Origin of the sequence: Shewanella decolorationis (genome assembly GCF_004354305.1) — a bacterium.
GTDB classification, from domain to species: Bacteria; Pseudomonadota; Gammaproteobacteria; order Enterobacterales; family Shewanellaceae; genus Shewanella; species Shewanella decolorationis.
In genome coordinates, this window is sequence record NZ_CP037898.1 from 2,902,038 (window position 1) to 2,959,708 (window position 57,671).

Here is a 57,671-nt window from a genome sequence, read left to right on the forward strand (position 1 = left end):
CTACCCAAAACTGGCTCGATAGCTGCTCCGACGGCTTCTTAAATTGCAGCTCCCAAAAAGCCGCAGGCACAGTCTGGTTTACCGATAAACAAAAGACCCGGGGCAAAGAACCCTTAAGCCATCAGCAGAGTCGCCGTGCCTGTTTTAACTTAGACACGCTGATCCGCAACCATATTTAAGGAGCCAACTATGCCACCTTTTACACTTCGCACCTTAAGCAAAGCGGTCAGCTTGGTCATCTTAGCTGGCCTGCTTGGTGCCTGTCAGGATGAATCGACTACGCCTGAGCCACAAAAAGAAGCCAGCCCAATGTATGCCAAGGGCTTAACCTTATCAGCGCCAACGGATAGCGATCTTGTCGATACCCATATCGCCGCACCAACCCTCGCGCCGATTAATACCAGTACCGATTATGTCAGCTTTATCACCCCGCTCTATGGCGAATACCAAGCCAGTCAACCCGTGCTTGAGCAGGCAAGCCAGAGTGATGAGTATTGGCTTAATGTCACTGGCGCCGAGCTAAATGCTGGCGTACAGCTCAACTTGAGCCAAGCGGGCAGCTTAGTGCGAATTGCGCCCCGCGGCGATGTCAGCACAGGCGCCTTGATGCATGCCGAGGCGGTCGCCCCCGAGCAGGTGCAAATTCAGCGGATAGGTCAAACGCCGCAGGGCAAAAACGCCAACAGCCCACAAGCGACGGAATCTTTAGTTAAATCGCTGGTAAGCGCTGACGCCTTAGCCAGCGCAGGGCTAGCCGATGATTCCAGCGCACTGCAAATGTCTGAAAAAGCCACGGCCGGAGAATATCGCCTACAAGTCAGCCAGCCCTTGGTCGCTAAGGCCAACTATCTGGTCAACGTGAAGGAAAAAGGCTCGCCCTATCAACTGAGCATCAAGGCGCCCAGCGCAATTGCAGCCGATGCCCAAACGGTTGGGGTAAAACTCAATTTAAGTCAAAGCGATAATCAATTTTCGCCTCAGGCCAAACTCAAACAAGCCGATGGCACAGAGCAAGCGCTGACCATGGTGAAACAGGGGGATGAATGGCAGGCTTTAGTGCCCGCGGACTTGCCCCTTGCCAACAGCAATGCGGGGCTGAGTGAAATCGAAGTCACAGTCCAGACTCAGGTCGATGGCCGCCCTGTGCAGCGCACGGTGAAAACCGCCTTTAAGTCCTATGTGAACTCGGCCAGCATCAAGCCCGAAGTATTGACCGTTTGGGACAAAGGCGTGCCGAATCAAGTCAACTTTGAGCTAACTGTCGCCGAGGCGGGACGCTTTGGTTTAAGTGGCGTGCTCACGGGCACCAATGCCGAGGGCCAAAAAGTGGCGATCATGCGTACCCAAGCGGCAACTTGGTTAACGCCCGAATCCCCCAAACTCAAGCTGATGTTTGACCCCAAACTTATCCAAGCCTCCGGTCTACAACCGCCCTTTGAACTCAACGAGCTAGAGCTGCAAGACCAAGGGCAAATGGCGCGGTTAAGTTTTCAGGCTAACGCACTGGTGCTTACGCGCTAACTCAATTTAACCCATTTCTCCCTTCCCAACCGCTTTGAGTGCCCACCTTGGGCACTCTTTTTTTTACCCGTCATCCGAGTTAATGCAGCCAAGCCAAGCGTTTACCCAAGTAAAAGTGCAATTATCGCGCAATCCCCCAACCCTGTGACAACACATGGGTATCAGTACAAAATGCTGTCACAATTTCAAGATAAAATTTACATTGATTATAAAAGCTTACTGCTTTTAAATAACAAGGAGTCTAGGCATAATGCCAATGTTTTGACGCAAAAACCCATAGCAAAATATGCAAATGGAATATAAAAATAACAATGGCTAATGGCACCGCGATTCCCCCGCCTTAGTCGATGCTCAAGCAATGGAAATCCTATGAGTGACAGCACATTTTTTTTTGGTGAATGGCAAGTCAATCCCAGCGCCAACAGCCTACTCCTTGGTAAACAAGTTAAACAACTTGAACCTAAGGCAATGGATGTATTGTTGTTTCTCTGCCAAAACGCCGGTGAAGTAGTCAGCAGCGACGAAATTGTTAGCCATTGCTGGCCGGGGGTCGACACGGGCGACAATCCACTGCACAAGATTATCAACCAGTTACGTCGCGCCTTAGGCGATAGCGCCACCGAATCCCGTTACATTGAGACCATTCGCAAACGTGGCTATCGCACCTTAGCCGAGGTTCGCTTTCCCGTTGGCCACGAGGCCAGCGCCACGCCACAAACCTGGCAAGGCGGCTCGCCGTTTCCGGGCCTGCAAGCCTACAGCGCCAACTATGCCGACGTATTCTTCGGCCGCAGCGAGCAAATTAGCACGCTGCTAAATCGTATTAGCCAACAAATCCAGTTTGGCCGCGCCTTCTGCTTAATTTTGGGCCCCAGTGGTAGCGGTAAATCCTCCTTAATCAATGCCGGTGTATTGCCTAACCTTATGGCCGCCAATGGCTTTAATGGCGTTGGGGTTGTGGCCTACAGCAGCCTCGATTTTGCCGATGTCAGCAAGGGACAACTGCTCACCGATCTGGCCAGTGCCATGCTCGACTGGGAGCTAAACGACAGCCCAGTCTTTGAGGGAATGAGCGCAGACTCGCTTGCCGCCAAGCTTGAGCAAGATCCACAAAGCATTGTCGATATATGTAAACAAAGCCTTAAAAATCAGGCTTATGCTACACCACGCTTTGCCTTATTTATCGACCGATTAGAGGTCTTATTATCCTCGCCTCTGTTTAGCGATGCCGAACGCAGCGCCTTTATCGAGCTATTAGAGCGTCTTGCCACTTCCCATGCGGTGTTGATTCTAAGTGCCTGTCGTAACGACTTTTATCCGCAGCTAGTCAATTATCCCAGCCTGATGGCGGGCAAAGCCCGCGGCGCCCATTTCGACTTAGCGCCGCCCACTCGCACCGAGCTGTTGCAGATGATCCGCCTGCCAGCCGTTGCCGCCAATTTAACCTGGGAAATCGATAGCGACACCGCCATGCCGCTTGATGAAATGCTCTGTAGCGATGCCGCCAGCAACCCAGATGCGCTGCCTATGTTGCAATACACCTTGCAGGCGCTGTATTTACAACGCAGCGACGACGACAAACTATTGGTCTCTGTATATCGCACCTTGGGCGGTATCGAAGGCGCTATCGGTAAAAATGCCGAGCAGGCCATCTCCCATTTAACCGAGGCCGAAAAAGCCAGTCTGCCACGGATTTTATCCCTGCTAGTCACCCTGCGTGAGGATGAAAAATCCATCACCAGCCGCACCGCCCGCTGGTCGCAGTTGCAAAGCGCGGCCGAAACCGCCCTAGTGCAAGCCATGGTCGATAGCCGCTTATTTGTGTCCCATCTTCAAAACGGTGAACCCTGTTTTAGCATCGCCCACGAAGCCCTGCTGCGCCGCTGGCCAAGGGCGACGGCGTGGATCAGCGAACATAATGACAGCCTTAGCATTAAGAGCCGACTACAGCATTTATCCCAGCGCTGGCTCAGCGAAGCCAAACACAGCGCCTATTTGCTGGCCGAGGGTAAACCCTTAAAAGAGGCCCAAAGCCTTAGGCAAAATCCCTTATTTGACTTAGACGAGCGGGAAACCGACTTTATTGCCGCCTCCAGCAAACGCGCCACTATGCTGCGCTGGACGAGGCGCGTTACTGTTGCCCTGCTGTGCGTACTCACCTTAACCTCAGTCATTATGAGTGTTCGCAGTATCGAAGCCGAAAAGCTGGCCCAGCAAAAACGCCTCGCCGCCGAAGATCTGCTCGGGTTTATGGTGGGTGACTTCGCCGATAAGATGCGCGGCATCGGCCGGATGGACTTACTCGACGGGATCAGCAATAAGGCATTGGAATATTTCACGGATTTCTCCAGCCAAGACGATGAGAAGTACTTAAGCTTCGACGCCCGCTTCCAGCATGGACAAACCTTAGAGGCCATGGGCGAAGTCGCCTATTCACGCAATAAAATCGATGAAGCCCGCAGCGCCCTACTCGCCGCACAGGAAAAAATGCTGCCGCTGCTCGAATTGCAGCCCGAAAACTTAGCCCTGCTAAAAACCTTAGGCGCCAATGCCTTTTGGTTGGGTCAGCTTAAATATGATGTAAGTGATTGGGCGGCATCGCGCCCGTTCTTCGAGCAGTACTTAGCCTATAGCCAAACCATGTATGCCCTAGCACCAGAGGATAAAGATGCGCTGATGGAGCTGTCCTATGCCCATAACACCTTGGGCTCAGTGTCGATGAAGCAACAGGACTTTGCTAAAGCACAGCAAGATTTTGAGGAGTCGCTAAGACTTAAATTGCTCGCCTTAGCAAAAGCGCCAGAGGATAGTCAGTTAATTGCAGATGTGGCCGATACAAGATCTTGGTTAGCGAGTGCTGCGGTTTCACAAGGTGATGTCGCATTAGCAATAGAGGTTCATGCGGAGTTACAAAAGGAATTAGAAAAAAATGCCTATAGTAATAGCCCATATCTTTTAGAAAAGTTAGGCGGTAGTTACCAAACCTTAGCTGAACTTTTGAATTATCAAAATTTAATCGATTTAGCACTAGAAAAATCACTTCAAAATTTATCAACAGTTGAAAAAAATCTAAAACAAGACCCTGAAAATGAAGTCTGGAAAGTCCTAAAATACTACAGTTATTTCCAGGTAATTAAGCTAAGCCATAAAACCATCGAAGTGGGCTCTGAGTACAGTCTTTCTAACGTAGAAAAGCTATTGAAATCAGATAGTGGTTTAACTAAAAATCCGAAGAAAAAAGATATCTTAGCTAACTATTATCTTTCTGCCGCAACATACTTAAAAAACACTGGCTCTAATGTTGAAAGCCTAAAATATGCAATTAACTCAAAAAATACGTTCAATGAACTACTTAATGAGTTCAATCAAAATACAACTTACATTGCAAACTTATCTGAAAGTGAGTTACTTATAGCAAATCAATTAACCTCTCTAGACTCCATGAGTGAGAAAGAGAAAATTTGTTTAAGTGTAAAAAATCGCTTAGAGAGCTTAATCTCGATAACAAGAGATCCAAAATATATTATTCCCTATAAAAAATCGCTTGATTGCTTAGAAAATTCACATTTTAATATCTAGCGTAAATATCATGGAAATTAATTTCAAAATATCTTTAACTAGTGCGAGGAACAAATAAATGAACACACAACAGGGCTATGCTCAATTTATTAAAGTGAATGTCACCTTAGAAAATGGTGAACCTGTATTTATCTATACCGATGCCAGTGGCGAGCAGTGCCCAGGTGATGTCACCATCACTCAAGCAGGCACTGTAACTTACCTACTTAATGACCAAACTGGTAAAGGGCTAAAATTTGTCGGTGTGGGTTTTGTGACTCCATTCGATGAAGTTGTCGATGCGGTGACCATTAGCAGCGATGGTATGTTAGTGCAACTTGTCGACCTCGATAGAACGCCAGGCACTACTAAGTTCCAATTTGTACTGAGCAATACCACCAATACTCTGTTGGTATTAAGCCCTGATCCACAAATTACTAACCGCCCACAAAACTAATCTTTGTTGAAAGGGACTGCTAAGCAGTCCCTTTTTTCCCTTCCAAGCATAAGTGGGGACATATATGGTCACCTTGGGGTTAGCAAGGTCAACAAGAGTAAGTGGGGACAGCCATGTCTTTTTGTGCTTTGTCCCCTCTTCTCCTAGTCTTTAGATTATCTTCACCTTGTCTGTTTGGAGCGAGTGATGACCTCGGCCAGAAGAATGCTTATCGACAAATATAAGTGGGGACAGCCATGTCTTTTGTGCTTTGTCCCCTCTTCTACTAGTCTTTAGATTATCTTCACCTTGTCTGTTTGGAGCGAGTCATGACCTCGGCCAGAAGAATACTTATCGATGCCAATACAACCCCCTTCTATCATGTGATTAATCGCTGTGTCAGAAGGGCTTTTTTGTGTGGTGAGGATAAACTCTCAGGGCGCAGTTATGAGCATCGACGTGGCTGGATTGTCGATAAAATCAAAGCCTTGTCTGCAATATTTTGTATTGATATTTGCGCTTATGCGGTGATGAGCAATCACTATCATTTAGTGCTTAAAATTGACATCGAGAAGGCTAAATCGTTAACGCAAAAAGATATTATCAGTCGCTGGTGCCAAATCACTAAAGGCCATGCCATTGCCACTAAGTATATGAATGGTGATGCATTAATCGACGGAGAACGCATGTTACTCGATGCCTTAATTGTTGAATGGCATGAACGCTTATCCAGCATATCTTGGTTTATGCGATGCCTAAATGAAGAGATTGCCCGTAAAGCCAATCGAGAAGATGAGTGCAAAGGCGCCTTCTGGGAAGGTCGTTTTAAATCCCAAGCTTTGCTAGATGAACAAGCCTTACTAGCCTGCATGATGTACGTGGATTTAAATCCTATTCGAGCTGGCATTGCCGACTCTTTGCAATCCTCTGATTTTACATCGATTCAAGAGCGCCTGAATGCGCTTTCATCTAACAGCGTCACACCACTGTCAACCCAACCCCCTGTAGATAACACTCAGCCATTACCACATAAACCCCTCGTAAAATTTGATGGTGCAACGCATCTCCATCAGCAAACGGGCATCCCCTTTCATTTTGCCGATTATCTTGAGCTTATCGATTGGACCGGCCGCGCTATCCGCCATGATAAAAAGGGCTTTATTGATAATCAGCGACCTAAGTTACTTAATGAATTAGGCATAGCATCCGATGCCTGGTTACTTTCAGCCAAGGAGTTTCGCCGGCAGTACAGCGGCATAAGCGGTCGATGGGATGCAATGTGTGCATTTAAACACAAGCAAGGTGGCAAATGGTGTCGAGGAAAATCCCATAGCCAAGCACTACATCCCGAGCAAACTAATGGACTTACATTGCATTAAATTGACCCAATAACAAGTATACGACTCAATCTTGAGGCCTCAGATTAGGGGCTATTTAACCCCAATTTTGTGAGATGTAAGAAAGCCCCCAGCTAACCACGCTCCTAATCGCAGACAAAACGACTCAGAAGATAAAACTTAAAACATTTAAAATCAATCAATTAAACCAGAAGGTAAGCAGAAGGTATCTTTTCTTCCGCCAGAATAAAGTCATCCTCAGAAAAGCGCCTAGCGCAGATGATTAAAGTTCACGGAGAAAGATAACAATGACAAACTCACCGAAACTGGCACGCCAACAACCCGCCTTATCCATTGTCGATGAGGCTGTATTGCCCGCAACTCAGCATGCAAAGGCTGCCGAGCTACCGCTGAACTTTTTCGAGCATTCTTCCCTCGAGACCATTGAGCTCTTTATCCAACATTTAACCGAGCCAGTGATCCTAGTGAATGCCAATGGCTTTATCCGTTCATGCAATCAACGTAGTGCCGAGCTGCTCGATTGCCCGCTGGCGAGTTTAAAGGGCCAAGATTGGCGCAATTTTTTGACCGAACATCATCAAGCGCGCTATGACAATCTCCTGAGTCACGATGTGCAATTAGGCACCAATTGTGGTCACCCCGTGCAGCACCCAGCGCAGGAAACCACGCTGATCTGCGCCTCTGGTAAGGCCAAAGATGTTGAATTGTCTATCTCTTATATTCCCAGCCATGAACCTGTGTTTGTGATGGTGATGCACGATTTAACTCACCATAAAGCAGAAAACCAAAAACTGCGTAAGTTGGCCGCCACCGACTCCCTCACCCAACTGGCGAACCGTCGTTATTTTGATGAAATGCTGCAACAGCATTGGGATGAATGCACCGCTAAACTGCGTCCCATCAGCGTAGTGATTATCGATGTGGATTATTTTAAGGTGTTTAATGATCAGTTTGGTCATATCCAAGGTGATGAATGCCTTAGAAAAATTGCCAAAGTGATCGCCACCATTGTGCCTATCGAAATCGGCCTTGCAGCCCGTTATGGCGGCGAAGAATTTGCGCTGATCCTGCCTAATCACAATGCCAAAATGGCGCTGACCATAGCGCAAAAAATCCAGCAAGGGATTAATAATATTCGCTTTACCGACCAAGGGCTTAGGGATTATGTCTCGATAAGTGCTAGCCAAGGGATTGCCAGTGAAGTCAATGGCCAGTTCCGAACTTCACTCGCCATGGTATGCGCCGCCGATACCGCGCTTTACCGCGCCAAGGCGGATGGTCGTGACCGGATAAATACTTCGCTATAAGTCTGTTAAGTCGCCCAACCAAAGCCTCTAAAACAGCAAATGCAATTACAGCATTATAGATAGAACAAGGATGTCACTATGAAAACATCAAAAAGCATCAATCCCCATTCGGATAAGCAGGTCAACGCCTTAACTGACACACAGGCTCAAACCTCTCAAACAAGAGTGGCTGACGCCTTTGCCCTAAATACGGCAACGCTTGATGTTTTCACCTTTCAAGCTTGGATCAAAACCCAAGAGGGAGGTGTAGTTTTTCAATATTGTTGCGAGAATAATAATACTGGCTTTAGAGTGACGATTAATTCCCTTGGGCATATTGAAACCCGAGTGAACAGTCAGCTATTGCATATTGATACCATTTCGACCTTAGGCGGTATTAATGATGATTATTGGCATCTACTCTCCATCACTTACCAATATCATGAGATAAAATGCTTTATCGATGGTAATGAAATCCATCTACAGCAGCAACCGGCACCATTAACTGAGTGGACTAAACTTAAACCTATTGCTGATAATGTAACTGCATTCAATGGTGAATTACTCAATATTAGCCTGATTGAACAATGCCTCAATGAGAGTGAAATTTTAGACTGTTATCTTCACCCTCATAATCAACCCAAACTGATAGATTACAATCTTTATATTTATCCAAAAAAGCAATATAAAGCTAATACAAACTTATATTCACACCATTCAACAAGACAGGAAGTCATGTTGATTATCTTTAATGATACCGAGTATGAATTTAGCAAACAAAGTTTAAATACTAATAACTTTTACAAACAACTGCCCAATATTATTCCCGCCCATGAACGTTGCGCTTATATCATTGAATCAGGCGATGACAGTTGGCCTCATTTTGTTTATCAAACGCACTATCAAGCCGAAGGCAGAGCAGATATTGAGTTAAGTTTTGATATTGTAAAATCACTCACACCCAATCGCTCATATATCAATTTACAGCTGAGTAATGAACTAGAATTTGACTGTTTTATCAGCCAATCAACCTCAAGTCGATTAACCGCCGAGATCCGCATCAGCGAAAATGTAGTGACCAGTCAGGCTAAACATTTTATGCGCTTTATTAACGAAGTGCGCAGCCATATTGCCAGCGAAAATATTATTACCGATGGCCAGTATTACGCCGAGCAGGATTTTTGGGTCAGCACAGGGCAACAGATGTTGGCATACGAAAAAGCTTGCCAGCTGTTTAATCGCCGTTTGCATAAAAAACCCCTCGCTATTATCAAATGCCGCAGCAGCCAAGAGGTAAAACTGGTTTACAAGACAGCGGTTGATTATCACCTCGCGATTAGTGTCCGTTCCAGCGGCCATGATCACGAAGGGGAAAGTGGCGAAACCAATACTATCGTCATCGATTTGGAGTTGATGAACGGCATCGAACTCGACCCCATCAGTGGCATAGTCGCTGTCGAGCCGGGTTGCACAATGCAAACCTTAACCAGTTATCTTGCGCAAAAAGGCTTAATGTTACCCCACAGCACCAGCGCCTCCCATGCCATAGCAGGCTTTATTATGGGTGGCGGTTGGGGACCTTGGTGTCGCAAATACGGCATGTGCTGCGAAAGCTTAGTGCAGGCAGAAATCGTGTTAGGTATAGGTGAAACCCAAGTGGTGTCAGCGGCCAATAAGCCCGAACTCCTCTGGGCATTAAAGGGCGGTGGTGGCCTAAGCTACGGAATTGTGACTCGTTTTTTTATTCAAACCTTTGCCCTGCCCCCGAGCCTGCTAAAATTTGAGCTAGAGTGGAATCCGTATCTCAAAGGCAACCAAGAGTTGCAGGCAAACACCACAACATTATGTTTATTGGAACGTTGGGAGCAGATTATTCTGGCGGATAATTTGCCTTGCTTACTGGGCACTAACCTTAAAATTCATGCAAAACCCACTGAACCACCAGTGCCCCACAACCACTCAATGCGGGATGAGCAGGTTGAAGACCCCAGCGTCGCCAAACATAACTGCATTATGTACGGCTATTGGGAGGGCAATCCCGCAAGCCTTGCACACTTTATCAACGCCCAATTTACAGAGACGGGGTTAAAACCCAATAGAGTGCAAATTTCCCCCATGGGAGGCTTAACCCAATCCTATGGTGATGAATTGATGGAAAGCTGGAATCGCGAAGCCATTCAAGATTTACAACCTGTCTTGAATCATAGGATGACTGAGTTTATCAATGATAAAGGCATACAGCTTTATCAAAACAAACGCCAACATACACAGGACCTATTGCGCCCAGCGCCCCATAAGGTGACATCGCGCTTGGCCCATCCATTAGGCTTAAGGCAGGGACATTTACAATTTATTGAAAGTTTAAGCTCACCTCAACTACTTGATGGAAATAGACAATTAGGCCTATTTACCTATGTCACCTTAAGCGCGATTAGTGGTGATTTTTACCGAAGCCTAAGCGAAATACAAAAAAGCCAGAGTGCGTTCCCCTATAAGGAACACGCTTATATTATTCAATATCAAACATGGTGGAACAGTGAATTGCAGGAGCAGGCGCTGTTACAGGCGAATCCCGTTTATACCAGAGTAAACAGAGCACTTGACTGGATTGATCGTTGCCGCGATGCCAGCATTGCGAATAGTTCCGGGGCGTTTATCAATTTTAAGGACAAAAGTATTCCGACCGCCCAGTATTTTGGGCAAAACTACGCAATGTTACAGCAGGTTAAAGCGAGCTATTGCCAAGATCCCTTGAATCATTTCCGCTCGCGCAAATCGATTGTGTAGCAGAGGATTGATGGCTTGCTAGCGCAGTCAACTCATCAATCTCTGCTGGTGTGGGGCTGTCAGCATCTTTGCCACGCCACGCCAACACGGCGTTCGCAATAGCGCTCGCCTAGGCGGCATTTTTAAGGCAAACTCAGCTTCCTTCGTCGTTGAATTATTTGCATTAAAGGTGATACATGACACCGCCACCCGCACTGGCCATAGTGCTTGCCCTGCTGGCCGCGAGCCTAATGGGCACCATTGGCGTATTCGCCCGTTTTGCCGCCCTACCCGCCGAACATATCACCTTTTACCGCCTGCTGCTCGGCGCGCTGTTTTTAATGGCCTATATGCTGTTAACGGGTAAAGGACAGCAAATTCGCCACAAACCAAGCAAGCGCACCTTGATCAATGGCGCTATGTTGGCGGGATTTATGGCTTTTTATATCGAAGCCATTGAATACACTCAAATGGGCAAGGGTGATTATGATTATCTATCTCGCCCCTGTGCTAGCGTCACTCTTTGCGCACTTTGTGTTTCACGAAAGGCTTAAGCGTTCCAGCATCACCACTGTGGTACTCGCCTTGCTAGGCTTTATGCTGATGCTGCCTGTGACTTCGAGTCAGTCACTCTACGACAATGAAATCATGGGGTATTTTTATGCCTTGCTCGCATTAATCACCTATTGCGGCTTTATCTTAATCAACCGCAAACCGAGTGCTGCCTCGCCCTATCAAAGCACCTTAGTTCAGCTCAGTGTCGGCGCCCTCTGCTTACTGCCCTTAGTGTTAACGACGCCCTTAGTGCCGAGTCTGGATCAATTTACGTGGCTGCTGGCGATTGGCTTCTTTCCGGGATTTTTAGCCATTCTGTTTGCGGTAAAAGCCCTCGCACAACTGCCCTCGGTCACCTATGGCACCCTTTCCTACGTCGAACCTGTGGTGGTAGTCACGCTCGCTTGGTGTTTATTTGATGAGGCGCTCACAACGCAGCAAATGCTGGGGGTAACGCTGATTATGTTGGCGGGCATGGCACAGGGATACTTAAGCCAGCGCCACTCGGCCAGCAAAACCTTGAAGGATTGCCCGACTTAAGCGTACAGTTAAGCGCATAGTTAAAGGTGAAGTTAAACACAAACTTAAGCGCATAATTAACCACATAACTAAAAATGGACACTCGGATTTAACAGGAGTCTTAAGTGAAAAAACTACTCTTACTTATCAGTGTATTAGTACTATCGGGTTGTTTGGGTATGCCCCGCAATGTTGAACCCGTTAAGGATTTTGAGCTCGAGCGTTACTTAGGCAAATGGTATGAGATTGCTAGGCTCGACCATTCCTTCGAGCGCGGGCTAACCCAAGTGACCGCCGAATATAGCCTTAAGCCCGATGGCGGCGTTAAAGTCATTAATCGGGGCTATTCTGCCGCTAAACAGCAATGGAAAGAGGCCGAGGGTAAGGCTTATTTTGTGAATGGCGATAGCGAAGCCTACTTAAAAGTCTCCTTCTTCGGGCCGTTTTATGGCGCCTATGTGGTCTTTGGGCTCGACCAGAAAGATTACCAATACGCCTTTATCTCTGGGCCTGATACGGATTATTTATGGCTATTGGCAAGAACCCCAACGGTTTCGCCTGAAGTAATTCAGCAATTTGTCGAGATGGCGAGCGCCCGCGGCTTTGATACCAACAGCTTGATTTATGTCGAGCAAAAAGCTGAAGTTAAGCCATAACCGCTTAGCTCAGGCCAATACTTAAGGCCAAACACGCAAGACCAATACTCAAGCTAAAAGCCAGCAACAAAAACGCCGCTAATAAGCGGCGTTTTTATCTGAATATTTAAGGCAAAACCAGTGATTAGCCTTCGATGCCCTTGCTCGCAAGGAACTCATCGTAGGTGCCCTTGAAGTCATTCACACCGTTCGGGGTGATTTCAAGGATACGGTTGGCCAGTGACGATACGAATGCGCGGTCGTGGCTCACAAACAGTAAAGTGCCTTCGTATTTTTCCAATGCGTTGTTTAATGATTCGATCGATTCCATATCCATGTGGTTGGTTGGTTCGTCGAGCATCAGGATATTTGGCTTTTGCATGATGAGCTTACCAAATAACATACGCCCCTTTTCACCACCCGACAGCACTTTGACTGACTTTTTGATGTCGTCGGCGCTGAACAGCATACGGCCTAAAATACCACGTACCGCTTGGTCGTCATCCTCTGGTTTACGCCATTGGCTCATCCACTCAAAGAGGGTCATGTCATTGGCAAAGTCTGACTCATGGTCCTGAGCGTAGTAACCGATGTTGCTGTTTTCAGACCATTGGATATGGCCTTCATCCTGAGGAATATCATGGATTAAGGTACGCAGTAAGGTCGTTTTACCCACACCGTTCTCACCAAGAATGGCGATACGCTCACCCACTTCGACGATAAGGTTTAAGTCTTTAAACAGCGGAGTGTCGTAACCTTTGGCTAAGTTTTCAACCACTAATGCATTACGGAACAGTTTCTTTTCCTGATCGAAACGAATGAATGGGTTAACGCGGCTAGAGGCTTTAACTTCTTCCAGCTTAATCTTATCGATTTGACGGGCGCGAGAAGTCGCTTGTTTTGCCTTAGAAGCGTTAGCAGAGAAGCGCGCCACGAAGGTTTGCAGCTCAGAGATTTGCGCTTTCTTCTTAGCGTTGTCGGCCAGCAGACGCTCACGGGCCTGAGAGGCCGCTTGCATGTATTCGTCGTAGTTACCTGGGTAAACGCGCAGTTCACCGTAGTCTAAGTCTGCCATATGGGTACAGACTGAGTTTAAGAAGTAACGGTCGTGCGAAATGATGATCATGGTGCTGTCGCGTTGGTTCAGTACGTCCTGTAACCAGCGGATGGTGTCAATGTCCAAGTTGTTGGTGGGTTCGTCGAGCAGCAGTACGTCTGGGTCTGAGAACAGCGCTTGAGCTAATAACACCCGCAGTTTTAAACCTGGAGCGATTTCAGACATCAGACCGAAATGGCTTTCGATACCAATACCGACACCGAGCAAGAGTTCACCGGCGCGAGATTCTGCGGTGTAACCGTCCATTTCGGCAAATTCCATCTCAAGGTTTGCCACAGCAATGCCGTCTTCTTCGCTCATTTCTGGCAGAGAATAAATACGGTCACGCTCTTGCTTCACCTTCCACAGTTCACGGTGGCCCATGATCACTGTGTCGATGAGGGTAAATTCCTCATAACCGAATTGGTTCTGGCTTAACTTACCCAGACGCTCGTTGACGTCTAAGGATACGTTACCGCTGCTCGGCTCTAGATCACCGCAAAGGATCTTCATGAAGGTTGATTTACCGCAGCCGTTCGCACCGATAAGACCGTAACGGTTACCGCCGCCGAATTTAACTGAGATGTTTTCAAACAGTGGCTTAGAGCCAAACTGCATGGTGATATTCGCTGTAGTGATCAAAATGAACTTCCAAATCGAGTTAGGTTGGCCGGACGTCTGGCAAGGCAACTAAGTATAAACCTATTTGCGAAAGCCAAGCTGTCTAACCTGAGGGGGTAAAAATAAACGTGGCACTATAGCAGTTTGGGCTAAATTATCAACTAAAAAGGCCTACTTAGCCGCGAATCGTCAAGCAAAATAACGGGCTAGAAGGCTTATTTAAGTGTTGATATGAATCTAAGCTAACGGCTTATTTCAGCAACATTTTTACCGGATGATTCAAGCTAATGGAATTGGATGACAGCAGGATGAATCCGCAAAGTGATTAGCTATTTAGATATGAAGGAAATGCAAGGTTTGTACAGGTGTGTAGGCTGAAGTGTAGATTTATGTTCAAACAATACAGCCCGCAAAATACGAGCTGTGTCGGGAGTGCTTACTCACTGCCCCACGATTTAGCGAGGCAAAGTGTTATTGAAGGAGCGTTACAATTTTTGCTGTCTTAACCGGTTCGCATTGGTGACCACTGTTAAGGAAGACAGCGCCATCGCCGCCCCTGCAATCACAGGACTTAACAGCATACCCGTAAGCGGATACAAGACGCCCGCCGCCACTGGGATACCTAAACTGTTGTAGATAAAAGCCCCAAACAGGTTCTGTTTAATATTGCGAATGGTCGCGCGGGAAAGTGCCAATAAGTTAGCAATCACTATCAGCTGATGGGACAGTAGAGTCATATCCGCGCTTTCGATAGCCACCTCAGTGCCCGATCCCATGGCGATCCCCACATCGGCGCTCATCAGGGCAGGCGCATCGTTGATACCGTCCCCCACCATGGCAACCACATGGCCTTGCTGTTGTAAGGCTTTAATATGCTGCTGTTTTTGCTCGGGTAACACACCCGCTATCACTTCCTCTATGCCCACTTGAGCAGCCACAGCCTGCGCCGTTTGCGGATTATCGCCGGTCAGCAGCACTACGCGAATCCCCTGTGAACGTATCGCGCTGATCGCAGCTTTAGCGTCGGCCTTGATCGGATCGGCAATGGCGATAGTGGCCACTAACTTGCCCGCCTTGGCAACATAAATCGCCGTCTTGCCCTGTTTGGCAAATTGCGCGGCGGCTTCTACCACAAAGCCTGAGTGGTTGTCTGTCACGCCCTCCCCTGACTGCACATCAAATGCCGCCATTAAGGCTTGATTACCCACTAAAAAGTCGGCGCCATCGACTCGCCCTTCGATGCCTTTGCCCTGATGATTGGTAAAAATCTCGGTTGCGGGTAATGGAATCGAGGCTTGCTTAACATAGCTGACTATTGCGCTAGCTAGCGGATGCTCTGAATGCTGCTCAAGACTGGCGATAGCGCCAAGCAGCGCGCGCTTGTCTTCATCACTGAGCGCTTGATCATTAGTCTCAATCCAATGGATATCAGTCACTTGGGGTTTGCCCTGAGTCACAGTGCCGGTTTTATCCAGCACTACACAATCGACCTTGCTGGCGCTTTGCAGTGCCTCACCATTTTTAACCAAGACGCCCATTTGAGCGGCGCGGCCAACGGACACCATGATAGACATAGGTGTGGCTAAGCCTAAGGCACAGGGACAGGCGATGATCAGCACGCTGGTGAGCACCACAAGCGCATGACTGAGCGCGGGTTCTGGCCCAACAAGATACCAAATCGCCGCTGCGAGTAAGGCGATAACCACAACTGTTGGTACAAACACCGCCGAAATTTTATCGGCCAGACGGCCAATCGGCATCTTTGAGGTTTGCGCCTCCTGCACCAGTGCGATGATTTTGGCAAGGCGCGTATCCTGCTGCCCAGCGGTCACTCGGTAGACTAAACTGCCGTTACCATTGACAGTTCCCGCACTGAGATTATCGCCAACATGCTTAGGCACAGGAATAGGTTCGCCCGTCAGCATGGCCTCATCGAGTAATGACTGGCCGGACTCTACCACGCCATCGAGTGCTACCCTGTCGCCGGGGCGAAGTCTGAGTTTATCCCCCAGTTTAAGCTGGTCGATTTCCACCTCTTCATCACCATTTTCACCAATACGAATCGCGGTAGAAGATTGCAGGCCTAGCAAGCGCTGCACCGCTTCGCTGGTCTTACCCCGAGCTTTAAGTTCGAGGGCGTGGCCTAAGTTAATTAAGCCTAAAATCATCACGCTCGCCTCAAAGTACACGTGGCGAGTGTCCATGGGAAAAGCACTCGGGATAAGCACCACCAGCATGGAATAGACCCATGCCGTGCTGGTACCTAACACGATTAAGGTATCCATATTGGTGGTTTTGGCTTTAAGCGCGCGCCACATTCCCTGATAGAAATGGCGCCCGGTACCGACTAAAAGTGCTAGGGTAACTAAGCCCATAATGCCCCAGCCAAGCTGCATACTAGGGCGATTAATCATCATTTCGCCGCCCAGTAATCCCCATAACATCATAGGAATACCGACAGCGAGCGCGGCGATGGCCTGACGCATCCGCAGGCGATACTCCACCGCATCCTCGACCCGTTTTTCCTCTGCGGCCGCCTTTGCGTCCACAATCAACTGGGCGGGATAACCCGCCTTATCCATCACTGCCAGCGCCGTATCGCTGCTCATCTTGCCACCCACAGTCACTTGTTTATCGGCGAGATTGATACGGGCACTCACATTCGGCTCGGCCGCGAAGGCCTTTTCAATTTTGGCCACACAGCCTGCACAATTCATGGTGGCAACATAGAGTTTTATCTGCGACATAGAAGATCCCTCACTTGAACTTAACCGCTATAGGGTTAAGATAAAGTCTCCCATCACGGGAGAGTCAAGGGTGTTTGTGTGGCGAGTATCACACTTGTCTGCATGAGTCTTTAGAACAGATAAGAACCGAGGTCAGTATGAAAATTGGTGAAGTCGCGAAGCACACAGGGTTAAGTGTCAAAAGCATACGCTATTACCACGATATCGGCCTTGTCTGCGGTGAGCGTAACGAGGCGGGATACAGGGTGTATCGCCATCGGGATATCGAATCGCTGAAATTTGTCCACCAGTGCCGCGACTTAGGTTTTAGTCTTGAGGATTGCAAACTCCTGCTTGGCCTTCGCAATAACGATAGCCGCAATGCCGAAGATGTGAAGCAACTCACCCGCAACCATTTGGCCTATGTAGAGGGGCAAATTGGTAAATTGCAGAATCTTCGCAGCCAGTTACAGCAAATGGTCAGCGAGTGCCAAGGTGGCGAGCAACCTCACTGCGCGATTATTGATAGCCTTAACCACCAGCACTAAATGCTTAATCATCTGCATTAACAAGCAGCCATAAAAAAGCCTGCTTGGATGCAGGCTTTTTTATGGGTTATCGCGAACTCTGAGGCGTTATCACTAAGGTTTTAATGCTTCAGCGCCATCACATTATCGAGGGCTAATGTGGGTAATTTGCCCGCTGGGGTAAAGTGAAAAACTTGGCCATAAAAGGCTAACTCGGTTTCTAAACCGGCGGCTTTATGCTCAGGTGTTCGCCCCTCGTCGGAATCATCACCATAGTCGATATAGGCCGTCGGCACGCCTTTGGCTTTCAGTGCCTCATAAATTTGCCGCGACTGCGCCGTTGGCACTATCTTGTTTCTCAAGCCTTGGAAAATCAGCAAAGGTTCATTCAAACCATCTAAGTGATTGAGTGGCGATAACTCGCGGTAGCGTTCCTTCTTCTCTGGATAGGGGCCGATAAGTTGATCTAAATAACCCGACTCAAACTTATGGGTTCCCTTAGCGAGCTGCTCAAAATCGCTGATCCCCTCATAGCTCACGCCCGCTTGAAACACATCATAAAACGCCAAGGAAGACATGACGGTTAAGCCACCAGCGCTGATCCCACGGATCGCCAGCTTATTGGCATCGACCCAGCCCTTAGCCACTAAATACTTAGCCGCATTGACCGCATCTTCCACATCGCTTTCCCCCCATTTGCCATACAGGCTCTGGCGATAGGCGCGGCCAAAACCACTGCTGCCACGGAAGTTTAAATCCAACACGGCAAAGCCGCGGCTGGTCCAAAACTGGATTTCACTGCGATAGGCCAGTGAAGCCCGCGCCGTCGGCCCGCCATGTAACATCACAATAAGCGGCGGCCTTGTCTCGTGGGGGGCGATGTAATTGGGATTCACCGGACCATAAAAATAACCATAGGCTTGCTGATTTTTATCCGTTGCGAAGGCGATATTTTTCGCCCGCGACACGTAATTCGGGTCAAGATTCGGCAGCGCAGGGGCATAAACTAACTCAGTGCCACGGCCGACAACTCGATAAATGCCCTTCTCTGGCGTCGCCTTAGCGCCGACAAAATAAACCCCATCTTCGCCCTTCACCACCTGAGTAATCTCAGCAAAATCAACGGCAAGTGATTCAGTCAATCCCGAATCTAAGTGCATTCGCAGCAATGCAGCTCGATTGCCTTCGACATAGCTGGCAATTAAAGTTGAGGCATTTTCGAAGGCGTAGTTATGGTTACCTAAGCGCCAATCGGGTACGGCAAACTCGGCATTTTTACTTAGCACTGGCGCTAAAGTTTCTTGTGGCGTCACGCGGTAAATGTTCCACCAGTTACTGAGATCGGACACCACATATAAGTTGCCGTCGGGGCCGAATAAGGGCTGAGTTACCGAAGAATCCTTGGGCGTATTCACCTTACGAATATTTTTTAACTGCCCCTTACGGTCAAGATCCCCAAGCCAAAGCACGCTGTTATCCCAAGGCATATAGGGATGTTCCCAAGTGATCCACGCCAATTGCGTGTTATCGGGGGAAATTGTGGGGGAAGAAATAAAGTCATGGCCAGTGACAAAGGTATCGCCTTCTCCGGCAAAGTTAAGATTGATGGTCACTAGGCTGGCTTTCGGTTCGCCGCCCTGACGGTGGTCTTCACGCACACAAATAATCCGTGAGCCCTTGGGATACGCCACACAATCGGCATGGCGAGTGCCATTGGGGGTTAACGGCAATGGTGGCTGATTCGGGGCGAAACGGTAAAACAGCTGATCCTGCAATTTAGTGGCAAACAAGCTCTGGCCTATGCCTAAGAATGCGGCGCCGCCATACTCATGCACGGTAGATCTAACATTAAAATCGGGGGGAACTACTTCGGTCACTTTACCGAGGCCATCGAGGCGTTTAATACCAACTTTACCTTGAGCTCGACCACTGGATTCAGCAAAATAAATTGCATTGCCAACACTTTGCAGCTCGGCAATATCATCGGCCTGTTCAAACACCTCGGCCGCAGACAAGGGTGATTGCCAGCTGCCATAGGGTGCAACTTTAATATCGCCATTTTCCTTGGCACTTGAATCTTGTGTATCCGTACGCTCACACCCGCCTAGCAGCAAAACTGTACTCAGCAGATATGGTAAATAGCGTCCTAAATCCATTGTATTCCCCAAGTTTGCTAACTCAACAAACCGAAATATGCCACTGCCCTTTGCGGGCTTATTTTTTTACTTTTTTGATAAACCACTTGATGACATTGGCCTGCTGCACTTGCGTGAGACCAAAGTAAATACAAATCCAAGGTGACAGCAGAAAAAACCACGGTATCACCGCGACCGAACGACCTGTGAAGAGAAGAAAGAAGAAGCCGCCGTAGATCACTATGACACCTAAGGCACCGACGATTAACATCATGCGCTTAGTGATTTTTTCAAGCCAAAGGGCCTTATCCTGCCATGACATTCAGATAATCAACTCCGTCACTATAATGTCAACCCTATTTGTAAAGTTATGTAAAAAAAGTGGAGTGCGATTGTTGAAGGATAGCCAGTAAATGTCAACTCCGTTCCACCATTGAGCAGCACTAAAATCGCTTTTAATACGCTTATCTTTACCCAATAAAAAACCGAGCAAATGCTCGGTTTTGTTTAATATCAATAAGATACCATATTACAGACGGATACCGCCATCTACTTCAAAGACACGACCATTTACATAATCGTTTTCGATGATAAAGCGTACGGTAGAGGCTATCTCCTCCGCTTGGCCTAAACGTCCAACGGGCACGAGCTTCTCTAAACGCTCAAGCGCTTCTGGCTTCATCGCCGCCGTCATTTCAGTGGCAATCACCCCTGGTGCCACCGCTGCGCTACGGATATTGTAACGGGCTAACTCTTTTGCCCAGCCCACAGACATGGCCGCCACACCCGCTTTAGAGGCTGCGTAGTTAGATTGGCCTACGTTACCCGCTTTGGCCAGGCTAGAAATGTTGACAATCACCCCAGCTTGACCCGATTCGATCATCGCCGCTGCCGCCTCACGGCCACAGAGGAAGGTGCCAGTGAGGTTAACATTGATCACCGATTGGAATTGGTCGAATGACATACGGTCAGTCACTTTGCCGTCTTTGGCTTTGACTAACATGCCATCGCGCAGTATGCCGGCGTTATTCACTAATACGTTAATTTTGCCGAAATCTTCCAATATGTAAGCAAAACCTGCGACCACATCTTCTTCGTCGGTAATATCTAACGCATAACCTTGGACTTCGGTGGCTGAGCCTAAATCGGCACAGGCGCGTTCGAGTTTTTCTTGATCCACATCGATCAGCGCCAACTTAGCGCCCGCCTGCGCAAAATTGTGCGCCATTGCTAAGCCTAAACCACCCGCGCCGCCAGTGATGACGACAACCTTATCTTTTAAATCCATCTGGTTATCCCTTGTTTATCTATTTTTTAAGTGGTGCAAATTGTTCAAAAATACTGGAGAAGTCTCGGCGACCATTGCCTTGTCTTGCATGATTCACATACAAGCTGCGTGCGAGTGAGCCCATCGGTGTACTCGAATTGCTCAATAATGCGGCTTCTTGGGAGAGGCCGAGATCTTTAACCATCAAATCTACCATAAAGCCGCCCTGATAGCCCTTAGAAGAAGGCACATTCTCCATCACGCCTGGGCAAGGATTGTACTTCTCTAACGTCCAGTTACCGCCGCTGCTGACCTTCATAATGTCCGACAGCACTTTAGGGTCGAGACCATGGTCTATCCCCATTTGCAGCGCCTCAGAAGTCCCCACCATCAACACAGATAGCAGCATGTTGTTGCAGATTTTAGCGACCTGACCAGCTCCTGCGCCGCCCGCATGGAAGATATTCTTGCCCATAGCGTTAAGTACAGGTTGCGCGCGCTCAAAGGCGATATCCGAACCGCCACAGATAAAGGTCAAGGTGCCTGCCGCCGCGCCCGCAGTACCACCCGATACTGGCGCATCGATAAATTCTATACCACTCTTAGCCGCTTCGGCCGCCACCAATTGGGCGCTTTGGGCATCAATGGTCGAGCAATCAATCAGCAAGGTATCGCCAGCGACGACGTCGAGTAGGCCTTTCTCGCTGCCATTGCCTAAATATAAATTTCGGACATGCTTGCCCGCAGGCAGCATAGTGATCACCACATTGGCCCCTGCCGCTGCGCCGCATGCCGTGCTCGACACTAATGCGCCTTGGTCGGCTAAGGCTTGCATGGCGGCTGGCACTAAGTCGAAGACACGTACCGTCATGCCCGCTTTTAATAAATTGGCCGCCATTGGGCCGCCCATATTACCTAAACCGATAAATGCTACTGTACTCATGCCATCACTCCTGTGTTCTGGTGTCTTTATTATTCCAGATAGTTGTTATTACAGACAAAAATGGCAGGCAAAGCACTCGCTTTACCTGCCATCGATTGGCTTAGCTTAATTGGCTTAAGGGATGATCTTCTCCCCAAGGTGAGGTCAAAATGTCCTCGATAACGCTGTTTGGCACAGATTGCACATCGGCAAATTGCCATTTGGGCTGTCTGTCTTTATCAATCAGCAGTGCCCGTACGCCTTCACAGAAATCGCCCTTAGCGCAGGTGTTCACGCTGACGGTTAATTCCCATTTAAAACATTGTGCTAGGCTGAGTTTGGTGCCGAGTTGGGTTTGGATATACGCCAAATGCCAACTGATAGGGCTGCCCGCGAGCATGGTCGCGCAGGCTTTATTTAACCAGGCTTCTTCGGTGCTTAAGGTTGACATACGGCTGACGATATCGGTTAAACTACCCGCCATCAGCCTATCGATAATCTCTTGGCTCTCGGCCAGTAAACTATCGCCCTTAGGGATGTCCACTTGGTTCGACAGTTCGTTGATCATCGAGTCGAGTCGTTGATGGTTCAGCGCTGGCGTGTCGCTCCAATCTAGAGTCGCCATGGCATCGAACATCAGCTCTTTGTCGTCACGATTGAGATAATGATCGGCAAGGCCAACGTAACAGGCATCGGCGGCGTTCATTTGATAGGCCGTTAAGCCTAAAAACAGCCCCATTTTGCCCGGCATACGGTTGAGGAAATAACTGCCGCCCACATCGGGATAAAGCCCGATGGTGACTTCAGGCATGGCGATACGGGAGGTTTCAGTCACGACTCTATGACTCGCGCCCGCCATCAGGCCCAGACCACCGCCCATCACTATGCCATCGCCCCATACCAGCACAGGTTTGCCAAAGGTATGTAGTAGATAATCGAGACGATATTCTTCTTCAAAGAATACTTTAGCGACCTCAGTCACTTGTCCCTTATCGGCTACAGACGCGTGATATAACGCCCGCACATCGCCACCCGCACAGAACGCCTTTTCTCCACTGCCATCGAGTACCACACAGGCGATTAACGGATCTTTTTTCCACAAATTGAGCTGCACCGTCATGGCTCGAACCATATCGAGATCCAAGGCGTTGAGGGCTTTTTCAACATTGAGCGTCACCACCCCAACTAATTTACCTGAGGCGGTGGCTAAAGTTTGAAAAACCACATTTTGTGTGGTGGACGTGTGTGCAGCCTTATCTACTAAATTTGTCATTAGCGGTTCTTCCAATCAGCTTTACGTTTTTCCAAAAACGCGTTCACGCCTTCGGCCTGATCTTCAGTATCGAACAAACCGACAAACAGTTCACGCTCTATCGGTAAGGCTTGGCTACGCGGCATTTGGCGCCCAGCTTGGATGAGTGTCTTACAGGCTGTGACGCTGCTTGGGCTCTGATTTGCCACTTTGGCGGCCAGTGCAATCGCCGCATTTAAGGCTTCACCCGTTTCGACCACTTCCTCGACTAAACGCAAATTCAACGCTTGGGCAGCATTCACCCGCTCACCGCAGAGGATCATCCGTTTCGCCCAACCTTCGCCCACTAAAGCGGTCAGGTTTTGGGTACCGCCCGCACAGGGCAGCAGGCCAACGGTAGCCTCAGGCAATGCCATCACGGCTTGGGTCTCGGCGATACGAATATCACAGGCCAGCGCGACTTCTAAGCCGCCACCCATGGCATAACCGTTAATGGCGGCAATCGACACGCCGCGGAACTGGCTTAAGGTTTCAAATGCTTCGCCAAAGTGTTTTGCCATGCTCGCTGCATTGCCCTTATCACCGTCGCTAAACAGTTTTAAATCGGCACCCGCGGAGAAAAACTTGTTACCCTCGCCAGTTAACACCAGCGCGTAAATGTCCTTATTGGCATTGAGCTCCAGCACTTTGGCCTTGAGCGCCTGCAAACTCTGGGCGGTCCAAGTGTTGGCCGGCGGATTGTTCATCGTCAGAATGGCCGTGTGGCCTTCGATACGCTCAACTAAATATTCCATCTGTTTCGGCTCCCTTATATTTCCAATCGGTTATCGCCAAATCCTACAGTCCCATCAGGACAGCTTAAAGGATTTGTCCGGCATTTTCGTCGAGTAAACGACGGGCGATAATGAGGCGCATAATTTCGTTAGTGCCCTCTAAAATCTGGTGTACGCGAACATCACGGAAGTGACGCTCTAAGGGGTACTCCCTGATATAACCATATCCGCCATGAATTTGCAGCGCGGCATCACAAACTTGGAAGCCTACATCGGTAGCAAACCGCTTCGCCATCGCGCAATAGGCGGTCGCTTCTGGGTCGCCACTGTCGAGTTTAAAGGCGGCCAGACGCACCATTTGCCGCGCGGCCACTAATTCGGTCGCCATATCGGCGAGCTTAAATTGCAGCGCTTGGAAAGCTGCCAGCGGCTTACCAAATTGCTGACGTTCGTTCATATACTGAGTTGCACGCTCTAGAGCCGCCTGCGCCGTACCGACAGAGCAAGTGGCGATATTGATACGGCCACCGTCTAAGCCTTTCATCGCAAAGGTAAAGCCTTGGCCTTCTTCGCCGAGCAGGTTTGCGACGGGCACGCGCACGTTATCGAAGGTGACTAAACGCGTCGGCTGCGCGTTCCAGCCCATCTTATCTTCGGCCTTGCCATAGATAATGCCTTCACTGTCGGCAGGAATGGCAATGGCCGAAATCCCCTTTGGCCCAGCTTGGCCAGTGCGGCACATTACGACTAAAAGCTCAGTTGAACCGGCGCCCGAGATAAACATCTTAGAGCCTGATACTACGTATTCATCACCCTCACGCACCGCTTTGGTTTGCAGTGATGCCGCATCCGAGCCCGCACCGGGCTCAGTTAAGCAGTAAGACGCCAGCATTTGACCCGTGGTCAAGGGCTTAGACCAAGCTTGACGCAAAGTCTCTGTGCCCCAAGTGGTGACCATCCAAGTGGCCATATTGTGAATCGTCAGCATGGCGGTGGTGGCTGTACAGCCCTTTGCCAGCTCCTCGAAAATAATCGAGGAATCTAAGCGCGACAGGCCCATGCCACCTTCCGATTCGGGGGAATACAGGGAGCAGAAACCCAGCTCACCGGCTTTTTGGATCACATCCTTAGGGAAATGATGTTCTTCGTCCCATTTGGCGGCGAAGGGGGCGAGTTCATCCGCCGCGAACTGGCGGGCCAGATCGGCAAATTGGCGTTGGTCTTCGTTGAAATTAAAATCCATTTGGCTCTCCTATGACTCTTTGGCCATTTTTTCGTCAATATCTTTTGCGTAATACACAGTGAATATATCGGCAGGCTTATCATCAATGGGTGCCCACTGGCGCCACGTTTAGACTGAATCACCTGCCGTTTCACAATGCGTTGAAACTGTTTTTAAACCGCTTAGCGCAAGTTAATGCTCATATTTGGACCTGCGGCCACGGTAATATCCGACTCGAACCAGCGAGAGGTAATGGTTTTAGTTTCAGTGTAGAAACGTACCGCTTGTTTACCGTAAGCGTGTTGGTCGCCGTAGAAACTGCCCTTCCAACCCGTGAACGAGAAGAAAGGTAATGGCACAGGGATAGGCACGTTGATACCGACTTGGCCAACTTCGATTTCGTGTTGATATTTACGGGCTGCGGCGCCGCTTGCGGTAAAGATAGAGGTACCATTGCCGTAAGGGCTGGCGTTAACCAGTTCGATGGCCTCTTCTAATGAATCGGACTCCATACAGCAGAGCACTGGGCCAAAGATTTCTTCTTTGTAGATGCTCATGTCGGTCGTGACCTTAGTGAACATGGTTGGCCCGACCCAGTTACCTGACTCATAGCCCGCCACAGTAAAGTCACTGCCATCGAGTAAACACTCTGCGCCCTCTTCCTTACCTTGGGCGATAAGTTTGAGCACGCGCGCTTTAGCAGCTGGGCTAATCAGCGGGCCGTAACCCGCTTCTTTATCGTCCCATAAACCTGGGCGAACCTTTGCCAGCGCTTCTTTGAGCTCAGGGATCCACTCCTTAGCCGCGCCGACAAATACCGCGACCGAAATCGCCATACAGCGTTGCCCCGCAGCACCGACCGATGCACCGACCAAGTTGTTGATCACTTGCTGCTTATTCGCATCAGGCATGATCACGCAGTGGTTTTTTGCCCCAGCAAAGGCTTGCACTCGTTTTAAGTTATCGGTACCGGTTTTGTAGATGTATTGACCTACAGCCACAGAGCCAACGAAGGAAATGGCTTTTACCGCAGGATCGGCCAGTAGGATATCGACCGCAGTTTTATCGCCATGCACCAGCTGTAATACGCCCTTTGGCGCACCCGCTTCAACAAACAGCTCAACTAAGCGCTGCGGCGTCATAGGGTCTTGCTCAGATGGTTTGAGGATAAATGTGTTACCGCAGGCAATCGCCAGTGGGAACATCCACAGTGGGATCATCGCAGGGAAGTTAAACGGCGTGATGCCCGCACACACGCCAAGAGGCTGAGTGTAGCTGTAGGTATCGATTGAACGCGCGACGTTCTCAACGGTTTCGCCCATCAGTAATGAAGCAATGTTGCAGGCATGTTCCGCCACTTCAATTCCGCGCCACACATCGCCCTTGGCATCCTCAAAGGTTTTGCCGGTTTCTTTGGCAAGGATAGTCGCCAGTTCGTCGTGGTGTTCTTTTAACAAGTGTTGGTAGCGCAACATGACACGGGCACGCTCAGACACAGGTACTTCTTTCCACGTCTTAAAAGCAGCCTTGGCACTGGCTATGGCCGCGTGGACTTCATCGGCCGTAGCACTATTAATAACGGCAATCGGCTCGTTATTGGCGGGATTGGTCACCACAATTTGTGATGTACCAGTGCCTGTGGTGAATTCGCCATCGATGTAATGCTTAACTTGTGTGGTCATGTTGCAATCCTTTTCCTTGTTTAGGGTCGAGCTGGCGGTGCGATATTATATTTATCCTCAGCGGGATGTTTGCCCTTGCCAGCTCAGTCTTGGTCTTGTTGATTGTTTTGCCGTGATTCGCGATAAGCCTTTGATTAGACTTCGATAGCCATAGCTGTGGCTTCACCGCCACCGATACAGAGTGAGGCTACGCCGCGCTTAAGCCCACGGGCTTTAAGTGCATGAATTAAGGTCACCAGCAAACGTGCACCCGAGCAACCGATAGGATGACCTAAGGCACAGGCGCCACCGTTCACGTTCACTTTGGCCATATCTAAACCTAATTCAGAAACCGCCAGCATAGTCACCATGGCAAAGGCTTCGTTGATTTCGAACAGGTCAACCTCATCCTTAGACCAACCCACATTGCTCAGCAGTTTTGCCATAGCGCCAACGGGCGCTGTGGTAAAGAGTGATGGCTCCTGGGCATGGGTTGTATGACCCTTGATGGTGGCCAGCACTGTTAAGCCTAACTGCTCGGCATTGGCGCGGGTGGTTAGCATCAGCGCCGCTGCGCCATCGGAAATTGAGCTTGAGTTTGCCGCAGTAATAGTGCCATCTTTAGCAAAGGCTGGGCGCAGTGCAGGGATTTTTTCAGGACGGGCGTTACCTGGCTGCTCATCGGTATCGATAGTCACATCACCACGGCGATCGCTCACAGTCACAGGTACAATTTCCGCCTTGAAGGCACCAGAGTTAATAGCAGCATTGGCTTTTTCGAGCGAGCTTAAAGCAAACGCGTCCATTTGCTCGCGGGTTAAGCCATATTCATCGGCAGTTTTCTGGGCAAATGTGCCCATAGCACCACCAGTGTAGGCATCTTCTAAACCATCGAGGAACATATGATCTAATACCTTGCCATGACCCATACGCATGCCTGAGCGCGCTTTATCTAGCAAGTAAGGGGCTTGGCTCATGCTTTCCATGCCACCTGCAATTACCAACTTAGCACTGCCCGCTTTGAGTAAATCGTGGGCAAGCATCACGGTTTTCATCCCAGAGCCACAAACTTTGTTTACGGTCGTAGCGCCTACAGACAGAGGTAAACCTGCACCTAAAGTCGCCTGACGCGCTGGCGCTTGCCCAAGACCCGCAGGCAATACGCAGCCCATTAACACTTCATCGACCTTATCAGGCGCAACTTGGGTATCGGCTAACAGGGCTTTGATGGCGGTGGCCGCTAAGCTCGGAGACGTTACGCCAGACAAACTGCCTTGAAAGCCACCCATTGGGGTGCGTTTAGCGGCAACAATAACGATCTCTTGGTTAAATTGTTCAGTACTCATGGGGACTCCAAGCTAAAGGTGCCTTGGCGGTAACAGTCGCCAACGGCGGATAAATAGTGACAATGAAACCACTCTGACGTTTACGCGAACGTAAAGCAAGTATTCCTTGGTCTAATGTGTCGAGAAAATCCCACAAAAATTGTCAGTCAGGATTTACAGTCAAGGGAGTGAAAAGTCGCGTTAATACGGTGAGGCAGAAGTTGCCAACCCCGTAATCAATTTAAACCGAGGTAAAATAGGCAGGATAAAAAAGCTTACAAAACGATATAGCGAACACAGCGTGATAAGCAGAGTGGCCTTGGTTAGCCAAAGCCACTCGATTTAAGAGAGCACTAACATAAACGCTAAAACATGCACTAAGCCGAATGCGAAGAGGGAATTATTGTGATTCCCATGGCGTTACCGCCGACATATCGCTTAAGTCGTAGGGCGTTAATTGGTAAACGTAATAGTTGAGCCAGTTGCTGACTAGCAGGCTGCCATGACTGTGCCAACGAGCAATGGCATCGGCCTTAGGATCGTCATTACGATAATAGTTTTGCGGCACATTGGGATTTAATCCCTGCGCCAAATCCCGATGATATTCATCGTTTAAGGTAGATTTTTGGTATTCGGGGTGACCCATGACAAACAGGTTGCGATTGTTACGACTGAGGACTAAGTAGGCCCCAGCCTCATCGGATTGTGCCAGTACCTGCAGCTCTGGGTGCTGTTTAAGTTCCTCGATATCCATCTCTGCAAAGCGTGAATGCGGCGCAAAGAACTCATCATCGAATCCGCGCAGCAGCGGGAAATGTTGGCAAGTGCGGCGATGCACAAACACCCCAGAACGCTTTTGCTGCAGGATTTTGCGATTTAAACCATAGAGATGGTAAAGCCCAGCGTGCGCCGCCCAGCAGAGGAAGAGCACTGAGGTCACATGTTGCTGTGACCAATCGATAATCTCGCGGATATGGTCCCAGTAAGTGACCTCTTCGAAATCGATTTGCCCAAGGGGCGCGCCCGTGATGATCAGGCCGTCGTAGTTTTTATGGCGCACGTCCTCAAAATCACGGTAGAAGGTGTTCATATGATCGATTGAGGTATGCTTCGACTCTTTATCGTGAATACGCAGTAAATCGACATCCACCTGCAAAGGCGTGTTACCTAATAGGCGTAGAAGCTGGGTTTCTGTCTCGATTTTATTGGGCATCAGATTCAGGATCAGCACCTTCATTGGCCTGATATCTTGATTGGCTGCCCGGGTCTCGGACATGACGAAAATATTTTCAGATTCTAAAATCCCTGCCGCAGGCAGATGATCTGGAATTTTAACTGGCATACCGCGCCTCTTCTATTCAACAATCAAAGGTTCCGGCGCGCGTATGCCACTCATCAATGAGCAAACAAATTAGCGACCGACTTTCTCAAGCAGTATCGTCATAGGCTCTGTCGAATTGAGGTCGACATGATAGGCTTGAGTATTAATAAACAATAACTTATCACCGAGCATTATCCTTGCCCCAATGGCATAGGTATGCCCCGCTTCAAACTGATCACGCCCTATAGTAAAACTAAATGGCGTAGGGGTTTTAGCGCCTTGACTCTCACGCTCTGCCATCACCACAGCAGGCACATCCATCTTAGAGACATCAAGCAACTGCACTATCAACTTGGCATCGGCGGGCAATGCGATACGCTCGCGGTACATGGCCTCACCTTTAATCTCAACAATCGCATTAGGTGTGGCACAACCTGAAATCACCGTGGTGACGGCGAGTAATACCATAGCCGCTAATTTTTGCCATGCAGATGTCAGTCCGCTAATCCTTAACCCTTGTCTCATTTCATTTCTCCCAATCATACATAAAGACTTCTGGATGTCTATACGCCCGAGCTATAAATCTTGTCACGCTGGGCATATCTTCCTATGATAAGCCACCATTTCGTTGCCGAAAAATTTATGACCCAAGCAACTGCGATAATTGTGGGCGCTAGCTCACATTTAAGCCGCGAACTTGCCAAACAATTGGCCGATCAGCAGGTTGAATTAGCCCTTTTTGCTCAAGATGTCGAATCACTCCGCGAATTTGCCTCGATCCTGCCAACTAAAGTTCAGGTTTTTTCTCTGCAAATTGAACAGCCAAGCGCCATCATCAAGCAACTCGAAAGCGTCTGGCACGACTTAGGTGGCGCCCACTTAGTCTTAGTGAATACCGGACTCAATAGCTACGATCCAGAGCTGCCATGGCTACCAGAGCAGGACATTATCGATGTCAATGTGCGGGGCTTTGCCGCTATCTGCAATACGGCATTTAGATTATTTCGCGAGCAGGGTTATGGCCAGCTTGCCGCCATCAACTCGATTGCTGGTCTGCGCGGCGGCCCAAGTGTGGCTTATCATGCCTCTAAAGCCTTTGCGCAAAACTATTTGGAAGGCTTAAGCATGCATGCCCAGCGGCTTAAATTGCCCATTACCATTACCGATATCCAACTCGGTTTACTGGATAAGGCCGCCATGCAACAAAGTACGCTATGGCTTGCCCCGCTCCCGCAAGTGGCAGCGCAGATTATTAAGGCTATGCAACAAGGTAAACGCCGTGTCTATGTAACCAAGCGTTGGCGCTTAGTGGCTTGGCTAACGAAATTGCTGCCGGAATTTATCTATAACACGCGCCATTGGAAGCCGAAAAAATCCAAAAAGTAGTGTTATGCCGCGTTTAGCTTTATAAAACTGCGAAAAACAAAAAAGGAGCCACAGGCTCCTTTTTTGTTACTTTAAAATCAGATGATTAGAAAGTGTAGCCAACGCTCACCATATAAACCCATGGGTTAATATCTGTGCTGATTGTAACGGGAGTGCCTTGGTATTTAAATTTAACATCGCTATCAATTTGTGCGTACCACACAGAGGCGTTCACTAACCAGTTTTTATCAAATTGGTAATCTAAACCCACTTGCGCAGCTAAACCCCAAGAAGTGCTCATACTTAGATCGGTTAACGAACCACCTAAGTCGTTGGTGAAGTCATTGTCGAAGAAATTAGTGTAGTTCACACCAACGCCCACATAGGGACGTAATTTAGACTGAGCATCCCCGAAATAATATTGAGCAACTAAAGTTGGTGGTAAATGCTTAGTTTCTGCAATTTTACCAACACCAGCTAGAGACACATCATGGCTAAATGGCGTTGCAGCTAATAGCTCAATACCAATGTTATCAGTCAGCATATAACCGAAATTCAAGCCAAGTTGAGTATCGTTACTGACTTTAAACTCACCTAAATTACCTACACCAGGAATTACAACATCATCACTTGATTCATTTGGTGCAACAACCACAGCACCGGCACGAACAATAATATCGCCCGCTTGATGGGCAGAAACAGAAGCAGAAAAACCAGCGGCTAACAGGGTGGCAGCGATCAGTGTAGAAACAGTAGTTTTATTCATCATCATACTCCATATGTACAACATAGATTTTTGTTTTACATTACATCCTTAACAATTGACGCCTACACTGCCAGATAAATTTCTTTACCTTATTGATCCAAATCAAAATTAAGTGGTGATACTTATTTTGAGGTATAAGGCATGAGATCCAAGTCACGCTATATAAACATTTATTGATAATACCAGTTTGTTTTTTGTGACTTACCGCATTAATTAGCCATCACTAATAACCTCCACAAGGAGTAATAAGGAATAAATAGTCAGGCTCAAAATGAACATTTCATTTACATTGGTTAACATCAAAACACGCTAGAATTGGCCTAGTTTGATAGCAAAAAAGCTGAAGAATTTATATAAAGCTGGTAATGGAAAATAATGAGGAAACGGTGGAAATCAGAGTCCGTTACTTATGAACAGACCAGAAAATAAATCTCAAAACTCATATTGATGAAGTGAGTTAATTAGCCAAGGTCATTAGCCAAAGTCAATCGCGGATATTGTTTAAGCCAATTCTTTGCGGCAATTCGCTGCTCAAATACAGTCAACGCACGCTTGGGATTATGGGTTAACTGCAAGGCAAATAATGAGGTTAAGCCGAAGGGTGCAATCAGGTGTAAGTTATCGACCGCGGAAGATACTGTGTTAGGTATATGTTCAAAATACACAGCTACAGCCGTTTCCTGCTCTGGCCAATAACACATCGCATCCTGCGTCGATTGGTAGGGATTATCCTGATTCTTAAGGTGCATTCGCGCCTGATTTTTTACCGACCAAGGTAAGTCTGGTGCCAGTGTTTGTAGGTATGCTTCTATCGCCCTATCCCGCTCAGAACGAGTATCCAAGGGGCAATAGTAGATCAGATCGATATCGTTTAACGGACGCTGCTTAATATCGTGCAATTTGTCCCACACCAGATTGCGGACAAAGCCCGCTGCCAAGCACCACTGCGGCAAGGTATGCATCAGGGCGCATTGCTGCGCCAATTCAAGCGCCCTCATCCGCCCCCGATCTTGGCTTAGCCATGTGCGTAATAGTGCGGCTAATTCCGTTTCAGTCATGCCTAAAGTCTACTGTAATATCAAACACATAAAAAATGATATCGACTCACACCACTTTGTAATCGGTTTCAGAGCACTTATTTATGCTTGATCACGGGTTACACCGCGTCAGCCTGGCACTCTGGCGCTGCATCCGCAAAGGCTGGCAGCAAATTACACTCAGCCCACACCCGCATAATATTGGGGTACGGCGTTAAATCCACATTAAAACGCTGGGCGTTGTATACTTGTGGCACTAAACACAGATCCGCTAGCGTCACTTTGTCACCAAAACAATAGCGGCCACTATGGCGCACAAGTTGGGTTTCGAGCGCCGCAAACCCACTCGCCACCCAATGGTGATACCAAGCGGTTTTGGCTTCTTCATCGACGTTCAGCTTCTGAGTTAAATATTGCAATACCCGCAGGTTATTGAGTGGATGAATTTCACAGGCAATGGTTAAGGCCATGGCGCGCACATGGGCACGTTCAAGCGCCGACGCAGGCAATAGCGGCGTTTTAGGATATAGCTCATCCAGATATTCGATAATCGCCAAAGATTGGGTTAACGCATCACCATCCTGCTCATCATCAACCACCAGTGTAGGCACAAGTTCCTGCGGATTTAAGGCAATATAATCCGCTTTATGTTGTTCACCACCATCACGCACTAAATGCACCGACAACTGCTCGGCGCTCACGCCTTTAAGATTGAGGGCAATACGCACACGATAGGCGGCGCTAGAGCGCCAATAACCGTATAGTTTCATCTCACTCTGTCCTTATGTTCTGCTGAAAAAACGGGGCTAAAAGCCCCGTCAATATTATCTGTCACTGTGTTAGCACAAAAGCCTTACGCCTTGTACTCAACCACTTTTTGATCGATAGAGCCAAAAATAGAGGCGCCATTATCATCGAGCATTTCAATGCGCACTGTGTCGCCAAAACGCATAAACGGTGTGCTAGCTTTACCATCGGCAATGACTTCGAGCATACGTTTTTCAGCTAAGCAGCTTGAGCCAGCACTGCGGTCATAGTTAGAAATCGTGCCCGAGCCAATAATCGCGCCTGCGCCTAATGGACGGGTTTTAGCGACATGAGATATTAACTGACTGAAATTAAAGGTCATATCCACACCCGCATTCGGGCGACCGAATAGTTCGCCATTTAAATGGGTGATAAGCGGTAAATGCACCTTTGAATCTTCCCAGCGGTTGCCTAATTCATCTGGCGTGATAGCTACCGGTGAGAAGCTGCTCGAAGGTTTGGATTGGAAGAAACCAAAGCCTTTCGCCAGCTCTGCGGGGATCAGGTTACGCAGCGACACATCGTTCACTAACATCAACAGCTTAATGTGCGCTGTAGCATTTTCAACGCTCACCCCCATAGGCACATCATCGGTGATCACGGCGATTTCCGATTCGAAATCGATACCCCAGTCTTCGCTCGCCAGTGGGATATCCGCCTTTGGTGCGATAAAGCTGTCAGAGCCGCCTTGGTAAAACAGCGGATCGGTCCAGAAGGTTTCTGGCATTTCAGCGCCGCGCGCCTTACGCACTAATTCCACATGGTTAACATAGGCGCTACCATCGGCCCACTGATAGGCTCGTGGTAAAGGTGATAAACATTTGGCTTCATCGAAGGCTTGCGCGTTCGGTAATTTGCCTTCGTTAAGCGCATCATACAGTTCTTGCAATTGCGGCTTGAGCAGATCCCAACCATCGAGTAATTGTTGCATCGTGTGGGCAATCGCTGGCACGGCAACCGTTTGAGTAAGATCGCGGCTCACTAACATCAGCTGGCCATCACGGCGACCATTGTTATAACTGGCAAGTTTCATATCTGCTCCTGTGCTTCTACGGCTCGGCGTACTGCGCTTTTTATCTATTTATGGTTAGCCGATACGCTCAGCTAACGGGAATGGGTGACAACGAGTGCGGGCAATCTAGCCTTTTTAGACTCGCCGTATAGGGTTTGCTGCGCGTAGAAATACCCGAAGCGACGGCGGATTCCTATAGCGTGAGCAAAATCACATTTCACCCTATTATTTCACATTTTGTAAACTAATCATTACGTTTCATACCCTGCTGCCGCTTGTCACTATTTCGCAGAACGATATGGTGAAAAAGTCGGCAACAAAGTGGAACGATACTGTTACATCCTAAGCTTAAAGCAAGATTACTTTGGCTTGGCTATCTTGTATTCCCTGAGTTTGTTGGCGATGGCCGTATGGGAGACCCCTAATTTCTTCGCCAATTGGCGAGTACTGGGGTAAGCCGGATATAAGCGGCGCAGCAAGCTGGCCTCAAATTGCTTCATCGCATCATCGAGATTGCCTTCGAAGGCATTATCGAAATAACCAAAACCTTCGGCGTAGGATGGCAACTTAAGTTGCTCAACGGTCAACTCGCCCGAGCCATCCCACATAGATACTGCCCTAAAGACCGCATTCTTAAGCTGACGTACGTTACCCGGCCAGGCATAAGTCAATAAATGATCACGGCATTGGGCCGAAATTCGTCTCACCGGGCTAGAGAGTTGCTGGCTGTAGTGTTCAAGGAACATCTCCGTCAGCGGAATGATATCGACTTTACGCTCGCGCAGTGACGGTATATGGTAGCTAAGCACATGAATGCGATAGTACAAATCTTCCCTAAACTCACCAGTTTGGCAAAGCTCGGCTAAGTTTTTCTGGGTCGAGCAGATGATCCGCACATCGGCGCGAACTTCTTCGTCGCCACCAATGCGTCTAAAGGTGCCATCCTGTAATAACCGCAGCAGTTTAACCTGTGCCGCCTTAGACATTTCGGCCACTTCATCGAGGAACACTGTGCCGCCCTTCGCTTCTTCAAAAAAGCCGCGCTTAATGACTTTGCCTTGGCTAACGTAGCCAAAGAGTTCCTCTTCGGCGGCGCTATCGGGCAGTGCCGCACAATTAATAGCGATAAAGGGTTTCTCGCGGCGCATGCTAGCATCATGGCTGGCTCTGGCCATTAGCTCTTTGCCCGTGCCAGTCTCGCCGGTAATTAATAGCGGCGCATCGAGCTGCGCCATGCGGCGAGCTTGTTTTAACACTTCTTTCATCTTGTCGCTGCTGGCTAACACATTTTCAAAGCCCGCAGTTTGATTTTGCAGTGCATTGAATTGCTTACCGACCCGCGCAGGCGATTTAAGCGATACGACTGCGCCCACGAGGATGGTTTTATCATCCTCATCGGGTAAGTAAATCGGTAACATTTCGGCCAGATATTCGTTTTGGCCGATATTGACACGCGCCGCCTGCGGCAACACTTGGCTCTCACTGAGCCAGCGGCTGAAGTTAAACCCTTGCACCCAATGGTTTAAGGATTCATCGAGCACTTCATGCTCCCCCATGCCCATATTGAGCAGCGCCGACTCGTTGACGATACGAATGCGCGCCTTCACGTCGATGGAGAACACTGAGTCAGGGAGGGTTTTGAGTAAGGTTTTTAAGGCGTAGTGTTCCTGCTCCGAAGGCATAAACGACACAGTTCGCACATCGTGAACACTCTCCACTTTACGGATCTGCGGCATCAAGGCACTTAAGGTATCAAAACTGACCTCGGCAAATTGCAGGTAGAGAAAGCCCTGATTACTGGCATCGATGGCGATGAGATTAATGCCATAACGTTCTAACACGACTAAGATGTCTTTCGCTAAACCCACGCGATCTTGACAGCTAACTTCCAAGCGCATAATGACTGATATTCCCTATTTTGATTCGAATTTTGGGATAAACCGTGCAGAGCTATTATCTCGAGTTCGAGTCCTCAGGCTTGGCCTCGTAAGACATTCGTTTGATTAAGCCTTCATAGTTTACGCAAACGTAAAAGGCAGGATAAATAGCTGGGCGTGTATACGTTAGAAGGTTACGCTCAAAGTGGCAAGTCTAGTTTACAGCGTATTTGTAACAGGAAGAAAAAATCAGCGCTCAGATACAATTAAGGCGCTGATTTTAAAATTGAATTTTTTAATCTAACAACTGGTCGGTCTTGGCTGCCATAATGAAGTCATTCTTATGCAGCCCCTTGATTGAGTGTGACCACCAAGTCACAGTCACTTTGCCCCACTCGGTTAAAATGCCTGGGTGGTGGAATTCCTCTTCGGCCAGCTCCGCTAACTTATTGGTAAACGCCATCGCTAACTTAAAGTTTTTAAATTTGTAAACCCGTTCCAATTGCATGATGCCATCACGCACTTGCACGCCCCAATCGGGGATCATGCGGATAAGTTCGGCCAATTCTGCATCGGTCACTTTCGGCGCATCGGCTTGGCAAGCTTCACATTTCATTTGGGTTAACGCTGTCATACATACTCCTCTTGGCAACATTAGGGGATCAATCCGTTGCCCTTATTACGCTTTATTTAATTCGTTTTTAACAGTCAGCAGTTAGCTTGCCTTCTTGGCCTTAGGCGGATACTTAGGGGCAAACAAGCCTAGCTGACGAGCCTTAGCCACGTAGGCCATGATGTCCATCTTGGCAATTTCATCCAGCATATCAATATGTTCAATCACATAATAAATCGGCTGCATAATATCGATACGATAAGGCGTGCGCAGCACATCTAAGAGATCGAAGGGCTTACGCTCCGGCACTTGGCTTTCCATGGCATACAAGGTTTCGCCGGGAGAACTTAAAATACCGCCGCCGTAGATACACAATTCGCCATCTTGGGGCTTGAGTAAGCCAAACTCGACGGTAAACCAATACAGGCGCGCTAAAAAGACACGGTCTTCCTTGCTGGCATTTAAGCCCAATTGACCATAGATATGGGAAAAATGGGCGAAAGAAGGATTGGTCAGCAAGGGGCAATGACCAAAGATCTCATGGAAAATATCCGGCTCTTGCAGGTAATCAAACTCTTCCTTACGGCGGATAAAGGTCGCAACCGGAAATTCCTTGTTGGCCAAAAGCTCAAAGAAGCGGCCAAAGGAAATCAAGGCCGGCACGGCCGCGGTTTTCCAGCCCGTGGTGGCTTGCAATACTTTGTCTATCTCTGCCAATTGTGGAATGCGGTCCTTCGGCATCGCCAAGGCATCGAGCCCTTGGAGATATTCCTGACAGGCACGCCCCGGTAGGTTCACCGCTTGGCGAGCATATAATTGGCTCCAAATATCATGTTCTTCCTGCGGGTAATGGATATACCCTGAATCATCTGCACTTCGCGCAACATAGGGCGCGGTGTGCGCTATCTCTTTAGTCATAAAATTCACTTCATGGCTGACGCTAATGCCTCCATAGTGATCTAAGCCTCGATTTTTGTTAACTCCCTCACAGTTTATTGTTTACGCGATAATGTGACGCAAACGTAAAGCAAATATTACAAGTCATTTAAAAACCTTGGGGCATAAGTATTCAAACTTACAAAGACGGATAACCGTCCTTGACACTTGGGCGTAAAAATGACGACGATAGGCTGATAATATGCAGAAAAACCGACAAATTTCGGTGTTTGCAAATGGCTTTTCTGCGTGGGTCATTTACAATATTGCCCAATAACCGCCTCTCCTTAATCTGAAGGTTCGCAATGAAACAACATCAAATTCGTAAAGCCGTTATTCCTGTCGCTGGACTGGGCACTCGTATGCTTCCTGCGACCAAAGCTATCCCTAAGGAAATGCTACCCGTTGTTGATAAACCATTGATCCAATACGTGGTTAGCGAAGCCATCGCCGCGGGTATTAAAGAAATTGTGTTGGTTACCCACGCCAGTAAAAACTCTATCGAAAACCATTTCGACACCAGTTTTGAATTAGAAGCGCAATTAGAGCGCCGCGTGAAGCGTCAGTTACTCGAAGCAGTGCAATCCATTTGTCCGAAAGACGTGACAGTGATCAGCGTACGTCAATCCCAAGCCAAAGGCTTAGGCCATGCGATTTTATGTGCTAAATCCGTCGTCGGTGATGCACCTTTCGCCGTATTGCTGCCAGATGTGATTATTGATGATGCCAGCTGCAACCTGAAAACCGACAACCTTGCCGCCATGGTGAATCTGTATGATGAAACCCAAGTCGGCCAAATCATGGTGGAAGGTGTGCCACATCATTTAGTGAACCAATATGGTATTGCGGATGTGAATGGACATGATCTACAACCAGGCGAGTCTGAGCCATTGGTCGAACTCGTTGAAAAACCGCCAGTTGACGAAGCACCATCTAACTTAGCCGTTGTGGGTCGTTACGTGTTACCCGCAGCAATTTGGCCACTACTGGCTAAAACCCCTGCTGGCGCGGGTGATGAAATTCAGCTAACTGACGCCATTGCGATGTTAATGAAGGAAGAAACTGTTAACGCTTACTACATGCAAGGTAAGAGTCATGACTGCGGAAACAAGCAAGGCTATATGCGCGCTAACGTGGAATACGCCCTGCGCCACAGCGAAATCGGCGACGATTTTGCACAATATTTGAAGACCATTGTAAAGGGAATTAAGTAATGACGATTTTAGTGACCGGCGGTGCTGGTTATATTGGCACTCATACCGTGGTGGAATTGCTCAATGCAGGGAGCGAAGTGATTGTATTAGACAACCTGTCTAATTCAAGCATCGAAGCCCTTAACCGTGTCGAGCGCATTACTGGTAAATCGGTCACCTTTTATCAAGGCGATATTCTCAATAAGGCCTTACTGCAGAAAGTCTTTAGCGACCACAACATCGATGCCGTTATCCATTTTGCTGGGTTAAAGGCCGTTGGAGAGTCAGTCGCTAAACCACTGAAATACTATGAGAATAACGTGACTGGCACCTTAATTCTTTGCCAAGTGATGGCAGAGTTTAAGGTGAAAAACCTCGTCTTTAGTTCTTCTGCAACTGTGTATGGCGACCCCGCCAGCCTACCGATTACCGAAGATTTTCCCACGGGTGCCACTAACCCATACGGTCAGTCTAAATTGATGGTGGAACATATACTGGCGGATTTACACCATAGCGATCCAAGTTGGAATATCGCCCGTTTACGTTACTTCAACCCTGTTGGCGCCCATGCCAGCGGCTTGATTGGCGAAGATCCTAACGATATTCCAAATAACTTGATGCCATTTATCGCACAGGTGGCAGTCGGTAAACGCGAAGCGTTAAGTGTGTTTGGCAATGATTATCCAACCCATGATGGTACGGGCGTTCGCGACTATATCCACGTGGTGGATTTAGCCCTTGGGCACCTCAAAGCCCTTGAAAAGCTGGCCACCAAACCAGGACTTGTCACCTATAACCTAGGTACAGGCCAAGGCTACAGTGTGCTCGATATGGTTAAGGCCTTCGAAAAGGCCTGTGGTAAGTCGATTGCCTATCAAATTGCGCCGCGCCGTCCGGGTGACATTGCCGCCTGTTATGCAAACCCAGATCATGCAAGGAACGATCTAGGTTGGCAGGCGACTCACAGCTTAGAGGATATGGCAAACAGCAGTTGGCATTGGCAATCTACCAATCCAAATGGCTATAAAGGCTAATAATCTAAATGGCTTGCGGTAACTCCCAAGCCATTTTTATTATCCCTTAATCACAGTTAAACTCCGAAAGACCTATGACAGAAAGCATCAATCACAGCCGCCGTAATCTCTTTAGCCGCCGCAAATCATCGGCAATTAGGCCACCATGGGTGCGTGAAGGCATTGAATTTACTGACATCTGTACCCGATGCTCGGCCTGTATCACCGCCTGTGAAACTAAGATTATCTTCAAGGGGGATGGCGGCTTTCCCGAAGTCTCATTTAAGGATAATGAATGTACTTTTTGTCGCCAATGTGCCTCTGTCTGCCCAGAAGATAAGCTGTTTGATTTGACCCAAACCCCTTGGCAACACAAAGCGGTTATTCAAGATAACTGCTTAACATATCAAGGCATTTGGTGCCAAAGTTGTAAGGATGCCTGTGAGCCCCGCGCTATTAGCTTTACCTTAAGCGTGGGTAACGCGCCGATGCCGAAGATTGATAGCGAGCTCTGCACGGGTTGCGGAGCCTGTGTCGCGCCTTGCCCAAGCCTAGCCATCAGTATTAAGCCTGTTGAATCACTTTAATGGCTTGAGTGTTACTGGGCTTCACGGCATGTTTAGTTTACTATTTGGCGGTCGCTGTCACCTTTAATCACCTAGGTTTATCATCGCATGTTTGGCAAAAAATTTTCCTTTACCCGAAACACAGCCCCCGCACTGAGCTTTATCGCCGATGGGACTATGCTAACGGGCAATATTGAATTTTCCGGTGATGTCTTAATCGGCGGTGAGGTACAAGGACAAATTTTGTCGCAAGCCAATATCATCGTCGAGAAAACAGGACGTATTCACGGTGAAATAAAGTGTCGGGAATTTATCATCGACGGCTATTTTAAAGGTCGATTAATTTGTGAACGTCTGATCATTCAATCCAGAGGCATTGTCGATGGCGATGTTGCCTGTACCTCAATGCAAATCAATGAAGGGGGTCAATTTATCGGCTTAAGAATTAAAGAAGACCATCAGACCATTCATGCCCACAGCCTACCATCAACAACATCGGCAAACGTTTTGTTATCGCCTAATCAAGATAACTAAGCCTTTGCATGTAAAACGCCTCATCCGTCCATTTTGACTTTTTATCTATTGTCTAAAAATCCAACTAACACAACTTTCAACAACGGCGATCGTTAATCAAATGTTAATTTAAGGATTGAGATCACAGTTAAGCCGTACTGTAAATGCTAACTTCATTAGTCAACCATGTATTGTTAATAAACGCATTTATGTACCTCAGTAAGACTGTTCTTATGAGGCTATTGCAGACTAAGACTCATCGCAAGGCGATACCAAATGAGCAACCCATTACTAAAACAAATCTGCGAACTCGATGTCTTCACCTTACTCGTCTTTAAAAGTATTTTTGATAACGGCCATGCAAATAGTGCCGCCAAAGCGTTAAACGTATCGGCTCCTAAAATAAGTCGCTGTCTAAATGCCCTTAGGTTAACTTTTAATGACGAGCTGTTTTATCGCCGCCAGCAGGGGTTAAAGCCAACCCCACTTGCAGAAAGCCTATATGTCGCCATTTGCCAATTTACCGAATCCGTCTATCACTTAGAACAATCGGCATTGCAACTCCAAAATGCGGCCAGTCATGTTGAATTGCCTTTACATATTGCCGCCAGTAATGGTTTGTTAAGCTTTTTAGCTCCACAGCTTAGTTCACCAGACGTAGTCAATGAGTTAGGGCAAGTTAGGTTACATAAATGGCAGGATAATAGCGCTGAGTTAATACATGCTGGTGAATTAGACTTTGGGATCACAATAGAGCCAACAGAAACCAAAGATCTTAATGTTTCTCGCCTTGGCTGTATTGCTAATGTGTATGTTGTTGCGTCGAAACATCATCCCCTTTGGGAAAGTCAGCTGGATATCAGCCTTGAGCAGATATGTCGTCATTCCTTCCTGTGCCTTGATCTCAAAGGCTTTAACAGTAGAATTGATCCTTTAGAACTCTTTTGCCAACGTCAGGGACTGCTGTTACCCTCGATCGAGAGAGTTGTAGATAGAGAAGAATGGTATGCACACTTACTGACAATGCAAAGCGTTGCATTTTGCTCAAGTATCGACATGCATACCGTTAAGCATATGCCAGGACTAAAATTAGCCCCTCTTCCAATCGCTGAACTGCACAGACTGCATGACACTATCATGCCGCCTCAGTATTTTCTCGTTGAAAAACCACGAAGCCACAGACGTTATAGTCAAACCCAATGTGAACTTGTGATCAGTTCACTATTAACAGCCCTGACAACCAACACGCTATTAGCACAATAATAGCTCGACAGCATGGATGCTTTGATTGTTTCAAAAACAGTTTAATTTGTTAAATCCAAGCTTATTTCCAGCATATTCACTTCGATTTATGGCACTAAATTAGCCTCAGTTTTGACTCAAAAATTGGCTCCGAAAAACATTAAATACAAGTTTCATAAGTCTCTGCCTCCAAAATTAATTGAAAATTAATCTCAACAAGCCATTAAAATTAAAAGTAAAAATTTGCTATCCACTTCATACTTTTAGATGCCAATTACGAAATTAGAAATATTCAATTTCATATTTTAGAATTTCCATTTTGGTGTGTTAAATCACTGTTCACATATCGAATACAAACTTGTAAATACCCCTTTATAAGTAGGTGAATGAACCTATAGTAGAGTCACTGCACACGCAGTCTTATAGAAAGAAAAAGGGACGCGATGATGAAAAACTACAATAAATCTCTACTGGCACTAGCTCTCACTAGTGCCTTGTGTTTAACCGCATGCGGGGACGGAAAAGACGGGCAAGATGGTGCACCCGGCACGCCCGGAACACCTGGTACCCCTGGAACACCGGGCACTCCTGGTACACCAGGTTTGCCAGCGGGTTCTTTTGCTAAAACCGCAGAATCTATAACCGATCTGAAATTTACTCTTAGCCCAGCTGATATCAAAGTCACAAGCAGTGAAGGTTTCAGTGTTAAATTCTCTGTTACTGGTAAAAATGCAGGAAAAGATGTGCCCTTTATGGGACTCGATAAAATTGCCCTTTACTCGTTAACGGCGAATGAAAACACCTCTGGCACTGGTGCGCCAATCGAATGGCAAAACAATGCCATGGCAAACAATGCTGGCACATCTTTAACTTGTACACTCAATGGCCTTAACGGTACTAAAAATGCGTGTACATTAACTGAAGACACTGCAAACCCAGGTACTTATACAGCCTCTTGGACCTATGATGGTGCTGCACCTATCATTAACCCAAATGACAATCCTAACGCAGTACACAGGGTGTTCTTACGTGCCTACAATATCGCAAATAGCGAAGGTGTGGCTTTAGCAGATAAAATTCTATCTGTTCCAGTAGACTTTATCCCTGCGACTGATGAATTAGCCGCATCAGGTAAAGACACTGTATCAAGTGATGCATGTAAGAATTGTCATGGTGAAGCTGATGGTCATATCGCTAAGATTGAAGCCCACCATAACTATCAAGATGTTAAAAACTGCGTAACCTGCCATAACCCAGCGCAAGTACCGAGTGATGCTAACCTTGCAGCAGGTCTGATTTTTGATTTCCCTGCAATGATCCACCGTATCCACTCTGGTGCAGAAAACGCAGCTAACTTCGATTTAACCAATAAAACCGCTAAAGAGTGGAGTGAGATTGGATTCCCATCTGATCTTAAAGAATGTACTTCTTGCCACACAACTGAGCAACCTAGCTATAACACCGTTTACGCACAAGCTTGCGTGGGCTGCCATATGACAGTCAACTTCGCAACTGGTGAAAATCACTCAGAGTTTGGTTTAGCTCAAGCGGATGACACTCAATGTAACTCTTGTCATGGCGCAGGTAACTTATCTCCAGCAGTGGTTCACAGCGTAGGTAAACGTGCTGAATACGCTTCGCTGATGAAAGTGGATTTCACAACTCCTACTGTTGCTCCATCTGCAACTGTCGGCATGAAAACCATTACCTTTAAAGCTAACATCACCCTTAACGGTGCACCGATTGCTGATGGCACATCACTGAAAACCTATAACGCGACTTCAAACCCAACAGGTATGTTCGCCGCTAACGGTTTACTAGTGGGTAATGTAGCGACAGATGGTACTGTATACTCATGGCGTGATGTTAAACCTACCGCCATCAGCCTCAAACTGGAAAACGGTACTCTATCAGGCGGCGTGTTGACCATTGTTAAAGATGTTCCAGATGCACAAGCAACTGGCACTATCTACGTTGGTTCTGAAGCAAACTTCTGCGCGAAAGCCGGCAAAGTCGTTAGCTGTAATACAACGGGTCTAGAATATGGCCCAACTAGCCCAATTGGTAACACCTCTGCAGTGAAATTCTTCAACTTAGATGGTGGTACCGCAGCAACAGCTCGTATGAGCAACCCAGCCCGTATCACTGTAGCTGAAGCGAAATGTAACGCTTGTCATGGTAGCTTAGACTACGCTAAAGGTTATAGACATGGTGTTTACACCTTCGATCAATGTATGCACTGCCACAACGATACAACTGGCGCATCAGGCCATGGCGCGACTGGTTACAAAGGTGCTGATGGCAAGTTAGTCGTCACCCCAGAAGTAACCTTCAACAACAAAGACCTGTTCACTGTTGCTCACCGTTTCCACAGTGGTAACTTCGGTGTTGTGGAAGGTATCTTCCGTGATGCTAATGGTGCGTTGTTCGGTTATCCATCACCAGAAACAGATTGCGCAGCGTGCCACAAAGACGGTGCCAAACTGTTCGCAACTGACGGTGGTTTAACTTCTGGCAAACGTTCTATTAAAGTGGGTAGCTACTATATTAGCCCAGTAGCAGAATCATGCCGCACCTGTCACGCTCACTCAGATGCAGCAGCAGTAGCTCACTTTAGAAGTAATGGTGCGATTGTAGAAGCGGATGCAGTAACTGATCCTAACCTACCAGTAGAATCATGCGCGACCTGCCATGCTGAAGGTAAAACCTATGGCATAGATAAGGTACACGCAGAGGTAGCACACTAGTACTAGTACCTTTGGGTTGCCCCCTGCACAACCCGAACTTCATCTCTGCAATTTATTGGGGCCCCTACGGGGCCCCTTTTTTATCAGTATTTTTAATGAGTTGTGGCATCGACTTGAATCGTACTCTGCGCGATGCGTTGCCTTAACAGCTTAATAAATTCTCTAGGGTCACGGTCTAAACTATCGTGGGGAATATAAAGATGGTAGCCAAGGTGAGTATTGAGCATCACGCAACGATGGCCAAACATCGCTAATACCCCACGGTAACGGTCACCATCATTCACGAAAGGACTAAACTCGGCGCCAAGATAGGTTTCCAAGGTTGCTAAATCTTCCTGCTGCGATGCCGCAGTCACCAGTAATGGTCGCTGCTCAGTCAATAATCCCGCCGCAAGACGCAATGAAATGTTATCGAGGATAGGATTTAACTGTTTGAGCTTAATGCCTATATAGGAAAGCTCTATGGTATCAACACCCTGAGTGACTCGTGGAATATCTACCCGTTGAATGTTGCTCCAGCTCATTGCCACTTTGCCGCGACGATGAAAATAAGTCAGCCCCTGCTCATCCATAGTTAATGTGGTGTCAGGCTCGTACACCTTTGCAAGGCCCAAGATCAAGGCAATCGCACCCAAGCTGAAAAACACTAAGCCCACGGCAAATAGCTCAGGAAATAGCACAAATAAACCAAAACCTAAGATAAAGGCGCTGGCGCCTACAATAGTTAAGGTTAAGCCATTACGTTTAGAGAGTGGGCGAACCGAGACAACATCAGACTCTAGCGTCATATTTTTATTCCTGTTTTATCCAGAGCCATAAACGACCTATATATTCATGTATCGCCCGTTGCGAGGCGAGTAAGTTATCCGCAGTTAAGCGCCAGTAAAAATCATTCCTAGCCCTAAAATCCGTCGGTGCGGCGCTCGCCGTTAATCCTTGACCACTAAAGATCGCCACCGACCTTGGCATATGGGAAGCCGAAGTGACTAATCGCACAGCTTGATTGCCAAAGTGTTCTTTAAAATAGTGCGCCTCTTCAATCGTATCGCGCGCAAGGGGGATCTGAACTATACGTGATGCATCAGCGCCGAGTTCAACTGCCGCCTTTGCCATCACTTCGGCATGGGGATGTTGTGTTAGCTCCCCTCCCCAACCACTGACCACTAAGGTACAGTCTTGACCTAATTCGAGTTGCCTTAGCCCTTCAGTTAGCCGCGCTAAGGCGACCGCAGACAAAGATTGTACCGCAGTAGCACCTGGGATATCCGAGTGTGCAGACCCCAGCACCATGACTACACAGGCACCCGTAATAGGAGTGGAGTTAATGGGATATTGAGTTTCTAAAGGCTTGACCAAGTAATCCACACTTAATTGACTACTGAGTACTAAAAGCAGCGTAAATGCACCACCAATCGCCCATTTTGCTAACCGCGGTTTGCGCCAAATCAACAAAGATAGCAGCAATAACAACAGGATAAATGGAACAGGCATAATTGCCTGAGAGACAACTTTTTTAATCCAAAACATGCGCTAGCGCCCAATAATCCAAAGGAGCGCAATCATAACATCAAAAGAAAGCAAAACGCATCGCCAAGGCGATGCGTTGTCACGAGTGAAAACGTAACGTTACTGGGTTATTTTTCCCATAACCAAGCAGCGCCGCGCACGCCAGAAGAGCAGCCATAAAGGTTCTGCACTACAGGCGTTTTACACTCTCTTCCCACCACATAACGAGTTAATAATGCAGGTAATCTTGGATAAATCGCCTCAATATTAGACATGCCGCCGCCAAGAACTATCGCATCGGGGTCCAGCATATTAATCACATGGGCGAGTGAGCGCGCCAGTCTGTCCATATAACGGTCAAAGGCTGCAATCGCCATTTCATCCCCCGCGTCGACTAAGGCCATGATCTCAGTGCCAGATTTCGCGGGCGCAACTTGCACATCCACCGAACGGCTGAGAGCTTCGTTGTAATCGCGAACAAAGCCGGTGCCAGAAATAAAGGTTTCGATACAATCGGGATTCCCGCAGAAACAACGGGTAGTATTAAACTCTTCCTTGGTCATCCAAGGCAGCGGATTATGGCCCCACTCACCTCCAATACCATTACCACCAGCGTGTACTTTGCCGTTAATGGCCACACCTGCGCCGCAGCCCGTGCCAATGATCACCCCAAACACCACAGATTTACCCGCAGCAGCACCATCCACGGCTTCGGATACCGCAAAACAGTTGGCATCGTTAGCAACCCGCACTTCACGGCCAAGCAGCTCCCCTAAATTCACATCGAGGGGATGACCGTTGATCCAGGTCGAGTTGGCATTTTTAACTAATCCTGAATAGGGAGAGATGACTCCCGGTATCCCCACACCGACCGTGCCCTTTTCACCTAAGGTCGCTTCCGCCTCATTCACTAAATCGACGATGGCATTCAGTGTGCCCTGATAATCTCTAGGGGTATTGATACGCTTACGAAACAGTTCATTACCTTCCTCACTTAAGGCGACGAGTTCTATTTTTGTGCCACCTAAATCGATGCCCATGCGTATCATGAATGACTTACTCCACTGTTATTCGACCAAGGCGTCAATGCAGACGTCCTTGGCATTGTTCATTATTCTGCCCAGCCTGGCGCCGTGGCAATAAAATATGGGTTTAATATGTCAGGTTTTTGATTGTAGGTTAAGGGTAAACCTGAGTCATAACACACAACTTTACCGCCTGCGCTTTCCAGCACGGCCTGCGCGGCTGCCGTGTCCCATTCGCTTGTTGGCCCTAATCTTGGGTAGAGATCGGCCTTGCCCTCTGCCAACATACAAAACTTCAGCGAGCTGCCCACGCTTAACATTTCATGTTGACCGAAATCCTTTAAATAGTCCGCCACATCAGGGCTTAAGTGCGAACGACTGCCCACCACTATCGGTACTTGTCTTGGTGGATTACAACCCAGTAGCACTTGCTCTTGCTGCCCGTCTTGTCGCCAAGCGCCTAAGTGTTTGGCGCCAAAATAAACGGTATTGAGTACGGGCGCATAAACCACACCAGCAATAGCCACACCTTGATGGATAAGCGCAATATTGACGGTAAACTCACCATTTCGCTTAATAAATTCCTTAGTGCCATCCAAAGGGTCAATCAGCCAATAGGTCTGCCATTGTTGACGTTCATCCCAGGCGATATCCGCCGCTTCTTCCGACATTACGGGAATACCCGCAAATTGCTCGGTAAGCTGGGCTAAGATAACTTTGTGAGCCGCCAAATCGGCCGCCGTTACTGGGCTCTCATCATGCTTTTGCGTAACGGCAAAATCCTCTTGGGCATAAATCGCCATGATGGCGTCACCTGCTGCATGGGCAATCTTTACCACCCGTAGTAAATCGGCCTTCGAAAAATGCGCTGCCATCGCTATATTATCTGTCACTTAGCCACCTGTATTCGATTTGCTTTTCGGCATTATGCCACTGGCAGCAATTGATAATTAAGAACAAATTCATCATACATCGAGCAAAATCGACTAAGGCACTGACGAATTCACTCAGGCGCAAGGCTTACGCAACGAGCATAAATGCTAAATAAGTCGAGTCTAAGCCAAGCTGGATACGCTGAAAAGAGTCATTGCCTAGGCTGCATTCGTATTCACAGCCTTGAAAATAAAACGGGTTGGAGAAATAAATCAGTAGCTTGGATGGAGTGCTTCGGGCATACAACTTATCTTGTATTCAAAAGTTCTGAACGCCATTCACAACCACTTATGATAGAGATAATGGCTAAAGGCCTTTTGCGGCATAATCTTCAAGCATGGCCTTTAGCTGCCACCGCCAGTCACGCCACAGCTCGGGGCAATGGGTTAATGCCAAATTTTGCCCAGTTAAGCGCTGGTGTACTTTATCGCTATTTAACGTGCTGTAACTAGGCCTTGTAGCCAGTTTATTGCCTTTCTCAAGCGCTTTTTCCGCATAACTTAGGCTATCTATAGCAGTAATCGGCACCGCTTTATCTAATAACTTCAGTGCCATGGCTTGGCGCTGGATTTCGAGGGAAAATTCATACCAACTGCATTGCCCCTGCCCAGCATAATGGAATAGTCGTGATCCGCAACCGACGTCTAGCGGACTCGCTATTAACTGCCAAATAAGATGAGCGAGCGCATCTGCCCATGTCGGCGAACCTATTTGGTCGTTTATCACTGAGAGCGGCTGACCATCGGGCATGGTAGCCATCAACCTCAGCATGGTTTTCACAAAATTATGCCCATCGACACCGTAAAGCCATGCGGTGCGAATAACCACCGCGCGTTCAGCTAGGATGCGCAGCACCGCTTGCTCCCCCGCGAGTTTACTCTTGCCATAGACAGATAAGGGAGCTGGTGTGGCGCTTTCGGTTAACCCGCGTTCAATTAAGCCGCTTTCAATTAAGCCACTTTCAATTAAGCCACTTTCAGTTAAACCACCATTGATTAAGCTGCTATCGGTTAAGCTGTTCTGATTTAACGCCAGTTCAGAAGCCTCCGCAGGCTCGCCACTAAATACATAATCGCTAGAGATATGTACCAAACGCGCGCCCGTGAGCGCACATTCGCTTGCCAATAACTCAGGCCCTAGGCTATTGACACGATAAGCCTCTTCAGCCGCCGTTTCTGCCCTATCGACCGCATTGTAGGCGGCGCAGTTAATCACCCAGTCAGGTTTAACCTGGGCAAAGGCGGCGGCTACGCTCTGTTTATCACCAATATCTAACTCGGTATGGCTAAGCGCGTGCGCACGAAAGGCGCGACCATCGAATCGATAAGCCGCCTTGGCAAGCACTCGTAATAGTGCTTTCGACAGTTGGCTATCTGCGCCAGTTAACAATACTGTTACTGTCGATTCTGGCTCGCCATTAGGCGCATACATCGCCTTGTTATCCTTTCGCATTCTTAACGTCGGCGCCTTAAGCGATATCGTCGCTAAATAGCGGCATTAAATCGGCAACGCTTTGATGCCCCCGCTGAGTTAAGAAGTTAAGCAGTGCCATCGGTGAGCGATTAAGCAGCTTATCCTTAGGATAATCAACCGCTTCAATAATACTTAAGGCACGGTCAAAACCGCCAAGACTAAAAGCCACATGGGAATCCGAGCCCATCACTAAAGTGGCACCCAATTCTTTTGCCGCTTTGGCAATCGCGGTGCAGTTAGCTTCGCTGCCCTTGCGAGAGACTTCAAAGGAGGAATTATTGATTTCAAGCGCTACACCATATTTGGCGGCAGCGGTGACGACAGCTTCAATATCAATGGGATAAGCAGGATTACCCGGGTGGGTAATAATATCGACCTTGCCACTTTTAATGGCATTAATCATCGCCTCGGTATGGGTGGCCTTATCCGAGGGCGGAAATACTGGCTCATGGAACCCTGCCAACACAATATCGAGCTGAGACAGATAATCGCCAAAGTAATCGATTTCACCTTCGCGGTTTTTAATATTGGCTTCGATGCCGCGTAAAACTCCCACGCCATCGACCATACGTGGAAGCACACGTAAATTCACAAAATGCCAAAAATGCGGTGCATCCGCCATCGCCGGGCCATGATCAGTGGTGGCAAACAGACGGATCCCCTTTTGCTTCGCCACCGCTAAATAATCGTGGATAGTGCTATAGGCATGGGTAGATGCCACGGTATGGGTATGGGTATCGACTGGGTACTGCATGGGTCACCTCTGTCTTGTACTATTGTGTTCTGACTATTGTGTCCTGTATGCGTTAACCATTCGTCGGTTAACGTTTCTTAGGCTTAGCTAGTGGAATAGCGAGAGCAATTCATCGGCACTGCCTTGCCACGCGCCTTTACCCTTTCCTTCGAGAATACTATCCGCTAAACCTTGCTTATGCTGCTGCATTTCTTGGATTTTCTCTTCGACCGTGCCTTCGGCAATCAGCTTGTAAACGAACACTGGGTTTTCTTGGCCAATGCGGTGCGCCCTGTCCGTCGCTTGCTTTTCTGCCGCAGGATTCCACCAAGGATCGTAATGGATAACCGTATCCGCCGCGGTAAGATTAAGCCCTGTACCGCCAGCCTTTAAACTGATTAAAAATACCGGCGTATCGCCTTCTTGGAATTTATCAATTTGCCCCTGACGCAGCCGAGTTTGCCCCGTCAGTTTACTGTAGTCGATGTCAAGGGATTGCAGCAATTCCTCAATTAACAGCAACATACTGGTAAATTGGCTGAAGATTAAAATCTTGCGACCTTCCTGCACCATTTCCGGTAGGTTTTGGCTCAGCCAGTTTAGCTTGGCATTATTTTTAACCTTTTGCGCCTGTTCGAGTTTGACTAATCGTGGATCGCAGCAGGCTTGACGCAATTTGAGCAAGGCATCTAAAAACTCGATATGGCTGCCCGCCACGCCTTGGCTAGCAAATAATTCTCGAATTTTTTTCTCCATACTCAGGCGAATACTTTCGTATAGATTACGCTGATCTTTCTCAAGCTCTAGGGTTTGGTAGATCTCGGTTTTAGGTGGCAGCTCAGTCACCACCTCAGCCTTGGTGCGCCTTAATACAAAAGGATCGATGCGTTGACTCAACACCTTCGCCTGCTCGCCATCGCCATAACGCTCAATCCGATAGCGAAACGCCTTATTGAAATAGGCCGTTGTTCCCAAGAGTCCCGGTAAACAAAAGTCCATCAATGACTTGAGTTCACCTAAATGATTCTCAAGGGGCGTGCCGGTAAGGCAGAGTCTAAACGGCGCTTGCAACGCCTTAATTTGCTGGCTCACTTTGGCTTGTGCGTTTTTAATCTGCTGCGCCTCATCAAGCACTATATGCTCAAACGGCTGAGCCTGGTAATAATCGTAATCCCGCACCATAAGGGGATAGGTTGTGACGACGACATCAAACTCGCTTAATCGCGATAACAGCGGCCCACGCTGTGCGCCATGGATCACCGCCAAACTTAACGACGGCGCAAATTTGGCCGCCTCCTTCGCCCAGTTCCCCACTAAACTGGTTGGGCAGATAATCAGACTCGGCAGTCTTGGCTGGCCAACGGATTTAGCCTCCTGCTGCTTTAACAGAAATGCCAAGGTTTGAATGGTTTTTCCAAGTCCCATGTCGTCGGCTAAGATGCCGCCGAGCTGATATTCCTTTAAAAAACAAAGCCAATTTAAGCCCTGCTGCTGATAAGCGCGCAACTGCGCATTCAGTCCTGTCGGCGTGCTAACCGCAACCACACCATTAAATTCGGCTAATTTTGTCGCGAGTTGACGCACCCTTTCACCATTGAGCAGGCTAATCTCACTCTCAGCTAACTCATTGAGTAAATGCGCACGGTACTTAGGTAAGGCGATACTGTGGCCACGATGCAGCTCAAACAACTCTTGAATAATGCTCATTAAAGGCTTGATAACACTGGCCTTGATTTTTAGCCACTCGCCAGAGGGGCTGGGTAGCAATAGCTCAGCATCATCGGCTGGCTCACCGTGTTGTTTTAACCAAGTGGCCACCAGCGGCAACATAGGTAAGCGTTGGCCATTGATATCGGCATGTAACGACAGGGAGAACCAGCCCTCTTGACTGTCATCCAGCTCAACCGTTAACGGCGTATCGACCACCTTAAGGCTAAACTCTGGGGCAAATCGCACCTCGATGCCTTGAGTTTGTAATCTTGGGACTTCTTCATCGATAAACGCTAGCCATTCCCGAATCGTATCGGGCAAATTACCTAAACTCCAGAGGGAAGCTCCATTTGCTGCACCCTCCAAGCTAAAGCGGCTAAAGCCAAGGGTTTGCAGCTTTGACACGGCTTGCTGTTCTTCTTCAAGCGCGCGGTTAATTTGATAGGTGGTGCCGCCCTGAGTCACCAGAGTTAATGCTTCTTTAGCGGCATTGCTACTTAAGACGAGATCCCCGTAGACAAACTCCAGCGCGAGATACGGCTGCGCGATGCGAGTATCCAGCACAGACAACGGATTGCTGCTAGGCATTGTGCCTGCGGGGATTACCTTAAGCGTCAAACGAAGCTTTAACTTATCTCTCAGCTCGACAAAATCGATGGCGCTTGGCGGCGGCACAGTGCGCGCCGAAAAATGCTTGATCAGTCTATGGCTCACCAATTCAACCTGGGTGCTCGGCACGGGCGGCATTTGGCTGAGTAGACGCAGCTTATCGACGCTAATGTCGGTATCAATAAGGCCGATGTGAAAATAATCCAGCTCGATATAGTAAGGCGGTTCAGTCGGCACCAGCTCCCAGTTATCCCGCTCGGGCAAGACTAGGCGCATTTGCTTGTGTTCGCTGTCGATATCCTGCCAAAGAAATTGCGGTGTAATGGCCTCGCCTGCGGTTAATGCGAGGCGGCTCTCCTCCCAAAAGCAACGCTCGGTGGCGAGCATTTTCTCAATCGCCACCGCCCCTAGCTGCGCCTTAAGATACAGGCGCGATGCGCCGTGGCGTCTGGTCGACATAATAAGATTTAAGATCAGCACATCCTCGGCGCCAATCCAAGCGGGCATATAATATTGCACGTCCGAGAGCGCAATCTTAGTGCCCTTGTTGTAACCGCCCTTTTTACCAAGCTTGCCGCGTCTCAGCTCGATAAACACACCGTTATCGTCCTTTGAAAGGATATACAGCACCCTGTCATCGTAGAGGGATTCGACATCATTCACATTGGGATCATCGGCTTCATCGAGTAGGTGTAACCACTGGGCGATACGTTGATCTTCAACGGTTTTATCCGTGAGCAGACTGTAGAGTACCGCGGCCATATGTTTACAGTTGCCGCTGGCGGGGCAGGAGCAGAAGCCATTCATAACGAGTTTATGATTGACACTGACCAGACGAATATCCTGACGATAAGGCGTGGTTTCCGTGCCAGTGACGGTGCCTTCGATATGGCGAAAATCGGCATTGGCTTTCGCGCTTAACACCCTCCCCTGCATCACATAATCACGGGCGCGCATCAGTGTCGGCGGCGTGAATAAGGACTCAATAGCCGTTTGAGTCAATTGGATCGGCTCTTGGGGGGACAAGCGATTCATCTGCAAAACCTTGAAACTCAAAAATACCTCGACGGACAATAAACCATGATTGTCTAAGGCATTTATCAACGTGTAAGGGGGAATTGTATTGAAACCGAATGGCGAAAGCCAGAATAGGACTCACATACGAGAGCCGGATAACATACCCGCAGGGCTCGCCTGCGGGTCGTTAGCTCACGCAAGCTTAGGCTTGGCTGCGTTTTTCGGCGATATAATGGTCAACTAATTTTTCTAGAATATCTAAGGGAACCGCACCATTTTTCAGCACCACATCGTGAAAATCCCGTAAATCGAATTTATCACCTAGGGCTTGTTTGGCTTTTTCCCGCAGTTCGAGAATTTTCATCATACCCACCTTATAGGCCGTCGCTTGGCCGGGCATAACGATATAACGCTCGATTTCGGCGGTCACATCACGGTCAGACATACCAGTGTTTTGTTTCATATAGTCAATGGCTTGCTCGCGCGTCCAGCGGCTGTGGTGAATTCCCGTATCGACAACCAAACGCACCGCCCTAAACAGCTCCGCCTGTAATCGACCGATATTGTCGAAGGGATCTTGTTGAAAACCGAGTTCCCAGGCTAAACGCTCAGAATAGAGTGCCCAACCTTCGATATAGGCCGTAAAAGGCGCCATCTTACGGATCAGCGGTTGCCCTTCAAGCTCCATCGCCACCGCGATTTGGAAGTGATGCCCAGGGATCCCCTCATGGTAAGCCAAGGTGCGCATACCGTATTTAGGCGTCGCTTTGATGTCGAACAGGTTGGCGTAGAAACGCCCCGGACGACTACCGTCAATCGCCGGCTGCTGATAATAAGCGCCGGGTGCAGTTTTCTCTTTAAATTCAGGAATGCGCACCACTTCCATCCCCGCTTTCGGACGAATACGGAAGGCGTTATCTAAGCCCGCATTCACCTCATCGAGGATTTTTTGGTAATCCACTAAGATCTGCGCCCGGCCCGCATCTGAGTCTTCATAATAGAATTTAGGATCGGCGGCCAGCGCTTCGATTGCCACCGAGAACCCTTGGCTGGTGTCGTATCCCTGCGCGGCCAAAATCGTCATGATTTCGTCCTGAATACGGCTTACCTCGGCTAATCCCTTGGCATGGATTTCATCGGCGCTGTAATTTGTGGTGGTAAAAAACTTCAGCAACTGCTCGTAGGCCACATCGCCATTCGGCAAAGCCCAATAACCATCGTTCGTGCCTGCTTTAGTCTGTAATGCCGTGAAGTAATCGATAAAGAGTCGATATGCTGGTTTAACATCGGACTCGATATTGGCTTTTGCCTGCGCGAGCAAACGCGCCTGCTCATCGGCACTGATTTGCGTGTCGGCGAGTTTAGTCTTAAAAGAGCTGTAGAGAATATTGTCTTCGACGGGCGCATTAATGAAGTCATTCATTTCGGTTAGCACCCGCTCAATCACAAACTTAGGCGGAATAATGCCTTTAGCCTCTCGAAGCTTTAGTCCTTCAAGGGTTTGGCCAAATTTAGTCTTCACCGCAATTAAGCGTGATAAGTAGTTTTCGGCATCTTCAACCGAGTGCACTTGGTGCTGTGCCTGCATAAAGCTGGGATAACCATTTTGTACACCAAACAACTGATTTACTGGGTAATTGTGGTAGCGAAAGGGTTCAGATGCCAAGGCAAAATCCGCCAGATACAGTGCGATATCCTTCGAAATGCGCTGATTATCATCTAGGTCGGTATCTTGGTAGCTGAGTAAAGTATCCCTGAGAGCACGGACTTGGGTAAAGGTTTTATCCATGGCCGCAGGGCTATCATCGTCGAGCAAGGCATTGTGGCCAGTGATGCCAACGGATTCTAAAAATCCCAAGGAGGTTAAGGTCTCGGGGCTTTCGAATGCCATTTTGACCACACTTCTATCTAAAAATGCACGGAAGAAAAATGGTTTTTTCGCATACCATTCATGGGCGGCGAGCGCCCCGAGCAACAGCACTATGGCGAGAGTGCCAAGTCCAATTCGTTTTAATACCGTTTTCAATATTCACGCTCCTAGCCATTGTCGGGACCATATGCCCAAGATAATTTTGCAGCGAGAATATCACTATCACACTTAAGCAACAATTTTATAACGTAACGAATCATTGCAATTGGTATTTACCAGCGTAACGCCTCATTCTGGTAAAACACTTGACAGAATAAGCAGATAGCTAACGGTTATCCCAATGGGGTCGACGAGCGCATCTAAAAGTTAGGTTTGTGGTTACTTTTGTAAGTCGTCATATCAGTACCTATGCAAGCATACAGCTATCCATGCAACAGCTTGGCCTCAGCTTTCTCAAGCCTTCTGGGCTTACCCATAATCAGCAAAATATCCCCAGCGCGAAATATCCAATCTTGCTCTGGATGTTCAACTTCGGCGCCGCTGCGGCGGATTGCCCTCAGTTCGACTCGCAACTGTTCCCAATCGATATCCGCCACTTGCTTGCCGACAGCATAGGCACTGCGATGTAACAGAACGGCATGGAGCGACTCTAAGGTAACGTCGGTTTCAGTCCCCGAAAAGAAGCCGTGTAAAAACTGATAATGGTTGCGCCTTTCTGACTCCAATCGTTTGAGGATCCTTGCTAAAGGTACACCGCATTGATGCAACACCTGTGAGACTAACATCAGACTACCTTCTAAGGTCTCGGGGATCACTTGATTCGCCCCCGCCTTTTGCAACATGGCAAGTTCACTATCATCACGGGTTCTGACTAAAATCTTAGCCTCTGGAGCCAACTGCTTACACAGGGGTAAAGCCTCTTCCAAGCTACGGGATTCACAGAAAGTGATAACGATCATCTTGGCATGTTTAATCCCCACTTGTTTAAGGATCGCCCGCTTACACACATCACCAAAATAAATCGGCTCCCCTGCCCGGCGCGCCTCAGATACCCGTGTGGGGTCAAGATCGAGCACTAAATAGGGCACGGCTTCTGTCTTTAAAAACCGTGCTATAGTTTGGCCAACGCGGCCATAGCCTAAAATCACTACTAGATCATGTTCGTCGGTAACAATCGGAATCACTTCATCCACATGCCCCGACTGGCGGATCCCCAAAAGCCATTTGGCAATATCCACACTATGACGCACTAACCAAGGCGCAAGGCTCATAGACAATACCGCGACCATCACCAGCATAGTACTGGTCTCGTTACTCAATAGGCCATAACTCACGGCAAGCGCCAACACCACAAAACTAAATTCACCTACCTGCGCCAAACTCAAAGCCGTGCTGATAGCAATCCGAAATGGCTCGCCGACCAGTCGCAATAAGCCATGGATAATCAGTGCCTTGCCACCTACAACCGCGAGCAAGATAAGTAAAATCTGCCACCAAAACTGCATCACCAGCGCGAAATCTAACATCATGCCGATGGAGATAAAAAACAGCCCCATGAGTAAATCGCGAAACGGTCGAATATCAGCCTCAAGCTGGCGGCGGTACTGGCTCTCACCGAGCAGCATT

Annotated in this window: 45 protein-coding genes and 1 pseudogene (2 of these 46 cut by a window edge); 17 read left to right on the top strand and 29 right to left on the bottom strand. The window is 48.2% G+C overall.

The features are described from left to right. From EYR25_RS13200 to EYR25_RS13240, 9 genes and pseudogenes are all read left to right on the top strand, one after another. Nucleotides 1-179: the 3' portion of a lipase family protein gene (locus EYR25_RS13200; RefSeq protein WP_133180635.1), read on the top strand. Its footprint begins 679 nt before the window's first position; only the last 179 of its 858 coding nucleotides appear in the window; its start codon lies off the left edge, out of view; its stop codon occupies nucleotides 177-179. 10 nt (nucleotides 180-189) lie between these two features. Then, entirely contained in the window at nucleotides 190-1,521 is a 1,332-nt protein-coding gene (locus EYR25_RS13205) for a DUF4785 domain-containing protein (RefSeq protein WP_133180637.1), read from the top strand. 369 nt (nucleotides 1,522-1,890) lie between these two features. Further along, nucleotides 1,891-5,100 carry an nSTAND1 domain-containing NTPase gene (locus tag EYR25_RS13210; protein WP_133180639.1) on the top strand — a complete coding sequence of 1,070 codons (3,210 nt, stop codon included), beginning with the start codon at nucleotides 1,891-1,893 and terminating at the stop codon, nucleotides 5,098-5,100. Nucleotides 5,101-5,158: 58 nt separating this feature from the next. After that, nucleotides 5,159-5,536 (top strand): DP-EP family protein, encoded by a 378-nt coding sequence (locus tag EYR25_RS13215; protein WP_133180641.1) that lies wholly within the window; start codon nucleotides 5,159-5,161, stop codon nucleotides 5,534-5,536. A gap of 308 nt (nucleotides 5,537-5,844) precedes the next feature. Then, nucleotides 5,845-6,894, top strand: a complete 1,050-nt coding sequence (locus EYR25_RS13220; RefSeq protein WP_133180644.1) for a transposase — start codon at nucleotides 5,845-5,847, stop codon at nucleotides 6,892-6,894. A 266-nt stretch (nucleotides 6,895-7,160) separates the two neighbouring features. Beyond that, nucleotides 7,161-8,180, top strand: coding sequence for a sensor domain-containing diguanylate cyclase (locus EYR25_RS13225; RefSeq protein WP_133180646.1), 1,020 nt, complete (start codon nucleotides 7,161-7,163; stop codon nucleotides 8,178-8,180). A 78-nt stretch (nucleotides 8,181-8,258) separates the two neighbouring features. After that, complete coding sequence (locus EYR25_RS13230) at nucleotides 8,259-10,946, top strand: FAD-binding protein (RefSeq protein ID WP_133180649.1); 2,688 nt, start codon at nucleotides 8,259-8,261, stop codon at nucleotides 10,944-10,946. A 176-nt stretch (nucleotides 10,947-11,122) separates the two neighbouring features. Then, a pseudogene (locus tag EYR25_RS13235) lies at nucleotides 11,123-12,020 on the top strand (DMT family transporter). Nucleotides 12,021-12,124: 104 nt separating this feature from the next. Then, nucleotides 12,125-12,655 carry a lipocalin family protein gene (locus EYR25_RS13240; protein ID WP_133180651.1) on the top strand — a complete coding sequence of 177 codons (531 nt, stop codon included), beginning with the start codon at nucleotides 12,125-12,127 and terminating at the stop codon, nucleotides 12,653-12,655. Nucleotides 12,656-12,779: 124 nt separating this feature from the next. On the opposite strand, the gene EYR25_RS13245 is transcribed toward EYR25_RS13240, so the two are convergent. Together EYR25_RS13245 and EYR25_RS13250 are read right to left on the bottom strand one after the other, a co-directional pair. Continuing rightward, nucleotides 12,780-14,372 (bottom strand): ABC-F family ATPase, encoded by a 1,593-nt coding sequence (locus tag EYR25_RS13245; protein WP_084294883.1) that lies wholly within the window; start codon nucleotides 14,370-14,372, stop codon nucleotides 12,780-12,782. Between the two features lie 464 nt (nucleotides 14,373-14,836). Further along, nucleotides 14,837-17,098, bottom strand: coding sequence for a heavy metal translocating P-type ATPase (locus EYR25_RS13250; protein WP_133180653.1), 2,262 nt, complete (start codon nucleotides 17,096-17,098; stop codon nucleotides 14,837-14,839). A 137-nt stretch (nucleotides 17,099-17,235) separates the two neighbouring features. Between EYR25_RS13250 and EYR25_RS13255 the strand changes: the two genes are divergently transcribed. Continuing rightward, complete coding sequence (locus tag EYR25_RS13255; protein WP_133180655.1) at nucleotides 17,236-17,625, top strand: MerR family DNA-binding protein; 390 nt, start codon at nucleotides 17,236-17,238, stop codon at nucleotides 17,623-17,625. A gap of 101 nt (nucleotides 17,626-17,726) precedes the next feature. Here EYR25_RS13255 and EYR25_RS13260 read toward each other — a convergent pair whose 3' ends face one another. The 11 genes from EYR25_RS13260 to EYR25_RS13310 form a co-directional block, all read right to left on the bottom strand. After that, complete coding sequence (locus EYR25_RS13260) at nucleotides 17,727-19,760, bottom strand: S9 family peptidase (protein ID WP_133180658.1); 2,034 nt, start codon at nucleotides 19,758-19,760, stop codon at nucleotides 17,727-17,729. Nucleotides 19,761-19,818: 58 nt separating this feature from the next. Next, nucleotides 19,819-20,061, bottom strand: a complete 243-nt coding sequence (locus EYR25_RS13265) for a hypothetical protein (RefSeq protein WP_023267429.1) — start codon at nucleotides 20,059-20,061, stop codon at nucleotides 19,819-19,821. 207 nt (nucleotides 20,062-20,268) lie between these two features. Further along, nucleotides 20,269-21,027, bottom strand: a complete 759-nt coding sequence (locus EYR25_RS13270; RefSeq protein WP_011717645.1) for an SDR family oxidoreductase — start codon at nucleotides 21,025-21,027, stop codon at nucleotides 20,269-20,271. A gap of 19 nt (nucleotides 21,028-21,046) precedes the next feature. Beyond that, entirely contained in the window at nucleotides 21,047-21,949 is a 903-nt protein-coding gene (gene mmsB, locus EYR25_RS13275) for a 3-hydroxyisobutyrate dehydrogenase (RefSeq protein WP_047539148.1), read from the bottom strand. A 100-nt stretch (nucleotides 21,950-22,049) separates the two neighbouring features. After that, nucleotides 22,050-23,201, bottom strand: coding sequence for an enoyl-CoA hydratase/isomerase family protein (locus EYR25_RS13280; protein ID WP_133180660.1), 1,152 nt, complete (start codon nucleotides 23,199-23,201; stop codon nucleotides 22,050-22,052). Further along, nucleotides 23,201-23,974: an enoyl-CoA hydratase gene (locus tag EYR25_RS13285; RefSeq protein ID WP_011623346.1), complete on the bottom strand. Its 774-nt coding sequence runs from the start codon at nucleotides 23,972-23,974 to the stop codon at nucleotides 23,201-23,203. Before EYR25_RS13285 ends, EYR25_RS13280 begins: the two co-directional genes overlap by 1 nt. A gap of 64 nt (nucleotides 23,975-24,038) precedes the next feature. Beyond that, nucleotides 24,039-25,196 (bottom strand): acyl-CoA dehydrogenase family protein, encoded by a 1,158-nt coding sequence (locus EYR25_RS13290; RefSeq protein ID WP_133180662.1) that lies wholly within the window; start codon nucleotides 25,194-25,196, stop codon nucleotides 24,039-24,041. Nucleotides 25,197-25,357: 161 nt separating this feature from the next. Beyond that, nucleotides 25,358-26,857 (bottom strand): CoA-acylating methylmalonate-semialdehyde dehydrogenase, encoded by a 1,500-nt coding sequence (locus tag EYR25_RS13295; RefSeq protein ID WP_023267425.1) that lies wholly within the window; start codon nucleotides 26,855-26,857, stop codon nucleotides 25,358-25,360. Nucleotides 26,858-26,991: 134 nt separating this feature from the next. Beyond that, the gene (locus EYR25_RS13300) at nucleotides 26,992-28,182 is read right to left on the bottom strand and encodes a thiolase family protein (RefSeq protein ID WP_023267424.1); all 1,191 of its coding nucleotides are present in this window, start codon (nucleotides 28,180-28,182) and stop codon (nucleotides 26,992-26,994) included. Between the two features lie 379 nt (nucleotides 28,183-28,561). Next, a complete protein-coding gene (gene metA / locus EYR25_RS13305) occupies nucleotides 28,562-29,503 on the bottom strand; it encodes a homoserine O-acetyltransferase MetA (RefSeq protein WP_023267423.1) in 942 nt (313 codons plus the stop codon). 69 nt (nucleotides 29,504-29,572) lie between these two features. Then, nucleotides 29,573-30,007 (bottom strand): YbaY family lipoprotein, encoded by a 435-nt coding sequence (locus EYR25_RS13310; protein WP_023267422.1) that lies wholly within the window; start codon nucleotides 30,005-30,007, stop codon nucleotides 29,573-29,575. Between the two features lie 117 nt (nucleotides 30,008-30,124). Here EYR25_RS13310 and EYR25_RS13315 point away from each other — a divergent pair, with 117 nt between their 5' ends. Beyond that, nucleotides 30,125-30,868: an SDR family NAD(P)-dependent oxidoreductase gene (locus EYR25_RS13315; RefSeq protein ID WP_133180664.1), complete on the top strand. Its 744-nt coding sequence runs from the start codon at nucleotides 30,125-30,127 to the stop codon at nucleotides 30,866-30,868. Between the two features lie 85 nt (nucleotides 30,869-30,953). On the opposite strand, the gene ompW is transcribed toward EYR25_RS13315, so the two are convergent. The 7 genes from ompW to phhA form a co-directional block, all read right to left on the bottom strand. Beyond that, nucleotides 30,954-31,616, bottom strand: a complete 663-nt coding sequence (gene ompW, locus EYR25_RS13320) for an outer membrane protein OmpW (protein WP_165953498.1) — start codon at nucleotides 31,614-31,616, stop codon at nucleotides 30,954-30,956. Between the two features lie 458 nt (nucleotides 31,617-32,074). Then, complete coding sequence (locus EYR25_RS13325) at nucleotides 32,075-32,671, bottom strand: nucleotidyltransferase family protein (protein ID WP_133180668.1); 597 nt, start codon at nucleotides 32,669-32,671, stop codon at nucleotides 32,075-32,077. 98 nt (nucleotides 32,672-32,769) lie between these two features. Then, nucleotides 32,770-33,420, bottom strand: a complete 651-nt coding sequence (gene maiA / locus EYR25_RS13330; RefSeq protein ID WP_133180670.1) for a maleylacetoacetate isomerase — start codon at nucleotides 33,418-33,420, stop codon at nucleotides 32,770-32,772. Nucleotides 33,421-33,503: 83 nt separating this feature from the next. After that, a complete protein-coding gene (locus tag EYR25_RS13335; RefSeq protein WP_133180672.1) occupies nucleotides 33,504-34,490 on the bottom strand; it encodes a fumarylacetoacetate hydrolase family protein in 987 nt (328 codons plus the stop codon). A gap of 338 nt (nucleotides 34,491-34,828) precedes the next feature. After that, nucleotides 34,829-36,367, bottom strand: coding sequence for a transcriptional regulator TyrR (gene tyrR, locus EYR25_RS13340; protein WP_011717658.1), 1,539 nt, complete (start codon nucleotides 36,365-36,367; stop codon nucleotides 34,829-34,831). Nucleotides 36,368-36,641: 274 nt separating this feature from the next. Then, complete coding sequence (locus tag EYR25_RS13345) at nucleotides 36,642-36,980, bottom strand: 4a-hydroxytetrahydrobiopterin dehydratase (RefSeq protein WP_011626686.1); 339 nt, start codon at nucleotides 36,978-36,980, stop codon at nucleotides 36,642-36,644. Nucleotides 36,981-37,061: 81 nt separating this feature from the next. After that, nucleotides 37,062-37,877 carry a phenylalanine 4-monooxygenase gene (gene phhA, locus EYR25_RS13350; RefSeq protein WP_088585809.1) on the bottom strand — a complete coding sequence of 272 codons (816 nt, stop codon included), beginning with the start codon at nucleotides 37,875-37,877 and terminating at the stop codon, nucleotides 37,062-37,064. A gap of 323 nt (nucleotides 37,878-38,200) precedes the next feature. On the opposite strand from phhA, the gene galU reads away from it, so the two are divergent. From galU to EYR25_RS13380, 6 genes are all read left to right on the top strand, one after another. Further along, nucleotides 38,201-39,109 carry a UTP--glucose-1-phosphate uridylyltransferase GalU gene (galU, locus tag EYR25_RS13355; RefSeq protein ID WP_133180675.1) on the top strand — a complete coding sequence of 303 codons (909 nt, stop codon included), beginning with the start codon at nucleotides 38,201-38,203 and terminating at the stop codon, nucleotides 39,107-39,109. Continuing rightward, entirely contained in the window at nucleotides 39,109-40,122 is a 1,014-nt protein-coding gene (gene galE, locus EYR25_RS13360; RefSeq protein ID WP_133180677.1) for a UDP-glucose 4-epimerase GalE, read from the top strand. Before galU ends, galE begins: the two co-directional genes overlap by 1 nt. Nucleotides 40,123-40,196: 74 nt before the next feature. After that, a complete protein-coding gene (gene napF / locus EYR25_RS13365; protein WP_133180679.1) occupies nucleotides 40,197-40,688 on the top strand; it encodes a ferredoxin-type protein NapF in 492 nt (163 codons plus the stop codon). An 87-nt stretch (nucleotides 40,689-40,775) separates the two neighbouring features. Continuing rightward, nucleotides 40,776-41,201 (top strand): bactofilin family protein, encoded by a 426-nt coding sequence (locus tag EYR25_RS13370; protein WP_133180681.1) that lies wholly within the window; start codon nucleotides 40,776-40,778, stop codon nucleotides 41,199-41,201. Between the two features lie 255 nt (nucleotides 41,202-41,456). Further along, entirely contained in the window at nucleotides 41,457-42,443 is a 987-nt protein-coding gene (locus tag EYR25_RS13375) for a LysR family transcriptional regulator (RefSeq protein ID WP_133180683.1), read from the top strand. Between the two features lie 422 nt (nucleotides 42,444-42,865). Then, the gene (locus EYR25_RS13380) at nucleotides 42,866-45,169 is read left to right on the top strand and encodes an OmcA/MtrC family decaheme c-type cytochrome (protein ID WP_133180686.1); all 2,304 of its coding nucleotides are present in this window, start codon (nucleotides 42,866-42,868) and stop codon (nucleotides 45,167-45,169) included. Nucleotides 45,170-45,261: 92 nt separating this feature from the next. Here the strand turns inward: EYR25_RS13380 and EYR25_RS13385 are convergent, their stop codons facing one another. From EYR25_RS13385 to EYR25_RS13425, 9 genes are all read right to left on the bottom strand, one after another. Then, on the bottom strand, nucleotides 45,262-45,957 hold the full coding sequence (locus EYR25_RS13385; protein WP_133180688.1) for a DUF2982 domain-containing protein: 696 nt from the start codon (nucleotides 45,955-45,957) through the stop codon (nucleotides 45,262-45,264). A 4-nt stretch (nucleotides 45,958-45,961) separates the two neighbouring features. After that, nucleotides 45,962-46,696 (bottom strand): YdcF family protein, encoded by a 735-nt coding sequence (locus EYR25_RS13390; protein ID WP_133180690.1) that lies wholly within the window; start codon nucleotides 46,694-46,696, stop codon nucleotides 45,962-45,964. A gap of 107 nt (nucleotides 46,697-46,803) precedes the next feature. Next, nucleotides 46,804-47,724, bottom strand: coding sequence for a fructokinase (gene mak, locus EYR25_RS13395; RefSeq protein WP_133180692.1), 921 nt, complete (start codon nucleotides 47,722-47,724; stop codon nucleotides 46,804-46,806). A 62-nt stretch (nucleotides 47,725-47,786) separates the two neighbouring features. After that, complete coding sequence (gene cysQ, locus EYR25_RS13400) at nucleotides 47,787-48,575, bottom strand: 3'(2'),5'-bisphosphate nucleotidase CysQ (RefSeq protein WP_165953575.1); 789 nt, start codon at nucleotides 48,573-48,575, stop codon at nucleotides 47,787-47,789. Nucleotides 48,576-48,939: 364 nt separating this feature from the next. Beyond that, nucleotides 48,940-50,064, bottom strand: coding sequence for an SDR family oxidoreductase (locus EYR25_RS13405; protein ID WP_133182870.1), 1,125 nt, complete (start codon nucleotides 50,062-50,064; stop codon nucleotides 48,940-48,942). A 37-nt stretch (nucleotides 50,065-50,101) separates the two neighbouring features. Then, nucleotides 50,102-50,860 (bottom strand): phosphatase, encoded by a 759-nt coding sequence (locus tag EYR25_RS13410; protein WP_133180696.1) that lies wholly within the window; start codon nucleotides 50,858-50,860, stop codon nucleotides 50,102-50,104. An 87-nt stretch (nucleotides 50,861-50,947) separates the two neighbouring features. After that, nucleotides 50,948-54,193, bottom strand: a complete 3,246-nt coding sequence (locus tag EYR25_RS13415; RefSeq protein ID WP_133180698.1) for a DEAD/DEAH box helicase — start codon at nucleotides 54,191-54,193, stop codon at nucleotides 50,948-50,950. Between the two features lie 184 nt (nucleotides 54,194-54,377). Further along, entirely contained in the window at nucleotides 54,378-56,201 is a 1,824-nt protein-coding gene (locus EYR25_RS13420; protein ID WP_133180700.1) for a DUF885 domain-containing protein, read from the bottom strand. Between the two features lie 266 nt (nucleotides 56,202-56,467). Next, nucleotides 56,468-57,671, bottom strand: partial view of a monovalent cation:proton antiporter family protein gene (locus tag EYR25_RS13425; protein ID WP_023267400.1) — the 3' portion only. It continues 746 nt past the right edge of the window; 1,204 of the gene's 1,950 nt are visible here — the last part of the coding sequence; the start codon falls outside the window, past its right edge; the stop codon is at nucleotides 56,468-56,470.

Bases quoted from the DNA above. Each gene is read 5' to 3' on its own strand.
- EYR25_RS13205 (WP_133180637.1), top strand. From the start codon at position 190: ATGCCACCTTTTACACTTCGCACCTTAAGCAAAGCGGTCAGCTTGGTC.
- EYR25_RS13210 (WP_133180639.1), top strand. From the start codon at position 1,891: ATGAGTGACAGCACATTTTTTTTTGGTGAATGGCAAGTCAATCCCAGC.
- EYR25_RS13215 (WP_133180641.1), top strand. From the start codon at position 5,159: ATGAACACACAACAGGGCTATGCTCAATTTATTAAAGTGAATGTCACC.
- EYR25_RS13220 (WP_133180644.1), top strand. From the start codon at position 5,845: ATGACCTCGGCCAGAAGAATACTTATCGATGCCAATACAACCCCCTTC.
- EYR25_RS13225 (WP_133180646.1), top strand. From the start codon at position 7,161: ATGACAAACTCACCGAAACTGGCACGCCAACAACCCGCCTTATCCATT.
- EYR25_RS13230 (WP_133180649.1), top strand. From the start codon at position 8,259: ATGAAAACATCAAAAAGCATCAATCCCCATTCGGATAAGCAGGTCAAC.
- EYR25_RS13250 (WP_133180653.1), bottom strand. From the start codon at position 17,098: ATGTCGCAGATAAAACTCTATGTTGCCACCATGAATTGTGCAGGCTGT.
- EYR25_RS13255 (WP_133180655.1), top strand. From the start codon at position 17,236: ATGAAAATTGGTGAAGTCGCGAAGCACACAGGGTTAAGTGTCAAAAGC.
- EYR25_RS13260 (WP_133180658.1), bottom strand. From the start codon at position 19,760: ATGGATTTAGGACGCTATTTACCATATCTGCTGAGTACAGTTTTGCTG.
- EYR25_RS13265 (WP_023267429.1), bottom strand. From the start codon at position 20,061: ATGTCATGGCAGGATAAGGCCCTTTGGCTTGAAAAAATCACTAAGCGC.
- EYR25_RS13270 (WP_011717645.1), bottom strand. From the start codon at position 21,027: ATGGATTTAAAAGATAAGGTTGTCGTCATCACTGGCGGCGCGGGTGGT.
- mmsB (WP_047539148.1), bottom strand. From the start codon at position 21,949: ATGAGTACAGTAGCATTTATCGGTTTAGGTAATATGGGCGGCCCAATG.
- EYR25_RS13280 (WP_133180660.1), bottom strand. From the start codon at position 23,201: ATGACAAATTTAGTAGATAAGGCTGCACACACGTCCACCACACAAAAT.
- EYR25_RS13285 (WP_011623346.1), bottom strand. From the start codon at position 23,974: ATGGAATATTTAGTTGAGCGTATCGAAGGCCACACGGCCATTCTGACG.
- EYR25_RS13290 (WP_133180662.1), bottom strand. From the start codon at position 25,196: ATGGATTTTAATTTCAACGAAGACCAACGCCAATTTGCCGATCTGGCC.
- EYR25_RS13295 (WP_023267425.1), bottom strand. From the start codon at position 26,857: ATGACCACACAAGTTAAGCATTACATCGATGGCGAATTCACCACAGGC.
- EYR25_RS13300 (WP_023267424.1), bottom strand. From the start codon at position 28,182: ATGAGTACTGAACAATTTAACCAAGAGATCGTTATTGTTGCCGCTAAA.
- metA (WP_023267423.1), bottom strand. From the start codon at position 29,503: ATGCCAGTTAAAATTCCAGATCATCTGCCTGCGGCAGGGATTTTAGAA.
- EYR25_RS13310 (WP_023267422.1), bottom strand. From the start codon at position 30,007: ATGAGACAAGGGTTAAGGATTAGCGGACTGACATCTGCATGGCAAAAA.
- EYR25_RS13315 (WP_133180664.1), top strand. From the start codon at position 30,125: ATGACCCAAGCAACTGCGATAATTGTGGGCGCTAGCTCACATTTAAGC.
- ompW (WP_165953498.1), bottom strand. From the start codon at position 31,616: ATGATGAATAAAACTACTGTTTCTACACTGATCGCTGCCACCCTGTTA.
- EYR25_RS13325 (WP_133180668.1), bottom strand. From the start codon at position 32,671: ATGACTGAAACGGAATTAGCCGCACTATTACGCACATGGCTAAGCCAA.
- maiA (WP_133180670.1), bottom strand. From the start codon at position 33,420: ATGAAACTATACGGTTATTGGCGCTCTAGCGCCGCCTATCGTGTGCGT.
- EYR25_RS13335 (WP_133180672.1), bottom strand. From the start codon at position 34,490: ATGAAACTTGCCAGTTATAACAATGGTCGCCGTGATGGCCAGCTGATG.
- tyrR (WP_011717658.1), bottom strand. From the start codon at position 36,367: ATGCGCTTGGAAGTTAGCTGTCAAGATCGCGTGGGTTTAGCGAAAGAC.
- EYR25_RS13345 (WP_011626686.1), bottom strand. From the start codon at position 36,980: ATGACAGCGTTAACCCAAATGAAATGTGAAGCTTGCCAAGCCGATGCG.
- phhA (WP_088585809.1), bottom strand. From the start codon at position 37,877: ATGACTAAAGAGATAGCGCACACCGCGCCCTATGTTGCGCGAAGTGCA.
- galU (WP_133180675.1), top strand. From the start codon at position 38,201: ATGAAACAACATCAAATTCGTAAAGCCGTTATTCCTGTCGCTGGACTG.
- galE (WP_133180677.1), top strand. From the start codon at position 39,109: ATGACGATTTTAGTGACCGGCGGTGCTGGTTATATTGGCACTCATACC.
- napF (WP_133180679.1), top strand. From the start codon at position 40,197: ATGACAGAAAGCATCAATCACAGCCGCCGTAATCTCTTTAGCCGCCGC.
- EYR25_RS13370 (WP_133180681.1), top strand. From the start codon at position 40,776: ATGTTTGGCAAAAAATTTTCCTTTACCCGAAACACAGCCCCCGCACTG.
- EYR25_RS13375 (WP_133180683.1), top strand. From the start codon at position 41,457: ATGAGCAACCCATTACTAAAACAAATCTGCGAACTCGATGTCTTCACC.
- EYR25_RS13380 (WP_133180686.1), top strand. From the start codon at position 42,866: ATGATGAAAAACTACAATAAATCTCTACTGGCACTAGCTCTCACTAGT.
- EYR25_RS13385 (WP_133180688.1), bottom strand. From the start codon at position 45,957: ATGACGCTAGAGTCTGATGTTGTCTCGGTTCGCCCACTCTCTAAACGT.
- EYR25_RS13390 (WP_133180690.1), bottom strand. From the start codon at position 46,696: ATGTTTTGGATTAAAAAAGTTGTCTCTCAGGCAATTATGCCTGTTCCA.
- mak (WP_133180692.1), bottom strand. From the start codon at position 47,724: ATGATACGCATGGGCATCGATTTAGGTGGCACAAAAATAGAACTCGTC.
- cysQ (WP_165953575.1), bottom strand. From the start codon at position 48,575: ATGGCAGCGCATTTTTCGAAGGCCGATTTACTACGGGTGGTAAAGATT.
- EYR25_RS13405 (WP_133182870.1), bottom strand. From the start codon at position 50,064: ATGTATGCGCCTAATGGCGAGCCAGAATCGACAGTAACAGTATTGTTA.
- EYR25_RS13410 (WP_133180696.1), bottom strand. From the start codon at position 50,860: ATGCAGTACCCAGTCGATACCCATACCCATACCGTGGCATCTACCCAT.
- EYR25_RS13415 (WP_133180698.1), bottom strand. From the start codon at position 54,193: ATGAATCGCTTGTCCCCCCAAGAGCCGATCCAATTGACTCAAACGGCT.